The 45652-nt window shown below is 70.2% G+C and carries 47 protein-coding genes and 1 riboswitch (1 of these 48 only partly in view); of the genes, 39 read left to right on the forward strand and 8 right to left on the reverse strand.

All coding sequences use genetic code 11. The annotated features are described in order from the left end of the window. Positions 1-313, reverse strand: partial view of a septum formation family protein gene (locus AKH00_RS18395; RefSeq protein ID WP_152926163.1) — the 5' end (the start) only. It extends 926 nt beyond the left edge of the window; the window shows 313 of its 1239 coding nt (coding positions 1-313); it begins with the start codon at positions 311-313; its stop codon lies off the left edge, out of view. A gap of 23 nt (positions 314-336) precedes the next feature. Beyond that, positions 337-1842 (reverse strand): DUF2510 domain-containing protein, encoded by a 1506-nt coding sequence (locus AKH00_RS18155; protein ID WP_050722829.1) that lies wholly within the window; start codon positions 1840-1842, stop codon positions 337-339. A 138-nt stretch (positions 1843-1980) separates the two neighbouring features. Between AKH00_RS18155 and ftsE the strand changes: the two genes are divergently transcribed. The 3 genes from ftsE (at position 1981) to smpB (ending at position 4524) form a co-directional block, all read left to right on the forward strand. Next, entirely contained in the window at positions 1981-3051 is a 1071-nt protein-coding gene (gene ftsE, locus AKH00_RS11605; RefSeq protein WP_050722830.1) for a cell division ATP-binding protein FtsE, read from the forward strand. Next, entirely contained in the window at positions 3048-3962 is a 915-nt protein-coding gene (gene ftsX / locus AKH00_RS11610) for a permease-like cell division protein FtsX (RefSeq protein ID WP_050722831.1), read from the forward strand. Before ftsE ends, ftsX begins: the two co-directional genes overlap by 4 nt. Positions 3963-4047: 85 nt before the next feature. Next, positions 4048-4524, forward strand: a complete 477-nt coding sequence (gene smpB, locus AKH00_RS11615) for an SsrA-binding protein SmpB (RefSeq protein WP_050722832.1) — start codon at positions 4048-4050, stop codon at positions 4522-4524. A gap of 38 nt (positions 4525-4562) precedes the next feature. Here the strand turns inward: smpB and AKH00_RS11620 are convergent, their stop codons facing one another. Both AKH00_RS11620 and lexA read right to left on the reverse strand, forming a co-directional pair. Then, positions 4563-6446, reverse strand: a complete 1884-nt coding sequence (locus AKH00_RS11620; protein ID WP_050722833.1) for a dipeptidyl-peptidase 5 — start codon at positions 6444-6446, stop codon at positions 4563-4565. Between the two features lie 138 nt (positions 6447-6584). Then, positions 6585-7271 (reverse strand): transcriptional repressor LexA, encoded by a 687-nt coding sequence (gene lexA, locus AKH00_RS11625; RefSeq protein ID WP_050722834.1) that lies wholly within the window; start codon positions 7269-7271, stop codon positions 6585-6587. A gap of 279 nt (positions 7272-7550) precedes the next feature. Between lexA and AKH00_RS11630 the strand changes: the two genes are divergently transcribed. Genes AKH00_RS11630 through hisH form a run of 4 tightly spaced genes read left to right on the forward strand, consistent with a single transcriptional unit; the run spans position 7551 to position 10311 of the window. Then, positions 7551-7913, forward strand: a complete 363-nt coding sequence (locus AKH00_RS11630; RefSeq protein WP_050722835.1) for a LysM peptidoglycan-binding domain-containing protein — start codon at positions 7551-7553, stop codon at positions 7911-7913. Between the two features lie 51 nt (positions 7914-7964). After that, positions 7965-9059, forward strand: coding sequence for a histidinol-phosphate transaminase (locus AKH00_RS11635; RefSeq protein ID WP_200903840.1), 1095 nt, complete (start codon positions 7965-7967; stop codon positions 9057-9059). Next, a complete protein-coding gene (gene hisB, locus AKH00_RS11640) occupies positions 9056-9673 on the forward strand; it encodes an imidazoleglycerol-phosphate dehydratase HisB (protein ID WP_050722837.1) in 618 nt (205 codons plus the stop codon). The genes AKH00_RS11635 and hisB overlap by 4 nt, the downstream gene beginning before the upstream one ends. Next, positions 9670-10311, forward strand: a complete 642-nt coding sequence (gene hisH / locus AKH00_RS11645; RefSeq protein ID WP_050722838.1) for an imidazole glycerol phosphate synthase subunit HisH — start codon at positions 9670-9672, stop codon at positions 10309-10311. The genes hisB and hisH overlap by 4 nt, the downstream gene beginning before the upstream one ends. 36 nt (positions 10312-10347) lie before the next feature. On the opposite strand, the gene AKH00_RS11650 is transcribed toward hisH, so the two are convergent. After that, entirely contained in the window at positions 10348-12177 is a 1830-nt protein-coding gene (locus AKH00_RS11650) for a MinD/ParA family ATP-binding protein (RefSeq protein WP_050722839.1), read from the reverse strand. A 155-nt stretch (positions 12178-12332) separates the two neighbouring features. On the opposite strand from AKH00_RS11650, the gene priA reads away from it, so the two are divergent. The 3 genes from priA to AKH00_RS11665 are packed head-to-tail and all read left to right on the forward strand — an operon-like array spanning position 12333 to position 14302. Continuing rightward, positions 12333-13079, forward strand: coding sequence for a bifunctional 1-(5-phosphoribosyl)-5-((5-phosphoribosylamino)methylideneamino)imidazole-4-carboxamide isomerase/phosphoribosylanthranilate isomerase PriA (priA, locus tag AKH00_RS11655; protein WP_050722840.1), 747 nt, complete (start codon positions 12333-12335; stop codon positions 13077-13079). Further along, positions 13063-13875, forward strand: a complete 813-nt coding sequence (locus AKH00_RS11660) for an SseB family protein (protein WP_050722841.1) — start codon at positions 13063-13065, stop codon at positions 13873-13875. The genes priA and AKH00_RS11660 overlap by 17 nt, the downstream gene beginning before the upstream one ends. 25 nt (positions 13876-13900) lie before the next feature. After that, positions 13901-14302: a hypothetical protein gene (locus AKH00_RS11665; RefSeq protein ID WP_050722842.1), complete on the forward strand. Its 402-nt coding sequence runs from the start codon at positions 13901-13903 to the stop codon at positions 14300-14302. Positions 14303-14423: 121 nt separating this feature from the next. Here AKH00_RS11665 and AKH00_RS11670 read toward each other — a convergent pair whose 3' ends face one another. Next, the gene (locus AKH00_RS11670; RefSeq protein ID WP_050722843.1) at positions 14424-14822 is read right to left on the reverse strand and encodes a DUF1844 domain-containing protein; all 399 of its coding nucleotides are present in this window, start codon (positions 14820-14822) and stop codon (positions 14424-14426) included. A 232-nt stretch (positions 14823-15054) separates the two neighbouring features. Between AKH00_RS11670 and infC the strand changes: the two genes are divergently transcribed. From infC to argH, 24 genes are all read left to right on the forward strand, one after another. Further along, positions 15055-15693 carry a translation initiation factor IF-3 gene (gene infC / locus AKH00_RS11675; protein WP_082297562.1) on the forward strand — a complete coding sequence of 213 codons (639 nt, stop codon included), beginning with the start codon at positions 15055-15057 and terminating at the stop codon, positions 15691-15693. Positions 15694-15766: 73 nt separating this feature from the next. Continuing rightward, positions 15767-15961 (forward strand): 50S ribosomal protein L35, encoded by a 195-nt coding sequence (gene rpmI / locus AKH00_RS11680; RefSeq protein WP_025105280.1) that lies wholly within the window; start codon positions 15767-15769, stop codon positions 15959-15961. A 33-nt stretch (positions 15962-15994) separates the two neighbouring features. After that, positions 15995-16381 (forward strand): 50S ribosomal protein L20, encoded by a 387-nt coding sequence (gene rplT / locus AKH00_RS11685; protein ID WP_045252681.1) that lies wholly within the window; start codon positions 15995-15997, stop codon positions 16379-16381. A gap of 103 nt (positions 16382-16484) precedes the next feature. After that, the gene (locus tag AKH00_RS11690; protein WP_050722845.1) at positions 16485-17297 is read left to right on the forward strand and encodes a TrmH family RNA methyltransferase; all 813 of its coding nucleotides are present in this window, start codon (positions 16485-16487) and stop codon (positions 17295-17297) included. 77 nt (positions 17298-17374) lie between these two features. Further along, complete coding sequence (locus tag AKH00_RS11695) at positions 17375-18043, forward strand: response regulator transcription factor (RefSeq protein WP_050722846.1); 669 nt, start codon at positions 17375-17377, stop codon at positions 18041-18043. A 7-nt stretch (positions 18044-18050) separates the two neighbouring features. Then, entirely contained in the window at positions 18051-19427 is a 1377-nt protein-coding gene (locus tag AKH00_RS11700) for a sensor histidine kinase (RefSeq protein WP_050722847.1), read from the forward strand. 20 nt (positions 19428-19447) lie between these two features. Then, positions 19448-20401 (forward strand): TAXI family TRAP transporter solute-binding subunit, encoded by a 954-nt coding sequence (locus tag AKH00_RS11705; protein WP_152926165.1) that lies wholly within the window; start codon positions 19448-19450, stop codon positions 20399-20401. Positions 20402-20769: 368 nt separating this feature from the next. Further along, entirely contained in the window at positions 20770-21516 is a 747-nt protein-coding gene (locus AKH00_RS11710) for an amino acid ABC transporter ATP-binding protein (protein ID WP_050722964.1), read from the forward strand. Positions 21517-21595: 79 nt separating this feature from the next. Further along, positions 21596-22513, forward strand: a complete 918-nt coding sequence (locus AKH00_RS11715) for a glutamate ABC transporter substrate-binding protein (RefSeq protein ID WP_050722849.1) — start codon at positions 21596-21598, stop codon at positions 22511-22513. Positions 22514-22591: 78 nt separating this feature from the next. Next, positions 22592-23239, forward strand: coding sequence for an amino acid ABC transporter permease (locus AKH00_RS11720; RefSeq protein ID WP_050722850.1), 648 nt, complete (start codon positions 22592-22594; stop codon positions 23237-23239). Beyond that, positions 23236-24147 carry an amino acid ABC transporter permease gene (locus AKH00_RS11725; RefSeq protein WP_050722965.1) on the forward strand — a complete coding sequence of 304 codons (912 nt, stop codon included), beginning with the start codon at positions 23236-23238 and terminating at the stop codon, positions 24145-24147. Before AKH00_RS11720 ends, AKH00_RS11725 begins: the two co-directional genes overlap by 4 nt. Positions 24148-24207: 60 nt before the next feature. Beyond that, on the forward strand, positions 24208-25248 hold the full coding sequence (gene pheS, locus AKH00_RS11730) for a phenylalanine--tRNA ligase subunit alpha (RefSeq protein ID WP_050722851.1): 1041 nt from the start codon (positions 24208-24210) through the stop codon (positions 25246-25248). Next, positions 25248-27752, forward strand: coding sequence for a phenylalanine--tRNA ligase subunit beta (gene pheT / locus AKH00_RS11735; protein ID WP_050722852.1), 2505 nt, complete (start codon positions 25248-25250; stop codon positions 27750-27752). The genes pheS and pheT overlap by 1 nt, the downstream gene beginning before the upstream one ends. A 67-nt stretch (positions 27753-27819) precedes the next feature. Further along, positions 27820-28053: a hypothetical protein gene (locus AKH00_RS11740; protein WP_050722853.1), complete on the forward strand. Its 234-nt coding sequence runs from the start codon at positions 27820-27822 to the stop codon at positions 28051-28053. Beyond that, complete coding sequence (locus AKH00_RS11745; protein ID WP_327037269.1) at positions 27965-28378, forward strand: type II toxin-antitoxin system PemK/MazF family toxin; 414 nt, start codon at positions 27965-27967, stop codon at positions 28376-28378. The genes AKH00_RS11740 and AKH00_RS11745 overlap by 89 nt, the downstream gene beginning before the upstream one ends. A 66-nt stretch (positions 28379-28444) precedes the next feature. Then, positions 28445-29410 (forward strand): NAD-dependent epimerase/dehydratase family protein, encoded by a 966-nt coding sequence (locus AKH00_RS11750; protein WP_050722855.1) that lies wholly within the window; start codon positions 28445-28447, stop codon positions 29408-29410. A 51-nt stretch (positions 29411-29461) separates the two neighbouring features. Further along, positions 29462-29555, forward strand: a riboswitch (TPP riboswitch). After that, positions 29546-30394, forward strand: coding sequence for a hydroxyethylthiazole kinase (gene thiM, locus AKH00_RS11755; RefSeq protein ID WP_050722856.1), 849 nt, complete (start codon positions 29546-29548; stop codon positions 30392-30394). (Overlaps the previous riboswitch by 10 nt.) Beyond that, positions 30391-32517, forward strand: coding sequence for a bifunctional hydroxymethylpyrimidine kinase/phosphomethylpyrimidine kinase (locus tag AKH00_RS11760; protein WP_050722857.1), 2127 nt, complete (start codon positions 30391-30393; stop codon positions 32515-32517). Before thiM ends, AKH00_RS11760 begins: the two co-directional genes overlap by 4 nt. Before the next feature lie 241 nt (positions 32518-32758). Next, entirely contained in the window at positions 32759-33817 is a 1059-nt protein-coding gene (argC, locus tag AKH00_RS11765) for an N-acetyl-gamma-glutamyl-phosphate reductase (protein WP_050722858.1), read from the forward strand. Then, positions 33814-34971, forward strand: a complete 1158-nt coding sequence (argJ, locus tag AKH00_RS11770; RefSeq protein WP_050722859.1) for a bifunctional glutamate N-acetyltransferase/amino-acid acetyltransferase ArgJ — start codon at positions 33814-33816, stop codon at positions 34969-34971. Before argC ends, argJ begins: the two co-directional genes overlap by 4 nt. Beyond that, the gene (gene argB, locus AKH00_RS11775) at positions 34968-35885 is read left to right on the forward strand and encodes an acetylglutamate kinase (protein ID WP_050722860.1); all 918 of its coding nucleotides are present in this window, start codon (positions 34968-34970) and stop codon (positions 35883-35885) included. The genes argJ and argB overlap by 4 nt, the downstream gene beginning before the upstream one ends. Then, positions 35882-37093: an acetylornithine transaminase gene (locus AKH00_RS11780; RefSeq protein WP_050722861.1), complete on the forward strand. Its 1212-nt coding sequence runs from the start codon at positions 35882-35884 to the stop codon at positions 37091-37093. The genes argB and AKH00_RS11780 overlap by 4 nt, the downstream gene beginning before the upstream one ends. Next, entirely contained in the window at positions 37090-38019 is a 930-nt protein-coding gene (gene argF / locus AKH00_RS11785; RefSeq protein ID WP_050722862.1) for an ornithine carbamoyltransferase, read from the forward strand. Before AKH00_RS11780 ends, argF begins: the two co-directional genes overlap by 4 nt. Then, a complete protein-coding gene (gene argH, locus AKH00_RS11790) occupies positions 38019-39449 on the forward strand; it encodes an argininosuccinate lyase (protein WP_050722863.1) in 1431 nt (476 codons plus the stop codon). The genes argF and argH overlap by 1 nt, the downstream gene beginning before the upstream one ends. Before the next feature lie 35 nt (positions 39450-39484). Here argH and AKH00_RS11795 read toward each other — a convergent pair whose 3' ends face one another. Then, positions 39485-40075, reverse strand: coding sequence for a DUF1349 domain-containing protein (locus AKH00_RS11795; RefSeq protein ID WP_050722864.1), 591 nt, complete (start codon positions 40073-40075; stop codon positions 39485-39487). Positions 40076-40134: 59 nt separating this feature from the next. Here AKH00_RS11795 and AKH00_RS11800 point away from each other — a divergent pair, with 59 nt between their 5' ends. The 5 genes from AKH00_RS11800 (at position 40135) to AKH00_RS11815 (ending at position 43932) form a co-directional block, all read left to right on the forward strand. Next, the gene (locus AKH00_RS11800; protein ID WP_050722865.1) at positions 40135-40779 is read left to right on the forward strand and encodes a SatD family protein; all 645 of its coding nucleotides are present in this window, start codon (positions 40135-40137) and stop codon (positions 40777-40779) included. Continuing rightward, complete coding sequence (locus AKH00_RS18285) at positions 40776-41075, forward strand: hypothetical protein (RefSeq protein ID WP_235556754.1); 300 nt, start codon at positions 40776-40778, stop codon at positions 41073-41075. Before AKH00_RS11800 ends, AKH00_RS18285 begins: the two co-directional genes overlap by 4 nt. Next, positions 41076-41666 carry a hypothetical protein gene (locus AKH00_RS11805; protein WP_235556755.1) on the forward strand — a complete coding sequence of 197 codons (591 nt, stop codon included), beginning with the start codon at positions 41076-41078 and terminating at the stop codon, positions 41664-41666. It abuts the gene before it with no gap. A gap of 70 nt (positions 41667-41736) precedes the next feature. After that, a complete protein-coding gene (gene tyrS, locus AKH00_RS11810) occupies positions 41737-43038 on the forward strand; it encodes a tyrosine--tRNA ligase (RefSeq protein WP_200903841.1) in 1302 nt (433 codons plus the stop codon). Positions 43039-43137: 99 nt separating this feature from the next. Further along, positions 43138-43932: a DUF4184 family protein gene (locus AKH00_RS11815; RefSeq protein WP_050722867.1), complete on the forward strand. Its 795-nt coding sequence runs from the start codon at positions 43138-43140 to the stop codon at positions 43930-43932. Here the strand turns inward: AKH00_RS11815 and AKH00_RS11820 are convergent. Next, positions 43917-45242, reverse strand: a complete 1326-nt coding sequence (locus AKH00_RS11820; protein ID WP_082297563.1) for a CoA transferase — start codon at positions 45240-45242, stop codon at positions 43917-43919. The genes AKH00_RS11815 and AKH00_RS11820 overlap by 16 nt on opposite strands. Between the last annotated feature and the right edge of the window lie 410 nt (positions 45243-45652).

Here is a 45652-nt window from a genome sequence, read left to right on the forward strand (position 1 = left end):
TGTCCACGGGCGTGCCGTCGGTCGCCGGGCCGCTGGTCGGTGTGCTGTCGACCGCCGCGTCGTCGAGCGGCACGGTCGCCGCAGCATCTGCGGGCGCTCCCTCCGCCGATGCCTCGGTGGAATCGTCGTTCTCCGCGCTCGCGGGGTGCTGTGCGGCGACCGCGGCTGCATCAGCCTCGGCGGCGGGCGTCGTGGGCGTGGCAGGCGTCGTCGGTGTCGCGGGCGCGGCGAGCGTGTGCTGCGTCCACGCGGAGCCGTCCCACCAGCGTCGCCGCCCGGAGCCGTCGGCGTACCATCCGGCAGGGATTGTCATGCCGTCGTCCTCGTCCTTCGTGCTCAACCGGCGGTCGCGGTGACCGAGATGCGGGCGACTTCCTGCAGCAGCTCGTCCGTCACGATGACGGTGTACGAGCCGCTCTGGGCGACGTCGAAGGTCACCTTGCCGTTGACCGACTGTCCGGCAGCGAGCTCCTCGCTGCCGATCTGGCCGTCGGCGAAGAAGTCGTACGTTCCCTCGACGCCCTCGGCGGTCTCGATGCCGAAGTAGATCGGGTTGACGTAGCTGGTGCCGGAGACCCCGGACCACGTGATATCGAGGATCACGAAGCCGCCGTTGGTCGCGGGGATGCTCGAGCCGTCGGACGTCGCCCATGTGGCGGAGTTCACAGTGACCTCACCCGATCCGGACAGCTGGGTCACGGTGATGGCTTCGCCCATCGTGCCCTCGACGACCTCGGGCGTTCCGAAACCGCCGTCGGAGTCGCCGTCGGTGCCGGTGTCGCTGTCGCTGGACGGAGGCGAGGTCGGGAAGTCACGGGTGACCTCGGACGCGACCGTCGCCACGAAGAACACGATGGCCACGACGACGCCGATGATCGTGCCGACGACCGACAGGATGAGCCCCGTGATGCCGGGCCACTTCCGGCCCTTCAGGAAGAGCGAGATGAGCGAGGCGATGAAGCCGACCCCGAGCAGCACGAAGCCGATGATGTTGAGGAACGGGATGAAGGCCAGGATCGTGCCCAGCACGGCGAGGCCGAGACCGACCAGTCCGAGCACCGAGGGGCGCGCGGGGGCGGCGGGAGCCCCACCGTAACCTCCGGGATAGCCGCCGATCGGGTATCCCGGGCCGCCGGGCGCAGAGCCGGCACCGGAGTAGGCCTGAGCCGCACCGGGATAGGTCGGCGGCTGTGGGGCGGGCGCAGCGGCGGGGTACGCGACGCCGGCTCCCGGGTAGGTCGGCGCCGGATTGCCGTACGGAGGCACGGCGGGATCGAGTGGCGCGGAGGGCCCGGCGGCGCCGGGGGCCGTGAACGGCGTGCCCCATGACGGGGCCTCGGGGGTCGCCGGTGCCGACCAGGACGGTGCCGCCTCGGGGGCCGTGACCGGTTCGCTCCCAGACGTGGGGACCGCGGTGTCGGGCGCGGGACTCTCGGGCTCGGCGCCGTCGGCCGGAGCCGCGGGCGCAGCCGCAACGGGCTCAGCGGCAGTGGGTGCAGTCGCAACGGGCTCGGCGGCGACAGGCTCCGCGGCGATGGGTTCAGCGCCGATGCCGACCGCATCCGCGGTCGGGGTGTTCACACCCGAACCGGCATCCGCTGACCCGGCATCCGCCGATCCGGCACCTGCGGGGGCGGTCTCCGTGGACGGAGCCTCGGACCACGACGTCTCGACGGCGGCGACCGATCCGAGCGTCGACTCCGTCTCCGTGGCGGCGGGCGTGGTGTCGGCGGCGGTCACGTCCGCCGGGGCGACCGGGGCGAAGTGCTCGGTCCACTGGGTGCCGTCCCACCAGCGCTGCCGGCCGGATCCGTCGTCGTACCAGCCTGCGGGCGTCGTCATGATGGTCCCCTCGGAAGTCTTCGTCCGCGCTGACCGCGGATCGACACCTCCATGTATAGCAGTGCCCTCGGACGCAGAGGTGGTCTGCGGGGTGTCGCTCGCGGGCACACCATCCGGCGCGCTTAGGCTCGAAGCGCCATGATTCGGTTCGAGAACGTCACGAAACGCTACCGCGGGACCACCAGACCCGCCCTGTCCGGCGTCGACTTCGAAGTCCAGCGCGGGGAGTTCGTCTTCCTCGTCGGCGCCTCGGGGTCGGGCAAATCGTCGTGTCTGCGACTCATCCTGCGCGAGGACGTCCCCACGACGGGTCGTATCGCCGTGCTCGGCCGCGACCTGCGGTCGCTGGCGAACCGCAAGGTCCCCTACTTCCGGCGGCACATCGGCTCGGTGTTCCAGGACTTCCGCCTGCTGCCCTCGAAGACCGTGTATCAGAACGTCGCGTTCACCCTGCAGGTGACCGGATCGTCACGCGGGTTCATCCAGCAGGCGGTGCCGGAGGCGCTCGCGCTCGTCGGCCTCGACGGCAAGCAGAAGCGGATGCCGCACGAGCTGTCCGGTGGGGAGCAGCAGCGTGTGGCGATCGCGCGCGCGCTCGTGAACCGACCTCAGGTCCTGCTGGCCGACGAGCCGACCGGAAACCTCGACCCCGCGACCTCCGTCGACATCATGCAGCTGCTCGCACGGATCAACGCCGGCGGCACGACCGTGCTCATGGCCACGCACGAGGCGGCGTTCGTCGACCAGATGCAGCGCCGCGTGATCGAGCTCCGCGACGGCGAGATGGTGCGCGACGAGGTCCACGGTGGCTACGGCGACACGTCGAACATCCCGCGCCTCGTACCGGAGGAGGTCCGTGGCGCCGCCGCCGCGGCCGCACTCACCGCGGTGCAGGAGGTGCAGCGCCAGACCGCCGATCTCTCGGTCGTGCGCGCAGCGCTCGCGGAGGAGCTGAGTGCGCAGCGTAGAGCGGCATCGACCGCCCCTGACGCCGTGCCCACGGCATCCGAGATCCCCGAGGCCCAGGCGGTGCCCATCGAACCGCAGACCGACGTGCAACCCGAGACGACGCCTGAGGCGAAGCCGGCGGCGGTCGGACCGCGCACGCATCCGATCGTCCTGCCGCAGGTCGACGTGGCTGAGGTGGGGGTCGCAGACCGACTGGGCCTGTCCGACGACGGCGCCGAGGAGGTGGGCCCGACCTCATGAGAATCGGACTCATCCTGGCGGAAGCCCTCGGCGGCCTCCGTCGCAACATCTCGATGGTCATCTCCGTCGTACTCGTGACATTCGTGTCGCTCACATTCGTCGGGGCCGCGATCCTCATGCAGTCGCAGATCGGCACCATGCGCGGGTACTGGACCGAGCGGGCCCAGGTGGCCGTGTACATGTGCTCGACGATCTCCGAGTCGCCGACCTGCGTCGACGGCGGCGCCACTGAGGATCAGGTGAACGCCGTGCGCGACCAGCTCGACGGCGAGGCCCTCTCACCGCTCATCAGCGAGGTGACCTTCGATACCAAGGAGGACACCTACGCCAAGCTCGTCGCGCAGCTCGGCGAGGAGCAGGCGAGCGTGATCACCCCGGACCAGGCGTTCGAGGTCTTCTTCGTCACGATGAAGGACCCGGGGCAGTCGCAGGTGATCTCCGAGGCGTTCAACGGCGTCGCCGGGGTCGAACAGGTGCAGGATCAGCTGCAGTACCTGGAACCCCTGTTCTCGGCGCTCACGGTCGCGACGTACATCGCGGTGGGCATCGCCGTGCTGATGCTCATCGCCGCGATCCTGCTGATCGGCACGACGATCCGATTGTCGGCGTATGCGCGTCGCAAGGAGATCGGCATCATGCGACTGGTCGGGGCGTCGAACCGCTTCATCCAGACCCCGTTCGTGCTGGAGGGCGTGTTCGCGGCGTTCCTCGGGTCCGTCCTCGCGAGCGCCGCGGTCGTCGCCGGGGTGCACTTCGGCGTCAACGGCTATCTCCGCGGACGCGTGCCGTTCATCACGACCTGGATCACGATGCAGGATGCCGCGCTCGTCGTTCCCGTCCTGATCGGCATCGGCGTGGTGCTGGCCGCGCTCTCGGCCGGGTTCGCGATCCGCCGGTGGCTTCGCACCTGACCCGCTCCGCGGTATAGACTGGCAGGCTGCCGTGCGCCCGCCACCGGGCACCGCACGATGCCACGGCACGGATCAGGAGAGAATCATGCCCAGGGAACGCGGGGAGAAGGTCATCGCGACCAATCGTCGCGCACGTCACGACTACAACATCGAGAAGTCGTACGAGGCGGGGATGGTGCTCACCGGCACCGAGGTGAAGTCGCTGCGTCAGGGACGCGCCAACCTCAGCGACGGCTACGCGTTCGTCAAGGGCAACGAGGTGTTCCTGGATGCCGTGCACATCCCCGAGTACTCCCAGGGGCACTGGACGAACCACTCGGCCAAGCGCATCCGCAAGCTGCTGCTGCACCGCGAGGAGATCGCCAAGCTCGCTCACGCCGTCTCGGCAGGCGGGTACACCCTGATCCCGCTCAAGCTGTACTTCTCGGACGGCCGCGCGAAGGTCGAGATCGCCTTGGCGAAGGGCAAGCGCGAGTACGACAAGCGCCAGACCCTGCGCGAGCGTCAGGACACCCGCGAGGCCGAGCGCGCCATGCGCCTGCGCAACCGCGTCGGCGAGTGACCGTCGCCCTCTGATCCGCCTCCCGTGGCGGCACGCCCTCAGGGCGCGGGTGTGAAACCGAACACGCGGCCGAGGAACGCGAGCTCGCGCTCGAGCGCGTCGACGATCGTCTCCGCCGCCCGGAAGCCGTGGCCCTCCGTCGGGTACGCCACGTACTCGTGCTCCACGTCCCGCGACCGCAGCGCGTCGCGGATCGCCTCGGACTGGGCGGGAGGCACCACGCGATCCTCTCCGCCCTGCAACAGGAGCACCGGCACGTCGATGCGGTCGGCGTGCGTGAGCGGCGAGCGGTCGACGTACAGCTGCTCGGCCTCGGGGAGCGGACCCACCAGGCCCTCGATGTAGTGCGCCTCGAAGTCGTGCGAGTGCTCGGCCAGCATCCGCAGGTCCGCGACGCCGTAGCGGCTGATCCCGGCGGCGAACGTGCCGCCCCGCACGAGCGCAGACAGCACCGTCCACCCACCCGCCGAACCGCCGCGGATCGCGATGCGCGCCGGGTCGGCCAGCCCGGCATCCACCAGGCCGCGCGCGGCCGCGATCACGTCGTCGACGTCGACGACGCCCCACTGGCCGTCGAGCCTTTCGCGGTACGCACGGCCGTAGCCCGTCGATCCCCCGTAGTTGACGTCGAGCACGCCGATGCCGCGGCTGGTGTAGAACGCGACGGCGGCGGAGGACGCCCCGGTGACATGCGCCGTAGGACCGCCGTGCACGAAGACGACGTACGGCGAGAGCTCGCCGTCCGGCGCGGTGTGCTCGGGGTTCCGCGGGGCGTAGGCGAACGCGTGCACGGGGCCGTGCGGGCCGTCGACGAGGAGGACGGATGCCGTGGGCATCCACGCAGGATCCGCTGGCGTCCCTCCGGCGATGCGCTCGACTGCGCCCGAGTCGACGTCGACCGCCCACACGCCGGGTGCAGACGTCGAGCTGCTGCCGGACAGCAGCACGCGGGAGCCCGAGACGTCGTCGACGCTGACGTGACCGTCGGCCGCGAGGGTCAGCGGGCGTGCGCTGCCGTCCGGTGAGACGACCACCACGTCGTCGCGACCGTTCGTGCGCACCGCCACGATGCGGCCGTCGTCGAGAGGCTGGAACCATCTGTTGCCGAGAACCCAGAGCCCGTAGCCGGTGTCGGCGTCGATGCGAGCGGCCGACACCGCTCGAACATCCGCTTCGCTGCGGTCGCCGTCGGCGCCGCTGCCGTCGCCGAGGCGGAGGCGCTGCAGAGCCCAGCGCCCGGAGGGATCGTCGGCGTACACGAGCTCGTCGTCGCCGGTCCACTCCGGCTGCAGGGCGGCTCGGGTCGCAGGTGCGATCCGCCGGTCGCGGTCCGCGATCACGAGTGCGGCCGACTGCCACGGCATCCGGGGAGCATGCCACTCGACCCAGGCGAGGCGGGAGCCGTCGGGCGAGAGCGCGGGATGCGCGTAGAAGCCCTCGCCCTCCACGATCACGGTCAGTGCGCGCTCGTCGTCCGCTGCCGAGCCGTCCAGCGGGATCTCCACGATGCCGCGACGGTGCGGATCGCTCGTCAGGTCCTCACGGACCGCGAACAGGCGCCCGTGCTGCAGTCGCAGTCCGCCGTGAGCCGGCCCGGGCGGGGTGAGCGGCACGGGATCGCCGCCGCGCGGCATCCGGCGCACGCGCTGGTCGGCCGCGTCGACGAAGTACAGGGTGCCGTCGTGGTCGGCCGTCCAGGCGCCACCGCCGTACTCGTGCACTCGGGACCGCGCGTTCCACGGAGCGGGCAGGACCACCGCGCCCGTCGAGCTGCGCACTGCGACGCGGCCGCCCTCTGCGGGCACGGACTCTCCCCACCACACCTCGTCGCCGACGAAGCGGGCACCGTCGATGCGCGGCGCGGCTGCGGCGATCGACGCGGGGGAGAAGGGGGAGGACCAGGAGCCGTACGGTGCGGTCATGCCTTCGAGCCTAAGCGCGGGGCGCCGTGCGGTGCCTTCCGGCGCGCGTCGAGGGAGCGGGACGGCGCGCGGTCGTGCGGTGCGGCGCGGGCGGCGAACAGCGCAGAATCAGACGGCGCGCAGTCAGGCGGCGCAGTGTCAGACGGCGCGGAGGACGGCCACGACCTTGCCGAGGATCACGGCCTCGTCGCCGAGGATCGGCTCGAACGCGGAGTTGCGCGGCAGCAGCCACGTGTGACCGTCGCGGCGTCGCAGCACCTTGACGGTGGCTTCTCCGTCGAGCATCGCGGCGACGATCTCGCCGTTCTCGGCGGTGCCCTGGGATCGCACGACCACCCAGTCGCCGTCGCAGATCGCGGCGTCGATCATCGATTCGCCCGAGACCTTCAGCATGAACAGGTCGCCCTTGCCGACCAGCTGACGCGGCAGGGGGAAGATCTCCTCGACCTGCTGGTCGGCGGTGATCGGCACACCCGCGGCGATGCGGCCGACCAGGGGGACGAGCGCGGCGTCGCCGACCGGGGTCGCGACGTCGGCGGGATTCTCGGCGCCGGTGCCGGGGAGGTCGATCAGCACTTCCATGGCCCGTGTCTTGCCGGGATCGCGGCGCAGGTAGCCGCTGAGCTCGAGCTGGCCGAGCTGGTGGGTCACGCTCGACAGCGACTTGAGGCCGACGGCGTCGCCGATCTCGCGCATGCTCGGCGGGTAGCCGTAGCGGCTGATGGAGGTCTGGATGACCTCGAGGATGGCCATCTGCTTGGGGCTGAGGCTCTTCCGACGACGAGTGCGCGGCGCCTCGGCTTCGGGGGCGGAGTTCTCGCTCATGGTTCTCCTCAGGGGTGCGGATCCGGCGTCTCGATTCGAATGTCGGAGGTCCGTGGTGGGGTGTTCGTATCGAAACCGTATCCGAGAAACGCGCCGATAGGGAATATCTGTTCGAGCGTGTCGGTTATCTCGGGGGCCGGATTTCGAAGAAGTCTTGACAGATGTTCGAATTCGAAGATAACTTCGGAACGTAGCTTCGCATCCTCGGCTCCCGGCCGAGTCGCGGATGCGAACGCTACGCCACCTTCACCGCCCCGCGGTCACCCAGAGGAGCACGAGATGAGCACCATCACCTTCAGCAGCGCAGCAGTCCTTCCGGCACGTCCGGCGACTCGCATCCGGCTGACGGCGCGCGGTCGTCGGGTCGTGCTCGCTCTCGCGGCTCTGCCGCTCGCGGCGGGCATCGCCTTCGGTGCGCTGAGCGGCGGGAGCGCGATCGCATCGAACGAGCACGTCGCGACAGCATCCTTCGAGACCGTGACCGTGATGCCCGGCGACACCCTCTGGTCGATCGCCGAGAGCGTCGCGCCGGGATCGGACCCGCGTGAGGTCATCGGCGACATCACTCGGCTCAACGCGCTGCAGGGCGGCGCGTTGCAGATCGGTCAGGAGATCGCGATCCCCGCGGTCTACTCGGAGTGAGTGCTTCACTCGGCGTCACCGAGTGACGCGCGGTGCCCCGCTCGGCCTACCATGGGAAGGGTGACTGCTTCGCTCGCCGACCTTCCGCTCCGTGACGATCTCCGGGGCCTCACGCCCTATGGTGCGCCTCAGGCCCCGCTTCCCATCGCGCTGAACGTCAACGAGAACACGCATCCCGTGCCCGATGCCGTCGCCAGCGACATCCTCGACGACATCGCGGTGGCGCTTCGCGACGTCAACCGCTACCCCGATCGCGAGTTCACGACCCTCCGCGAAGGTTTCGCGGAGTACCTCGGCCACGGACTCGACGCCTCGCAGATCTGGGCCGGCAACGGTTCGAACGAGGTCCTGCAGCACATCCTGCAGGCGTTCGGTGGGCCCGGTCGCACCGCGTTCAGCTTCGCGCCCACCTACTCGATGTACCCGTTGATCGCGAAGGGCACCGGCGCGAACTGGGTCGCCGGTACGCGGCAGCCGGACTACACGATCACCCCGGATGAGGCCGCCGCGCAGGTCGCCGAGGTCGATCCCGACGTCATCCTGCTCTGCGCGCCGAACAACCCGACGGGTACCCCACTGGGCCTCGACGTCGTCGAGGCGGTCTACGAGGTCTCGCGGGGCATCGTCGTCGTCGACGAGGCGTACCAGGAGTTCGCACCGCACGACGCGCCCTCCGCTCTCACCTTGCTCGACGGCCGTCCGCGCCTGGCGGTCTCGCGCACCATGAGCAAGGCCTTCGCGTTCGCCGGCGCGCGCGTCGGCTACCTCGCTGCCGACCCCGCGTTCATCGACGCCCTGCGCCTCGTCCGTCTGCCCTATCACCTCAGCGCGCTCACACAGGCGGCCGCGATCGCGGCACTGCGCAACTCTGACGTGATGCTCGGCATGGTCGCGGAGATCGTCGAGCAGCGTGATCGGATCTCGGCGACACTCGAGGCGCTCGGCTACACGCCGCACGAGTCATGGTCGAACTTCGTGCTGTTCGGCGGCGTCGCCGATCCGAAGCGCGTCTGGCAGGAGCTGTACGACGGGGGAGTGCTGATCCGCGACGTGGGGCTTCCCGGGCACCTCCGTGTGACGGCCGGCACCGACGCCGAGACCACGGCGTTCCTGGACGCCCTCGCATCGATAGGATCGGCATCATGAGCAGCACCGCCCAGGCCCCGCGCACCGCCAACCGTGTGCGCAGCACCTCCGAGTCGTCCGTCGAGCTCGAGCTGAACCTCGACGGCACGGGTGCGAGCCGCATCGACACCTCGGTGCCGTTCTTCGACCACATGCTCACGGCGTTCGCGAAGCACTCGCTGACCGACCTCACGGTGCGCGCCTCCGGCGACACCCACATCGACGCCCACCACACCGTCGAGGACATCTCGATCGTGCTCGGTCAGGCGATCCGCGAGGCGCTCGGCGACAAGTCGGGCATCGCCCGCTACGGCGACGCGCTCGTGCCTCTCGACGAGGCGCTCGCGCAGGCCGTGGTCGACATCTCCGGACGGCCGTACCTCGTGCACACCGGCGAGCCCGTCGGCTTCGAGCACCACCTGATCGGCGGTCACTTCACGGGGTCGCTCGTGCGACACACGTTCGAGGCGCTCGCGTTCAACGCCGGCCTCACGGTGCACGTCCGAGTCCTGGGCGGCCGCGACCCGCACCACATCGCGGAGGCCGAGTACAAGGCGTTCGCGCGCGCGTTCCGTCAGGCCAAGGCTCTCGACCCGCTGGTCGACGGCATCCCCTCCACCAAGGGAGCGCTGTGAGCCGTACGCCCCGCGTCGCCGTCTTCGACTACGAGTCCGGCAACGTGCACTCGGCGGTGAAGGCCCTCGTCGCGGCCGGAGCGGATGCCGTGCTCACGCGCGACCGCTCCGAGGCGCTCGAGGCCGACGGCCTGCTCGTGCCCGGTGTCGGCGCCTTCCAGGCCGTGCGCGATGCCCTGCACGCCCACGGCGGGGACGAGATCATCGATCGCCGGCTCGCCGGCGGACGTCCGGTGCTCGGCATCTGCGTCGGCATGCAGGTCCTCTTCGCGCACGGCGTGGAGCGCGGCCACGACACCGAGGGACTCGGCGAATGGCCCGGGGCGGTGACCGAGCTGAACGCTCCCGTGCTCCCACACATGGGGTGGAACACCGTCGAACCCGGCGCGGACTCCGTTCTCTTCCGCGGAATCGAGCAGGAGCGCTTCTACTTCGTGCACTCCTACGGCGCCCAGAAGTGGGAGCTCGACGTCATCCCGCCGTTCCCGCAGCCGGTCCTGACGTGGGCGACGCACGGCGACCCGTTCCTCGCCGCCGTCGAGAACGGTCCGTTGTCGGCCACGCAGTTCCACCCGGAGAAGTCCGGCGATGCCGGCATCCAACTGCTCCGGAACTGGATCGGTTCCCTCGGGGACTGACCTGCCCGTACGGCCACCCGGCTGAGCGGGTCGCTCTCAGAACCCGCGGGCGACGGCCGCAGCGGCCGACAGCCACGCCTCCTGGGTGGGCGAGGCGAGCGCGCGCAGCCGAAGGTGACCGTCGACCATCTCCCGGTCGTAGGGGATCTGTACGACTTCCCGCGCGAGCGGCTGATAGCCGGCGACGACCTCGGCGATCTCGGCGGACGAGGCCTTGGGGTCGGCCTGGCTCACCACGACGACGGCCTGGCGCGCGAGATGGGCGGACCGCTCGTCGCGGTCCTCCAGCGCCTCCAGGAGCAGTGCCCCTGCTTCGGCGTGGTCGTCGCGGGTCGTCGTGGCGACGACGAGCTGGTCGGCACGGTCGATCATCCGCAACCACATCGGGTCGGACTCGTCGTTGCCCGAGTCGATGATGATGAGACGGTAGAACTTCGCGGCGACCGCGTGGATCGCATCCACGTCCGCGGGACTCAGCCTGTTCTCGTGCGCGAGCCGGATCGGCTTCGACCGCAGCACGTCGTACTTCTCCTGCGGCTGGTGGTGCACGAAATGCGCGAGGTCGGCGGACTGCCCTTGGGCGCCCAGCAGCCTCTGCGTCTGGGGGAGCAGTTCCAGGAGGGTGCGATCGTGCGCCCCGGTCTCGGTGCGCCACCCGAGCGTTCCCCGGGTCTGGTTGTTGTCCCAGGCGAGCACCCCGGCGCCACCGTACTGCGCGAACACCGCGGACAGCAGCACGGTCGCCGGGGTCTTCCCCGCTCCGCCCTTGCCGTTGACGACTGCGACGGTGCGAGGTCCCGGCCAGTGGCGGCTCACGGCATGCTCGTCATCGCGCTGTGCGCGTTCGCTCGCGTTCGGTCCCAGGGAGAACCCGAGACGGTTGAGGAAGCCGCGTCCTCCGCGGCGGGCGGGATCCTCGCGCGGATCCTGCTGGAGGAAGGAACGCCGCTCGACACCCTGCTCGCGCTGCTCGCGCCGGGATGCGGCGGGGTGGTCGGATGCCGACGCGGCAGGTGCCTGCGGCGCGGCGGGCGCGTGCGGCGCGGCGGGTGTCTGCGGTGCGGCGGGCGCGTGCGGTGCGGTGGGTGCCTGCGATGCGGCAGGCGGATGCTGCGCGGCCGGCGTATGTGGAGCCGCCGGCGCGTGCGGTGTGGCGGGCGCGTGCGATGCGGCGGGCGCGAACGGAGCCGAGGGAGCAGAGGTCCGCGGCGGATGCGCCCCGGGAACCTTCTCGACGAGTTCCGGCTGAGCCGGCGAGGTCGGCTGAGGTGGTGCTGCCGTCGCCGCCGGTGACGAGGGCGCGCCGGATGCCGGTGGCATGGTGGGCCGTGCCGCGGGCGCGGTGCCCTGGTCGGCGGCCTGCGGTGGGACGGGCATCGCGGTGGGCACGGGCGGCGTCGCCGGGGCGGACGGGATGCTCGCGGTGCTCGGCGACGGTGTGGTCGCCGGGTCGGGTGGGCTCGTCTGCGTCTGCGGGCTCGCCTGCGCAGGGGCGGGAGCGGGCGCGGTCACCTCGGATGGGGCGGCGGGTCGGTTCGCGGCGGCGGCGGCCGCAGCGGCACGCGTCGTGGGAGCGGGCACGGTGCGGGGCGCGGGAGTGACGGCCGGCGCGGTAGCGGACGTCGGCGGAGTCGTCGGGGCACCCGGGGTCACCGGCGCGGCCGGAGCCGGAGGAGTCGGGGGGTGGTCAGTCGGCGCCGCGGTTGGCGTCCGAGATACCGCGTATCCCGGCATGGTGGGCCAGTCGTCGTCATCCTGGTCCTGCGGAGTGAGGGGCACGTGCTCGACGAGCTCGGGCGTCTCGGGCGGGCTCGTGTTTCCCCGCCGCAGGGGGCCTCCGCCGTAGGCTTCGCCGTCGCGCGTCATGGACCTTCTCCTCGTCGACCGGATACACGTGTCTTCGAGGCTACCGCGTGGCATCCGTCCCACGGTGTCACGCTCATTTGGAGCGGACGGATGCGGCGGCTAGTGTCGATTCTCGTGCCGACGAATCGGCGCTCCCGATCCCACCTGAGGACGTCATGAACGACTTCGCGCAGTCCCCTTCCCTCACCCTGCTTCCCGCGGTCGACGTCGCAGGCGGCAAGGCTGTCCGGCTCACGCAGGGCGAGGCCGGCACCGAGACCAGCTACGGCGACCCGCTCGACGCGGCGGGGGAGTGGGTGTCGCAGGGGGCGAAGTGGATCCACCTCGTCGACCTCGACGCGGCGTTCGGGCGCGGCAGCAACGCGCCGATCCTCCGCAGGGTCATCAAGCAGTTCAAGAACGTGAACGTCGAGCTCTCCGGCGGCATCCGCGACGACGCCACTCTCGAGGCGGCTCTCGAGAGCGGGGCGACGCGCATCAACCTCGGCACCGCGGCGCTCGAGAACCCGGAGTGGGCCGCCGACGTCATCAGCCGCTTCGGCGAGGCGATCGCGGTCGGTCTCGACGTGCGCGGCACGACGCTCGCCGCGCGCGGGTGGACCAAGGAGGGCGGCGACCTCTGGGAGGTGCTCGAGCGCCTCGAGGACGCCGGTTGCAGCCGCTACGTCGTGACCGACGTCACGAAGGACGGCACGCTCAAGGGCCCGAACCTGGAGCTCCTGCGCGAGGTGACGTCCCGCACGCCCAAGCCTGTCGTGGCCTCCGGAGGCATCTCGAACCTCGACGACATCGCGGCGCTCCGCGACCTCGTGCCTCTCGGCGTCGAGGGTGCGATCGTCGGCAAGGCACTGTACGCCGGTGCGTTCACGCTCGCTGAGGCACTGGATGTCGCGGGAGACTGACGCCCCCGCGTGCGGCCCCGAGTCGCACGATCATTCGGCGCACGGCCACGGCGATTCCGCCGGCGTCCCGTGGGAGGGACGCAGCTTCGAGACGAATCCGCACGCCGCCGACGACGGCTCCGCGGACCCGGCCCTGCTCGCCGCCCTGCTGCGCTTCCGATCGGGGGAGGGCTCGCAGGCCGAGGTCGTCGATGCTTTTCGCGCAGCCAGGGTCCTGGTCCCTCTGATCGCCGAGAAGGGCGAGGAGGGGGTGGCGCCCAGCGGACTCGCGGTCGACAAGACGCAGGAGCTGTCGATCGTGACGGTGGCTGCTCCCGACGGACGTCGTGTGCAGCCCGTGTTCTCCTCCGTGCAGACGATGCAGGCATGGGATGCCGCGGCGCGGCCGATCCCGGTCGAGGCCGTGCGTGTCGCCCTGTCGGCCTCCGCGGAGGACACCGACCTGATCGTGCTCGACCCGACCTCCGAGACCGAGTTCGTGATCCGGCGTCCGGCAGTCTGGGCGCTCGCCCAGGGGCACGCGTGGGAGCCGAGCTTCCTGTCTCCCGAGGTGGTCCGCGCGCTGCAGGAGAGCGTCGCGCACGAGCTGGCCGTGATCGATGTCGCCGTCGCTCCGGGGGATCCCGACGCCCGTCTGCGCGGTCCCGAGCTGATCGTGATCCTCGAACTCGTCGACGGACTCGAGCGCGAAGTGTTGGATGCCGTGCTCTCCCGGCTTGCGCAGCGCTGGGCCGCCGACGACCGCATCGCCGTGCTCGCGGACTCGCTGACCGTCAAGCTGCGCCGCTCCGTCTGACGCCCTGCACCGATATGCTCGCGGCATGAAGCGGGTGAGCGCGGTCGGGGCGCTGGTGGGCGTCGTCGCAGTGCTCAGCGGCTCCGCGTTCCCGCCGGGCGCGTGCACGACGATCGGATGGAGCAACGCGGTCGAGATCGACCCCTCCGCCTACGGCTCCGACGTGTTCCTGCAGGTGTGCACGGATGCCGGGTGCTCGACGGGGCCGGGAGTCGAACCGACGCCGAGCACGGACCTCTCGGTGCCGGAGCGCGGGGACGCCGGGGCGTTCGGGTTCGGCTTCGACGCGCCGGACCACATCATCGTCCGCGTGTACGACGACGGCGGCATCCTGCTCTCCGAGACCGAGGAGCCGATCGACTGGACGCACTCCACCGACCCGTGCGGGGGACCGTCGACGGCGCCGCCGGTGGTTCTGGAGCGGTAGAGCGTTTCGTCTCGCTGCGCTCGCTCAACGACCGGTCAAGGGGCGCTCGTTCAACGAATGGGCAGGGGCGCCTGCGAAAGACCGGGGAGGGGTGCTCGCGAGAGACCGGGGAGTCGCGGGGTCAGGTGACCGGGCCGGTCCACTTCTCGCCGGGGCCCTTGCCGATCGGGTCGGGGATCGTGGAGGTCTCGCGGAATGCGAGCTGCAGCGAGCGGAGGCCGTCGCGCAGCGACCGCGCGTGCATGTCGCTGATCTCGGGTGCACCCGCGGTGATGAGGCCGGCGAGGGCGTTGATGAGCTTGCGAGCCTCATCGAGGTCGATCTGTGCGGCCGCGTTCGGGTCGTCGGCGAGGCCGAGCTTGACCGCGGCCGCGCTCATGAGGTGCACCGCCGCGGTGGTGATGACCTCGACCGCGGGGACGTCCGCGATGTCGCGGGTGGCCGACGACGCGGCCTCCTCCTGCCGAGCCCAGCGCTCTTCGCGCTCACGTGCGGTCTCGTCGGATGCCTGGTTCGTCACTTCGCCTTGCCTTCTGTTAGACTGTGTCGGGCTCCGGAGCGTCATGCTCCGGCACGAAAGAGGATTCACTTCCCACCCGCGCTTGCCGTTCCAGGCTACCGGGTCTTGCACTCCACCGGATCGCGTCGTCAGACCGAACCGGCAGACAGGGTGCGAAGCCGGCATCTGACTGCCGGCGGGTGGGGGACGATTCCGAATTCGCTCGGGATGCAGACAGCATCCTGATGGCCGAATCCCATCGTCTAAGGAGTTCCGCATCAGCGATCCCCGCACCAATGAGCGCATCCGCGTCCCCGAGGTCCGCCTCGTCGGCCCCGCGGGTGAGCAGATCGGCGTCGTCCGCATCGAGGCGGCGCTGCGCCTTGCGCAGGAAGCCGACCTCGATCTCGTCGAAGTGGCCCCCAACTCGAAGCCGCCCGTGGTCAAGATCATGGACTATGGCAAGTTCAAGTACGAGGCCAACCAGAAGGAGAAGGAAGCTCGCCGCAACCAGGCGAACACCGTCCTGAAGGAGGTGCGCTTCCGTCTGAAGATCGAGGCGCACGACTACACGACCAAGCTCAAGCGCGCCGAGGGCTTCCTCAAGGCCGGCGACAAGGTCAAGGCCATGATCCTGTTCCGCGGCCGTGAGCAGTCGCGTCCCGAGCAGGGCGTGCGTCTGCTCCGCAAGTTCGCGGAGGACGTCGCCGAACTCGGCACCGTCGAGTCGAACCCGACCATCGACGGCCGCAACATGGTCATGATCGTGGCCCCGCTCAAGAGCAAGTCCGAGGCCAAGCAGGAGCAGAACGCCGTCCGCGACGCGAAGAAGCGGGCCGCGCGCGATGCCAAGCACGAGTCCGACGCCCCGGCCGCAGCCGGGGCGGAGTGACGACCGCCCCCCTACTTCCCGCACAGCGGGTTGACACCGTCGCCTGAGAAGGCGCATTACGAAGGAAGAGAAGATGCCGAAGCAGAAGACCCACTCGGGTGCTAAGAAGCGCTTCAAGATCACCGGCAGCGGCAAGCTGAAGAAGCAGCAGGCCGGGATGCGCCACAACCTCGAGCACAAGTCGAGCCGTCGCACCCGTCGTCTGAACCAGGACCAGGTGCTCGCGAAGGCCGACTTCAAGGTCGCCAAGAAGCTTCTCGGCCGCTGACGCGCCCGAACGCACGAATAGGAACACAGGAAAATGGCAAGAGTCAAGCGGGCGGTAAACGCCCACAAGAAGCGCCGCGTCATCCTCGAGCGCGCATCCGGCTACCGCGGTCAGCGTTCGCGCCTCTACCGCAAGGCCAAGGAGCAGGTCATCCACTCCCTGGTCTACTCGTACCGGGACCGTCGCAAGCGCAAGGGTGACTTCCGTCGCCTCTGGATCCAGCGCATCAACGCTGCTGCACGCCAGAACGGCATCACGTACAACCGCTTCATCCAGGGCCTCGGCCTCGCGGGTGTCACGGTCGACCGTCGCATGCTCGCCGACCTCGCGGTCAACGACGCGGCGACGTTCACGACGCTCGTCGAGACGGCCAAGAAGGCTCTGCCTTCCGACGTCAACGCGCCGAAGTCGGCCGCGTAAGCAGCACGTCACGACAGAGGACGCTCTCCTTCGGGAGGGCGTCCTCTGTCGTTCTCCTGCTGTTATCCGCGGGAGAGGGTGCCAGGGTCCCTAGACTGGGATCGTGCTGGAGAACCCCCGGTCCCCCCGAGTCCGTGCCGTCGCGAAGCTGACGAAGCGCAGCGCGCGCACCGAGACGGGCCTGTACCTGCTCGAAGGCCCTCAGGCGGTGCGTGAGGCGCTCACCTACAGTCCTGAGGCCATCGTCGAACTGTTCGCGACTCCGAGCGGTTGGGACAAGCATCCCGACATCCGGGCGAAGGCGACGGATGCCGGCGTCGACGTCGAGCACGTCACAGAGTACGTCCTCAACGCGATGGCCGACACGGTCACCCCCCAGGGGCTGGTCGCGGTCGTGCGTCAGACGCCCACCTCCGTGCGCGACATCTTCGCGGCCGCTCCCCGTCTCGTGGCGATCTGCGAGGAGATCCGCGATCCGGGCAACCTCGGCACGATCATCCGGGCGGCCGATGCCGCGGGAGCCGATGCCGTCGTGCTCACCGGCAACACGGTCGACCCGTACAACCCCAAGGTCGTCCGGGCGACGACCGGATCCCTGTTCCACCTCCCGGTGTCGGTGAACGCCGACCTGGCCGATGTCGTGGAGCGGGCGCACGCCTCAGGCCTCCGCATCCTCGCCGCCGATGTGAAGGGCGACGACCTGCTCGACGCGCGCGCCGAGGGGATGCTGGCGGAGCCGACGGCGTGGCTGTTCGGCAACGAGGCGCGGGGCCTGGAAGACGAGGCGCTCGACCGCGCCGACAGGGTGCTCCGGCTGCCGATCTTCGGACGGGCGGAGTCCCTCAACCTCGCGACGGCCGCGAGCGTGTGCCTGTACGAGAGCGCCTTCGCACAGCGCGCCGCGGCGCTCACCTGAGCCGCTCGCGGTCGGGCGCGACGACCCCCGACTGATAATCTGTCCCCCTGCCCGAGCGGAGAAGGGGACCGGGGTCGATGCGGATTCTGATCGTGGAGGACGACGAGCGCGTCGCCGCCGCCCTCGACGCGTTCCTCGCGCGGTCCGGGTACGCGACCGCCCGGGCCTCGGACGGCGCATCCGCGCTCGAGATGGTGGGCGCCGACACCGAGGTCGTGCTGCTGGATCTCGGCCTGCCCGACGTCGACGGCATCGACCTGTGCCGACGCATCCGCGGCCGCTCCGAGGTCCCGATCGTGATCGTCACGGCTCGCAACCAGGTCACCGAGCGCATCAAGGGGCTGCGCGCCGGCGCCGACGACTTCGTGGTCAAGCCCTACGACGTGCACGAGCTGCTCGCCCGCATCGAGGCCGTCACACGGCGATCACGCCCGGTGCAGCCCGTGACCGAGGCGATCGTGCAGATAGACGACGGCGCCGTGCAGATCGACCTCGTCGCACGCCAGGTCGTGGTGGACCGGGCCCTTCTCGAGCTCACCCGCAAGGAGTTCGACATCGTCGCGGTGCTCGCGCGCTACCCCGGCGTGGCGGTACCGAAGGAACGTCTCATCCGCGAGGTGTGGAACACCGATTGGCGGGGCTTCGGTCACTCGCTCGAGGTGCACGTGGGCGCGATCCGCAAGAAGGCCGGGCACCGGCGGCTCATCGAGACCGTGCGCGGCGTCGGCTACCGGCTGGCGGGGTGAGCGACGCATGCGCAGACGCCTCGTGGTCGTCTTCCTCGTGCCTCTGATCGCGATACTCCTGACGCTCGGCGGCGCGACGACATGGAGCGCGACGCGCAGCATCCAGCAGGCGTTCTACACCGAGCAGCTCGGCGACCTCGCCTATTTCGTGACCAGCGCGAGGCAGGCACTGCGATCGGGGAGCGCCGCGGTGATCGACGCCGAGGTGCAGCGGTTCCACGAGGTGTACGGGATCGACGTCGTCGTGTTCGACCTCTCGGGCGGCGAGTGGGCGGCCGGCGATGCCGACGGAGACGTGCTCACGGACGACGAGGCGGCGCGGGTGGGTCTCGCGCTGTCCGGCCGCCGCGCGGAGGCCCCCGAGCCGGTGTTCCCGTGGAGCGTCGCCGACTCCTCGCTCGTGGAGCCGGTGTTCGATGACGGAGACGTGATCGGCGCGGTCATGGTGTCCGAGGACACCTCGGCGCCGCGGGCCGAGATCATCCAGCAGATCGTCGTGCTGTCGCTCGTCGCCGTGCTGTCGGTCGCGCTCGGCATCCTCCTCGTCCGCCAGCTCGCTCGCTGGGTGCTCGCGCCGGTGCGCCGGCTCGACGAGGCCATGGTGGCGATCGAGCGCGGCGAGATGGATGCGCGTGTCGCCGAGGACACCGGACCGCCCGAGCTGCGCCGCATGACCCGGGTGTTCAACGGCATGGCCGACGAGATCGAGAGGGTCATGACCCGGCAGCAGGAGTTCGCGTTGAACGCCTCTCACGAGCTCCGCAACCCGCTCAACGCCCTGCTGCTGCGCGTCGAGCATCTCGCGACGGGGCTCGACGACGAGTGGGCCGACGACGTGGAGGAGACGCGCGAGGAGGGACGCCGCATGACCCGCATCCTCGAGACGCTTCTCGGTCTCGCCCGCGGCGGCCGACTCGACACGACGATCTCGGCGGTCGACCTCGCGACGCTCGCGGGGCGTCGGGTGGATGCGTGGCGGGACGTGGCCGCGCAGCGCGGCATCCGCATCTCTGCGGCCACGTCGGATGCCGTGCTGAGCGTGACCGACCGCACGATCGTCGAGAGCGCGCTGGACGCGGTCATCGACAACGCCGTGAAGTACTCGCCGGCGGGTTCGACGGTCGAGGTCGCCGCGCGCCGTGACGGCGAGGTCTGCCGGCTCTCGGTGCGGGACGACGGTCCCGGCCTCACGGTCGAGCAGGCGGCGTACGCGACCGATCGCTTCTGGCGCAGCGACGGGAACGGCGAGACCCCCGGCTCCGGGCTGGGACTGGCGATCGCCACCGATCTCCTCGCGACGGTGGACGGAGAGCTCGTCGTGGATGCCCCGGACGGCGGCGGACTGCTCGTCACGCTCCTGCTGCCAGCGGGGACGATCGCATGAGGCGCGGGATGCGGCAGCGGATGACGCGCCGTCTTGTCGCGGCGGCGCTCGTGCTCGTGACGGCCGCTCTGGCGACCGGCTGCGGCGGACGATCGGACGGCTGGGGTGCGGAGCCGACCTCGATCGCCGGCGGCGGGCCGGACGGCGTGTACTTCGCGTACGGCACCCGACTCGCGGAGGAGCTCTCGGCGCGGTTCGACCTCGACGTGTCGGCGGAGCAGACCGCAGGATCGGTCGACAACCTGCTGCGCGTGGCATCGGGGGAGTCCCTGCTCGGATTCGCGCAGGGCGACGCGGCAGCGGATGCCGTCGCCGGGGTCGGTGCGTTCGCGGAACCGCTGCCCGTGCAGGCCGTCGCACGCCTCTACGACGAGTACCTGCACGTGGTTGTGCGGGAGGACTCCGACATCGACCAGCTCGCCGACCTCACGGGACGTACGGTGTCGCTGGGCGCGGAGAACTCCGGGGTCAACGTGATCGCCTCGCGCGTGCTGGACGCGGCGGACGTCGACGTCGCGTCGATCGACGACCCGCAGCTCGGGCTCGGGGACTCCATCCGCGCGCTCGAGGACTCGACGATCGACGGCTTCTTCTGGGTCGGGGGCATCCCGACCCCCGGGATCGCCGAGCTCGCGCGCACGACCCCGGTGCGGCTCCTGCCGATCGAGCAGGGGTGGGTCGCCGACGTCAACGAGCGCTACTCGCACGCCTACCGGCAGGCGGACCTGCCGGTAGGGCTCTACGGGATCGCCGAATCGGAGCCGACCCTCGCGGTGCCGAACTACCTCGTCACCGCGGCGGACACCCCGGATGGCGTGGTGCGTGACGTGCTCGACGCGCTGTTCGGAGCGCGCACCTCGATCGCCCATGATGTTCCGGTCGCCGCGTTCCTCGACCGCACCCAGGCCATCTTCACGGGGCCGGTGCCCCTGCATCCGGGAGCCGTCGAGTACTTCCGCAGTCAGCGCGACTGAAATGCCGGTCGGCGATCTCAAGAAATCCTCAAGAAGTTCTCACCGAGGCATCCCGCTCTGACAATCTGGGGTCGATCGCGCATGATTCGACGGAGAATTCAGATGCCAGTACGCCCGTGCCTACCCTGCAGGCCCGGGTCTCGGCATCCCTTCGGATCGTCTCGCGATCGCATCCGATCGGAGGCTTGCCGTTCCGTTCTCCGTGGGGGAGGAACGAGGCGGCAGGGACGCCCCCTCGGTCTGCGGGGGCGGACCGGGGGGCACTCCGGTGCTCGGGCGGACACGGCTCGATCACGGGATTACGAACGTGTAAATCTCGACGAACCCGCCTGGAGACGCGTCATCGACGTGACTAGTTTGGAGAAATGATGACCTCTGATAAGCCGCTCGTCGTCGTCGACAACGTGCAGAAGCACTACGGCGACTTCCAGGCGCTCACCGACATCGATCTCACGGTCAACGCCGGCGAGGTCGTCGTGGTGATCGGCCCCTCCGGTTCGGGCAAGTCGACCCTGTGCCGCACGATCAACCGCCTCGAGACCATCACGAGCGGCACGATCAGCATCGACGGCAAAGCGCTCCCCGCCGAAGGCAAGGGGCTCGCCACGCTGCGCGCGGACGTCGGGATGGTGTTCCAGTCGTTCAACCTCTTCGCGCATCTCACGATCCTCGAGAACGTGACGCTCGGGCCCATCAAGGTCCGCGGCCTCAAGAAGGCGGATGCCGAGAAGGAGGCCATGGCGCTGCTCGAGCGTGTCGGCGTCGCGAAGCAGGCCTCGAAGCTCCCCGCGCAGCTGTCGGGCGGACAGCAGCAGCGTGTCGCGATCGCCCGTGCCCTCGCGATGCACCCCAAGGTCATGCTCTTCGACGAGCCGACGAGCGCGCTCGACCCCGAGATGATCAACGAGGTCCTCGATGTCATGGTCGAACTCGCCCAGGAGGGCATGACGATGATCGTCGTGACGCACGAGATGGGCTTCGCCCGCAAGGCGGCCGATCGCGTCGTCTTCATGGCCGACGGGCAGATCGTGGAAGAGGCGAAGCCCGAGGAGTTCTTCACCAACCCGAAGAGCGACCGGGCCAAGGACTTCCTCTCGAAGCTCCTCACGCACTGAGCCCCACGCGCTGATGCCGCACACGTCAGCCCCGCACACCTCACAGACCCTGCACACACAGCACACGAAGGAGACGCACATGCGACGCACACGGACACTGGCAGGAATCGGTATCGCAGCCGTAGCACTGCTCGCCCTGACGGCCTGCAACAGCGGCACGCCGTCCAGCACCGGAGCGCCGGAGGGCGGCGACGAGGGCGACTCGTCCAGCAGCACCCCCTGGACCGTTCTCACGGACGTCAGCATCGACGGCAGCCCGACCTTCGACCGGATCTCCTCGTCCGGCACGGTGAAGGTCGGCGTCAAGGAAGACCAGCCGGGTCTCGGTTACCTCGACCCTGTGACGGGCGAGCGCACCGGATTCGACGTCGACATCGCGCGCTGGATGGCCGCATCGCTCGGAGTCGACCCGGAGAAGATCGAGTTCCAGGCGATCGCCTCCGCCAACCGCGAGCAGGCCATCGTCAACGGCGACATCGATTACTACGTCGGCACCTACTCGATCACCGACAAGCGCAAGGAGCAGATCTCCTTCGCCGGTCCGTACTTCGTCACGGGTCAGGGTCTCCTGGTCGCGGCCGACAGCGACATCGAGAGCGTCGACGACCTCAGCTCGTCGACCACCGTCTGCTCGGCGACCGGCTCCACGCCGATCCAGAACATCAAGACGAACTACCCCGATGTCCCGACCAAGGAGTACGACACGTACTCGAAGTGCGTCGAGGACCTCAAGAACGGCCAGGTCGACGCCGTCACGACCGATGAGGCGATCCTCATCGGTTACGCAGCACAGGACCCCGACAACCTCAAGGTGGTCGGCGAGCCCTTCAGCGAGGAGCGCTACGGCATCGGAGTCGCCAAGGGCGATGACGCGCTGGTCGAGTACTTCAACACGCAGCTGACCGACGGCGGAGACATCTGGCAGCAGATCTTCGACAACAACCTCGGCGCCTCCGGTGTCAAGGCCACCCAGCCCGAGGTCGACCCGGTCGGCTGATGACGACGGGGCGGCCGGCACGGTCGGCCGCCCCATATCAGCAGGTCCATCCGAGAACCCGAATCGACAGGAGCAGCAGTGGGAGTCATCACCGACCACCTCGACCTCTGGGGAGAGGCGCTGTGGGGAACCATCGTCCTGTTCCTGGGTGGAGGACTGATCGCCCTGGTCCTCGGACTCATCGTCGGGGCGGCGAGAGTCTCGCCGGTGCCGATCGCTCGTGCCGCGGGCGGCGTGTATGTCAACTGGATCCGCAACACCCCGCTGACACTCGTCATGTTCTTCTTCGCGTTCTGCCTGCCGATCCTGCTCGGCGAGCGCGTGAACTCGCTGCTGCTCGCGGTACTCGCGCTCGGCATCTACACCGCCACGTACGTTGCGGAGGCGCTGCGCGCCGGTATCAACACCGTCCCGGTCGGACAGGCCGAGGCCGCGCGGGCGATCGGCCTGAACTTCGGGCAGGTCATGCGCTACGTCGTGCTGCCGCAGGCGACGAGGTCTGTCGTCCCGCCGATGATGAGCGTCCTGATCGCTCTCATGAAGAACACCACGGTCGCCGCCGGCTTCTCCGTGGTCAACCTCGGCACGATCCGAGCGGCTCTCAGCGAGCGCGGTGAGAGCGCCCTGGCCGTGCTGCTCTGGGTCATGGTCATCTTCATCGTGCTCGTGCTGGTGCTCAGCTGGGTGCAGAACAGACTCGAGAACAAGTGGAGGATCGTGCGATGAGCTCCGTTCTTTTCGACGTCCCGGGCCCCCGCGCCGTCGTCCGCAACCGGATCATCGGCGTGGTCACCGTGCTCGTCGTGCTCGCGGTGCTCGGCTGGGTCGTCTGGAGGCTCTTCGCCACCGGGCAGTTCTCCGCGGCGAAGTGGAACATCTTCACCTTCTCTGCCGTGTGGGTGCGATTCGGCGAGGGCCTGCTGAGCACTCTGGCTGCGTTCGCCGTCGCTGGCGTCGGGTCTCTCGCTCTCGGCTTCCTCCTGGGTGTGGGCCGGCTATCGGAGCATGCCTGGGTGAGGGAGCCCGTCCGGTGGATCATCGAGGTCTTCCGTGCGATCCCCGTCCTCATCCTGATGATGCTGCTCTACTACGGCCTCCCGGTGATCGGTGTGCGGATGCCGCCATACTGGGCGGTCGTGATCGCGCTGATCGTGTACAACGGATCGGTGCTCGCCGAGGTGCTCCGCGCCGGGGTCGAGTCGCTGCCTCGCGGCCAGAAAGAGGCCGGCTACGCCATCGGTCTACGCAAGACCGGGGTCATGCGCCTCATCCTGCTGCCGCAGGCCGTCCGCGCGATGATGCCGGTCATCATCGCCCAGCTCGTCGTCGCGCTCAAGGACACCGCCCTCGGGTTCATCATCACCTACCAGGAGCTCCTCTACGTCATCAACCAGATCGGCAACCAGGCGCCGTACGGCTCGCCGCTGATCCCCTCCGCCATCATCGGCGGGTCGATGTACGTGGCCGTCTGTCTCCTCCTCTCGTACGTCGCTTTCCGTCTGCAGAAGCGCGTGAAGCGTTCACCTGCGCAGGCCGCTGCCGCAGGGAATGTCGCCGCCGACGACGAAGCCACGCTCACGCAGGTCATCGCGACGCAGCGGGACTCCGCGCCGTCCGATTCGACGTTCCGGTGACGACGCGGTGACGCGCTGCTGTTCTGAGCGCGCCACCGCGCGCCGGTAGACTCGTCTCTCGTGTCTGAGTCTCTCGAAATCACCCCGGATGCGGTCGAAGCCGCGGTCGCGACGGCGCTCGACGCCATCGCCGCCGCAGCCGACACCGCCGAGTTGAAAGCCGCTCGTGCGGCGCACGTCGCGGAGGGATCTCCGCTTGCGATCCTGAACGCCTCGATGCGCCAGGTCGCTCCCGAGAACAAGGCGGCGTTCGGCAAGCTCGTCGGTCAGGGACGTGGACGTGTGACCCAGGCGCTGGCGGCCAAGGAGTCCGAGCTCGCCGCCGCCGAGGTGGCGGCCCGGCTGGAGTCCGAACGCGTCGACATCACGGCCGTGCCCTCGCGCACGCGCGTCGGCGCGCGGCATCCGCTCACGCTGCTCAGCGAGCAGATCTCCGACATCTTCGTCGGCATGGGATGGGAGATCGCGGAAGGGCCGGAGCTCGAGCACGAGTGGTTCAACTTCGACGCGCTGAACTTCGACGTCGACCACCCCGCCCGCCAGGAGCAGGACACCTTCTACGTCGACCCCGCCTCGCGTCACCTCGTGATGCGCACGCACACGAGCCCCGTGCAGGTGCGCTCGATGCTCGACCGCGAGGTGCCCATCTACGTGCTGTGCCCCGGTCGCGTGTACCGCACCGACGAGTTCGATGCGACGCACCTGCCGGTGTTCACGCAGTTCGAGGGCCTCGTGATCGACAAGGGTATCTCGATGGCCCACCTCAAGGGCACGCTCGACCACGTAGCGCGCCAACTCTTCGGACCGGAGGCCAAGACGCGCTTCCGCACGAACTTCTTCCCGTTCACCGAGCCCTCTGCCGAGCTCGACCTGTGGCACCCGACCTTCAAGGGCGGCGCGCGCTGGATCGAGTGGGGCGGATGCGGCATGGTGAACCCGAACGTGCTGCGCGCGGCCGGGATCGACCCCGACGTGTACAGCGGCTTCGCGTTCGGGATGGGCGTAGAGCGGGCACTCATGTTCCGCAGCGACGTGCAGGACATGCGCGACATGGCCGAGGGCGATGTCCGCTTCAGCGAGCAGTACGGGATGGTGGTGTGATGCGCGTCCCGCTCTCGTGGTTGCGTGAATACGTCGATGTGGCAGCGGATGCGACGCCCGAGGACGTCCTCGCGGCGATGGTGTCTGTCGGGTTCGAGGAGGAGGACGTCCACCGCTTCGAGCTCCAGGGTCCGATCGTCGTCGGTCAGGTCGTCTCGCTCGAGCCCGAGCCCCAATCGAACGGCAAGACCATCAACTGGTGCCAGGTGGACGTGGGCGAGGAGCACGGCGGCGTGCGCGGCATCGTCTGCGGCGCGCACAACTTCACGGCCGGGGACAAGGTCGTGGTGACGCTCCCCGGGGCCGTGCTGCCCGGTCCGTTCCCGATCGCGGCGCGCAAGACCTACGGGCACGTGTCAGACGGCATGATCGCCTCGGCGCGTGAACTCGGTCTCGGCGACGAGCACAACGGAATCGTCGTGCTCTCGGACCTCGACCTCGACGCGCCGGTCGGCACCGATGCGATCGCGCTGCTCGGCCTCGACGACGTCGCGGTCGATGTGAACGTCACCCCCGACCGCGGGTACGCGTTCTCGGTGCGCGGCATCGCCCGCGAGTACTCGCACGCGACGGGGGCGGAGTTCCGCGACCCCGCCGAGCGCGACTTCGCCGAGCTGCAGCCGGGCGCCGGCCACACCGCGATCGTCGACGACACCGCTCCCGTGCGCGGCAAGGTCGGCGCGAGCGAGTTCGTCACCCGCGTCGTGCGCGGCGTGGATCCCTCGCGCCCGACTCCGCCATGGATGATCGCGCGGCTGTCGCTCGCGGGCATGCGCTCGCTGGGCGTGCTGATCGACATCACGAACTACGTCATGCTCGAGATCGGCCAGCCGCTGCACGGCTACGACCTCGACAAGCTCGCGGGCGGCATCACGGTGCGCCGTGCGACGCCCGGAGAGAAAATGACGACGCTGGACGGCCAGGAGCGCGTGCTTCACGTCGAGGACCTCCTGATCACGGACGAGTCCGGTCCGATCGGCCTCGCCGGCGTCATGGGCGGCGGCACGACCGAGATGAGCGAGACGACGTCGAACGTCCTCATCGAGGCGGCGACCTTCGACCCGGTCACGATCGCCCGCACCGCGCGTCGGCACAAGCTGCCGAGCGAGGCGTCCAAGCGCTTCGAGCGCGGCGTCGACCCGCTCGTGCCGTTCGTCGCGGCCCGCCGCGCCGCCGACCTCATGGTCGAGCTCGCGGGGGGAACGCTCACCGACGAGGGCGGCGCGTTGTTCGCCGAGGTGTTCGTCGCCGACATCGAGCTCCCCACCGGTTTCGTGCAGGGCCTGATCGGCGTCGACTACACGGATGCCGAGATCACCGGTGCGCTCCGCACGATCGGCGCCGAGGTCACCGACTCCGACGCCGGGTGGACCGTCATTCCACCGACCTGGCGGCCCGACCTCACCGACAAGTGGTCCCTCGCGGAGGAGGTCGCCCGCATCCACGGGCTCGACCGCATCCCCTCTGTGCTGCCGACCCCGCCCTCGGGTCGTGGTCTCACGGTCCTGCAGCAGGGGCGTCGCCGTGTCGCGAACGCCCTCGCCGCGGCAGGGCTCGTCGAGACGCCGTCGTTCCCGTTCACGACCGACGCGCAGAACGACCTGCACGGCTCGCCCTCGGGGGAGCACGTGCCCAGCATCCGACTGGCGAACGCGCTCGACGGCGCAGCCCCCTTCCTGCGTCGTTCGCTCGTGCCCGGTCTGCTACAGATCGCGCACCGGAACATCTCGCGCGGCCTGACCGACCTCGCCCTGTTCGAGACCGGTGTCGTCTTCCTGCCCGAGCCCGGCGTCGAGTACGGCACGGCCGAGGTCCCGCCCCTGGGGGTCCGTCCCTCCGACGAGACGCTCGCCGCGCTGAACGCCTCCATCCCGCCGCAGCACCGCCACGTGGCCGTGCTGCTCACGGGCAATGTCGTGGCGCGTCAGCCCGGTCGCGCTGCGGAGGCCGCAGGTCTCAGCGAGGCCCTTGACGCTGTGCGCGTGATCGGTGAGGCCGCCGGCGTCACGATCGACGTCGCCCAGTCTCAGCGCGCCGCGCTGCACCCCGGACGCACCGGTGTGCTCACGGTCGGCGACGTCGAGGTCGGCTATGTGGGCGAGCTGCACCCGGATGTGGCGGCCGACGCGGATCTGCCGGGTCGGGCCACCGTGGTCGAGCTCGACCTCGACGGCATCCTGGCCCTTGCGGGAGAGAAGCCGATCGCCGCGTCGCTGTCGACCTTCCCGGCGGCGACGCAGGACGTCTCGCTCGTCGTGGGCGCCGATGTCCCCGCAGGCGACGTGAGCGCGGCCCTGGTCGAGGGCGCCGGCGCGCTGCTCGAGTCGGTGCGCCTGGTCGACGACTATCGTGGCGAGGGCATGGCCGAGGGCTCCAAGAGCCTGACGTTCGCGCTGCGCTTCCGCGCCGAGGATCGCACCCTCACCGCCGCGGAGGCCACGGAAGCCAAGCTCGCCGGCGTCGCGGTTGCCGCGGAGCGCTTCGGCGCCGTCATCCGCGACTGAGTCGCACAGTCAAGCGCATACGCCTCCTGCATCCCGTTCTGGGATGCAGGAGGCGTATGCTGGCCCTATGAGCACGCAGATCGCGGTACGGCTTCCTGACACGACGGTGTTCGCCCTGGACGCCATCGTGGCGTCGGGAGGGGCGTCGAGCCGCACCGCGCTGGTCACCATCGCGATTCAGCGCGAGCTGCGACGTCGGGCGGCCGAGAACGATGCCGGCATCCTCGCGCGCCGAGGCGCAGGCGACGATCTCGACGGACTCGTCGACTGGTTCGCCGGCAACGTCGAGATCGAGCGCTGAGGTGCGGGAGATCTGTCTCGCCAGACTCGACAAGACCCGGCCTGTCGTCGTGTTGACGCGGGAAGCGGCGAGAGCGGCGATGAGCAAGGTCACCGTGGCTCCCATCACCTCGACCGTCAAAGGGCTGAGCAGCGAGGTCCCTGTGGGCCCCGTCGACGGACTCGACCACCCGAGCGCGATCTCGATCGACAACACGATCACCATCCCGGTATCCGCGCTGGGGCGCACTCTCGGGTACCTCTCCGAGTCGCAGGAGGCGCATCTGGCGCGGGCCGTGATCCTGGCGTTCGACCTGGATGCGCTCGTCATGACCGATCAGGAGTGATCGCCGGTTCTCCGCTGTGAGCGGAGGCCCCTTCCGCTCGTCGGCGGATGCTGGTGACATGGGCTCATGACGGATGTGCTGATCCTCGGCGGAACGGGCTGGCTCTCGGGCCGCATCGCGCAGCGCTGGCTGCTCTCAGGCGCGACCGTGACGTGCCTCGCCCGCGGCGGGCGTCCTGCTCCCGAGGGGGCGTCGCTGATGATCGGCGACCGCGACGCCGCTGACGTGTTCGACCTCGTCGCCGCGCGCGACTGGGACCACGTGGTCGATGTCTCGTCCCGGGCCGATCACGTGCGCGCGGCCGTCGAGGCGCTCGGCGACCGCGCCGGGCGGTGGACGTATGTGTCGTCGATGTCCGTCTACGCCGACGACGCCACCCCGGATGCCGACGAGACGGCGCCTCTGCTCGCGGTGGCGCGGCCCGGCGACGGGTACGACTACGGCGCGGAGAAGGTCGCCGCCGAGATGGCTGTGAAGACCCTCGGCGATCGCGCACTGATCGTGCGTCCCGGGCTGATCGTCGGAGACGGCGACCCCAGCGACCGTTTCGGCTACTGGGCTGCCGCCTTCCTCCGCGACGGCGACGGGACGATCCTGCTGCCGGAGACACACGATCGCCTGACGCAGGTGATCGATGTCGATGACCTCGCCGACTTCATCGTGTCGACCTCGGCGACGGGCGCGGTGAACGCGATCGGCGACCGGCATCCGCTCGGCGACGTGATCGAGCGGGTGCGGACGGCCGCAGCGCACCGTGGCGACACCCGGACCGCCGGCGACGACTGGCTGCTCGCCCACGACGTGGAGTACTGGATGGGCGACCGGTCGCTGCCGCTGTGGCTTCCCGCCGAGATGACGGGATTCATGTCCCGGTCGAACGACCGGTACAGAGCCGCCGGGGGCGAGCTCAGGGACCTGGACGAGACGATCGCTCGCGTCATCGCCGACGAGAACGAGCGCGGCGTCGAACGCCCGCGACGTGCGGGCCTGACGCGAGACGACGAGCTCGAGCTGCTCAAGCTGCTCGGCTGACACGCGCGCCACGACCTCGGGGGGAGACCGGTCGCACATCGCTAGACTGCGATCAGTGACACGGGGTGCCGCAACCGCGGCTGAGAACAGACCCGTCGAACCTGATCTAGTTCGTACTAGCGAAGGGATGTCGCAATGAGCGATCTTCTGCGTCCGCATACCACCTCGACCTCGGCGGTCGGCGCCGCGGAGCTGCTGTCGGCTCTGCGTGAAGCACCGCCCTTGACCCACTGCATCACGAACACCGTGGTGACCGGATTCACGGCCAACGTGCTGCTCGCACTCGGCGCTGCGCCGGCGATGGTCGACATCGTCGGAGAATCCGGCATGTTCGCCGGCGTCGCCTCCGGACTGCTGGTGAATCTCGGCACGCCGACGCCCGAGCAGCGGGCCGCGAGCGTCGAGGCCGCAGCCGCCGCCGGGCTCGCCGGCACACCGTGGGTGCTCGACCCCGTGGCGATCGGCGCGCTGCCGATCCGCACCGCACTCGCGCACGAGCTGCTCTCCGCCGGGCCGACCGCGGTGCGCGGCAACGCCTCCGAGATCCTCGCGCTCGCGGGAGAGAGCGGCGGCGGACGCGGAGTCGACGCCACCGACACGACGGATGCTGCGGCCGAGTCGGCGATCGGGCTGGCTCGGCGCTCCGGTGTCGTGATCGCTGTCTCAGGACCGATCGACCTCCTCACGAACGGGGAGCGGATGCTGCGGATCGAGAACGGCCATGAGCTCCTCACCCGCGTCACCGGCGGAGGCTGCGCTCTGGGGGCCGTGATGGCGGCCTTCCTCGGCGCGGCCCGGGCGACCGGCGCCGAGGCGCTGACCGCCGTCGGCGCGGCGACGCTCGTCTACACGATCGCTGCGGAGCGGGCGGCCCGTACCGCATCAGGTCCGGGCAGCTTCGCGGTCGCTCTGCTCGACGCGCTCGCTGGACTCGCCCCCGAGGATCTGGCGGACGCCGCACGCGTCGAGGAGGTCGCGCTGTGATCGCCGACCTGTCGCTGTACCTCGTGACGGACCCGGTGCTCTGCGGCGATCGCGGGGTCGTCGAGACCGTGCGTCGAGCGGTCGACGGAGGCGTGCGCATCGTGCAGCTCCGTGACAAGCAGGCCACCGACGCCGAGATCACGGTGCAACTCGTCGAGCTCTCCGAAGCGATCGACGGGCGTGCGCTGCTGCTCGTCAACGACCGGTTGGATGCCGCGCTCGCCGCGCGATCGCTGGGCGCCCGCGTCGACGGAGTGCACCTCGGACAGGGCGACGCCTCGGTTCTCCGCGCCCGAGCCGAGCTGGGCCCGGACGCCCTGATCGGTCTGACCGCGAACACGCTCGAGCATCTCGCTGCGGTGGCCGCGCTCCCGTCCGGGACGGTCGACTATCTCGGGGTGGGCGTGATCCGCCCCACGAGCACCAAGCCCGACCATCCGCCGGCACTCGGCGTCGAGGGGTTCCGCGCCATCGCCGTGGCCAGCCCGCTGCCCTGCGTCGCGATCGGGGGAGTCGGGATCGACGACGTCGCCACGCTCCGCCGCGTCGGCGCCGCGGGAGTCGCCGTGGTCTCGGCGCTGTGCGCCGCCCCCGACCCCGCATCCGCGGCGGCGGCGTTCCTCTCGGAGTGGCGGAGCGCCGGCATCCCTCGCGTCCTGAGCATCGCCGGCAGCGACCCGTCCGGGGGAGCCGGCATCCAGGCCGACCTCAAGTCGATCGCCGCGAACGGCGGGTACGGCATGGCGGCCGTGACCGCGCTCACCGCGCAGAACACGCAGGGGGTGCGCGATGTGCACGTGCCACCCGCCGACTTCCTGCGCGCGCAGCTCGACGCGATCTCCGAGGACATCGTCGTCGACGCCGTGAAGATCGGGATGCTCGCGGATGCCGACGTCATCCGGGTCGTCGCCGACTGGCTCGACGCGGTGCACCCGCCCATCGTGGTGCTCGACCCGGTCATGGTGGCGACGAGCGGAGACCGACTGCTCGACGCCGACGCGGAATCGGCGCTGGCGCGGCTGCTCGCACGCGCACACCTGGTGACGCCGAACCTCCCCGAGCTCGCGGTGCTCACGGGCCGCGCGGTCGACGGGTGGGACGACGCGCTCACCGCAGCACAGGACCTGTCGCAGCGGATCGGCGTCGCCGTGCTCGTGAAGGGCGGGCATCTCCCCGGCGACGACGTGCCCGACGCGCTCGTCGACGCGAGCCGAGGCGGTCTTCGTGAGTTCGGGGGGACGCGGATCTCCACCGAGAACACCCATGGCACGGGATGCTCGCTCTCCGCCGCCCTCGCGACACGCCTGGCCCGCGGTGACGGGCCGGTCGACGCGGTGTCGTCGGCGCGCGACTGGCTGCGCGGATCCCTGCGCGCGAGCGGTGCGCTGCACGTCGGCCGTGGGCGCGGTCCTGTGAATCACTTCTCGGCGCTGTGGGAGAGCGGAGGCGTGTCGCGTCCGTCCCCCGAGGAGGTCCGCACCGACTGGTGGGAGGCCATCGCGCCGCACCGCGCGGGCATCGACGACCTGCCGTTCATCCGTGCGCTCGCCGCAGGGACCCTCGACCGTGCGCCGTTCCTGTTCTATCTGCAGCAGGACGCTCTGTACCTGCGGGAGTACGCGCGTGTGCTCGCAGAGGCCTCGCGGCGCGCCCCGACATCGGCCGAGCAGGCGTTCTGGGCGGACTCCGCGCGCGGGGCGATCGCCGGCGAGCTCGAACTGCACGCCTCGTGGCTGACCCCGCAGCGGCGCGCGGACGACGCGATCTTCGCCGCCGACCCGGCGCCGTCGACCACCGCCTATCTCGACCACCTGCGCTCGGTCGCGTTCGGTGGCGACTACGCCGAACTCGTCGCGGCCGTGCTGCCCTGCTTCTGGCTGTACGCGGATCTCGGTCGGCGACTGCACGCGGGCGAGCTCGATGCCGCCGCGCTCGACCCCGAGCACCCCTATGCTGACTGGCTGGCCACCTACGCCGACCCCGCGTTCGAGGAGGCGACCGAGCGGGCCATCGAGTACACCATGCGCGCGGCGTCCGCCGCGGATGCCCCAGGCCGGGCGCGCATGCTCCGTGCCTTCGAGATCTCGAGCGCCCACGAGCTCGCCTTCTTCGCGGCACCATGACGTCGCTGATTTGCGTGCGCCGCGCGGCGCGCGCTATCGTCGCGGCATGCCTTCGGCCGACTCCGCCACCCTGACGCTCGCCCCGAGCGTCATCGTCGTGCGCCGACGCCGCGGCGGCCGCCGACTCTAGGCGACCCCGCGCTCCTGCTTGCCATCCGGCGGTCGAGTGCCGGTGTCGCCGCCCCGGCCCCCGACACTGCACCCCCGTTTCCGCGAGGGGTCCGACCGTTAAGGTAGAAGCATGACGTATTCCGTCGCCGTCTCCGGCGCATCCGGCTATGCGGGCGGCGAGATCCTACGCCTCCTGGCGGCGCATCCCGACATCGAGATCCGCACCGTCACGGCGCACTCGAACGCCGGCCAGCCGCTCGTCCAGCACCAGCCGCATCTGCGCTCGCTCTCGCACCTCACCCTGCAGGACACGACGCCCGAGATCCTCGCCGGACACGACATCGTGGTCCTCGCGCTGCCGCACGGCCAGTCGGGCCAGTACACGGATGCTCTGGGCGAGACCGCACTCGTGATCGACGCGGGAGCCGACCACCGTCTCACCGCATCCGACGCGTGGGACGCGTTCTACGGCGGGACCTTCCACGAGCCCTGGACATACGGCGTTCCCGAGCTCCTTGTGGGTGGCGCCAAGCAGCGCGAAGCGCTCCGTGGCGCGACCCGCATCGCCGCACCCGGCTGCAACGCCTCGACCGTGAGCCTCAGTCTCGCTCCCGGTGTCGCGGCGGGCGTGATCGACGCGGGCGACATCGTCTCGGTCCTCGCCGTCGGCCCCTCGGGGGCGGGAAAGAGCCTGAAGACGAATCTGCTGGGCAGCGAGATCCTCGGCACGGCCAACCCCTACGCGGTCGGCGGTACGCACCGGCACATCCCCGAGATCCGGCAGGCGCTCGCCGCGGCATCCGGCCGTCCGTCGACCGACGAGAGCATCCGCATCTCCTTCACGCCTGTGATCGTGCCGATGGCGCGGGGCATCCTCGCCACCTCCACCGCCCCGATCTCCGAGGGCGTGAGCGACGCCGAGATCCGCGCCGCATGGGAGTCCGCCTACGGCGATGAGACCTTCGTGCAGCTGCTTCCCGCGGGCGAGTTCCCGCGCACCGCCGACGTGCTGGGTGCGAACACCGCGCTGATGGGTCTCGCGATCGATCGCGCGGCGAACCGGGTGACCGTCGTGACCGCGGTCGACAATCTCGTCAAGGGCACCGCCGGCGCTGCCGTCCAATCCATGAACCTCGCGCTGGGCCTCCCCGAGGACCGCGCCCTCTCAGTGAACGGAGTCGCGCCGTGAGCGTCACCGCCCCCGCAGGATTCGAGGCGGCCGGAGTCGCCGCCGGTCTCAAGTCGACCGGCAAGCCCGACGTCGCGGTCGTCGTCAACCGCGGTCCCCGCAAGGTCGGCGCGGCCGTCTTCACCAGCAACCGCGCCAAGGCCAATCCCATCATCTGGTCGCAGCAGGCGGTCGCCGACCGTGTCGTCGAGGCCGTTGTCCTGAACTCCGGCGGGGCGAACTGCTTCACCGGGAGCTTCGGCTTCCAGACCACGCATCAGACGGCCGAGAAGGCCGCCGAGCTGCTGGGCGTCAGCGCGGGCGATGTGCTCGTGTGCTCCACCGGGCTCATCGGCGTCGGCGACGAGGTGTTCCGCAGCAAGGTCCTGGCGGGCACCGAGCAGGCGATCGCCGAGCTGTCGTCCGAGGGCGGCCAGGTCGCCGCCGAGGCCATCATGACCACGGACAGCGTCTCCAAGACCGCGGCCGTCTCCCGCGACGGCTGGACGATCGGCGGCATGGCGAAGGGCGCGGGAATGCTCGCCCCGGGGCTCGCCACGATGCTCGTCGTGATCACGACGGATGCCGTGCTCGAGCCGCTCGAGGCGGATGCCGCGCTCCGCGCCGCGACCGGCACCACGTTCGACCGCCTCGACTCCGACGGCTGCATGTCGACCAACGACCAGGTGACACTGCTCGCGAACGGCGCGTCGGGCGTCGCACCGTCCCTCGACGACTTCGGCGCAGCCCTGCGCGAACTGTGCCAGGAGCTCGCCGTCAAGCTGCAGGGAGACGCCGAGGGCGCGAGCCACGACATCACGATCGAGGTCACGCACGCGGCATCCGAGTCCGACGCGGTCGAAGTGGGCCGCTCGGTCGCCCGGAACAACCTCTTCAAGGCCGCGATCTTCGGCAACGACCCCAACTGGGGGCGTGTGCTCGCCGCGATCGGGACGACCGGCGCCCGGTTCGACCCCTACGACGTCGACGTGTGGATGAACGGCGTGCGCGTGTGCAGCGAGGGCGGCCCCGACCGCCCGCGCGATGAGGTCGATCTCACGCCGCGTGCCACTCACCTCGTGATCGACCTCAAGGTCGGCGACACCACCGCGACGATCCTCACGAACGACCTCACCCACGACTACGTGCACGAGAACAGCGCGTACGCCTCATGACCGACATCCAGGACACCACGCCGGACGTCGCCGCCGTCAAGGCCTCGACGCTGATCGAGTCGCTGCCGTGGCTCAAGAAGTTCCGCGACCAGATCGTCGTCGTCAAGTACGGCGGCAACGCGATGGTCTCCGACGAGCTGCAGGAGGCGTTCGCGCAGGACATCGCCTACCTCCGGTACGTGGGCGTGCTGCCCGTGGTCGTGCACGGCGGAGGGCCGCAGATCTCGAACATGCTGAACCGGCTCGAGATCCCGAGCGAGTTCAAGGGCGGATACCGGGTCACGAACACCGAGGCGATCAGCGTCGTCCGAATGGTCCTCACGGGGCAGGTGAACCCGCAGCTCGTCTCCAAGATCAACTCCCACGGCCCGATCGCGACGGGCCTGAGCGGTGAGGACGCCGGTCTGTTCGGCGGTCGCCGCCGTGGTGTCGTGATCGACGGCGAGGAGATCGATCTCGGTCGCGTGGGCGACGTCGTGGAGGTCGACCCCACACCCGTGCTCGACCACCTCGCGGCCGGACGCGTGCCGGTCGTGTCGAGCATCGCGCCCGACCTCGACCACCCCGGCCAGTCGCTCAACGTGAACGCGGATGCCGCAGCGGCGGCGCTCGCGGTGGCGCTGAAGGCGCGCAAGCTCGTGATCCTCACGGACGTGCCCGGCCTGTACGCCGACTGGCCCAACCGCGACTCGCTCGTGTCGCACATCACTTCGGGAGCGCTCGTCGAGATGCTCCCGACGCTCGAGTCCGGCATGATCCCCAAGATGCGGGCGTGCCTGGATGCCGTCGAGGGCGGCGTCGACGCCGCCGCGATCATCGACGGACGCGTGCCGCACTCGGTGCTCGTCGAGTTGTTCACCAGCAAGGGAATCGGAACGGAAGTAGTCGTGGGAAGCGCAGGGACGGACGCATGAGCAACTGGCAGGATGACGCGGCGACCGATCTGGTCCTCAACGCGGGGCCGCGCCTCGCGATGCTCACGCGCGGTGAGGGCTCGTACCTGTGGGACTCGGAGGGGCGACGCCACCTCGACTTCCTCGCCGGCATCGCCGTGACCTCGCTCGGCCACGCGCATCCGGTGTTCGTGGAGGCCGTGTCGACGCAGGCCGCCACCCTCGCGCACGTCTCCAACTATTTCGCGACGCCCTCGCAGCTGGCGCTCGCCGCGCGTCTCAAGCGCCTCGCGGGCGCGGGCTCCGACGGCCGGGTTTTCTTCTCCAACTCGGGTGCGGAAGCGAACGAAGCCGCGTTCAAGCTGGCCCGTCTGCACGGTGGAGCCGAGAAGCCGCGCATCCTCGCTCTCGAGAACGGCTTCCACGGTCGCACGATGGGCTCCCTCGCGCTCACGGCGAAGGAGGCCATGCGCGCGCCCTTCGAGCCGATGCCCGGCGGCGTCGAGCACATCCCCGCGATGATCGAGGCATTGGAGGCGGCGATCGACGACCGTGTCGCCGCCGTGATCGTGGAGCCCATCCAGGGCGAGGCCGGCGTGGTCGAACTCCCCGAGGGGTACCTGGCCGCTGCGCGCTCACTCACGCTGGCGCACGGCGCGCTGCTCATCGTCGACGAGATCCAGACCGGCGCCGGACGCACCGGCGCCTGGTTCGGGTTCAGCCACGAGGGCATCACCCCCGACGCCATCACGCTCGCGAAGGGCATCGGCGGCGGTTTCCCGATCGGCGCTCTCGTCACCTACGGGGCGGCCAGCGCGCTGTTCACGCCCGGCTCGCACGGATCGACCTTCGGCGGCAACCCGCTGGCGACCGCCGTGGCCGATGCCGTGCTCGCCGAGATCGAGCGCGCGGGACTTGTCGACAACGCGGCCCGCCGCGGCGAAGAGCTGCGCGACATCGTCCTGGGCATCGACTCGCCCATCGTGAGCGGCGTCCGCGGTCGCGGCCTGCTGATCGGCGTGGGGCTGACCGCGCCCGTCGCGAACGAGGTCGTCGCGGCCGCCCAGGAGCGCGGACTGATCGTGAACGCTGCGAATCCCGAGACCGTGCGCATCGCGCCGGCCCTCACCATCGGCGACGCCGAGCTCGCCGAGTTCCGCGAGCTGTTCACCGCCGCGCTCGCCGACGTCTCGGCATCCCTCACCTCCTCCGGAAAGGCCGACCTGTGACCCGCCATCTCCTGCGCGACGACGACCTGACGCCCGCCGAGCAGGCCGAGATCCTCGATCTCGCGCTCGAGCTCAAGAAGGACCGCTGGTCGAACAAGGCCCTTGCCGGCCCCCAGACGGTCGCCGTGATCTTCGACAAGTCGTCGACCCGTACCCGTGTCTCGTTCGCGGTGGGCATCGCCGACCTCGGCGGCTCGCCCCTGATCATCTCGACCGCGAACAGTCAGCTCGGGGGCAAGGAGACCCCCTCCGACACCGCCCGGGTGCTGGAGCGCCAGGTCGCCGCGATCGTGTGGCGCACCTACGCGCAGTCAGGACTCGAGGAGATGGCCGCCGGCACGCGAGTGCCGGTCGTGAACGCGCTGTCCGACGACTTCCACCCCTGCCAGCTGCTCGCCGACCTGCTCACCATCCGCGAGCACAAGGGCGACCTGAAGGGCCTTACCCTGACGTTCTTCGGTGACGGGCAGAGCAACATGGCCCACTCGTACGCGCTCGCCGGCGTGACGGCCGGGATGCATGTGCGCATCGCCTCGCCCGCCGACTACGCGCCGCGGGCCGACGTCGTCGAGGCCGCCGATCGCCGTGCCGCCGAGACTGGCGGATCGATCACCCTTCTCACGGATCCGGTCGAAGCAGCAGCCGGCGCCGACGTCGTGGTCACCGACACCTGGGTGTCGATGGGCAAGGAGGAGGAGAAGCTCGCGCGCATCCGCGATCTCGGCGGTTACAAGGTCACACCCGAGACCATGACGATCGCGGACTCCGAGGCGATCTTCATCCACTGCCTGCCCGCCGACCGGGGCTACGAGGTCGACTCCGAGGTCATCGACGGCCCGCAGAGCGTGGTGTGGGACGAGGCGGAGAATCGTCTGCACGCTCAGAAGGCTCTGCTGGTGTGGCTGCTCGACAAGAAGGACGCGTGATGACCGCCGAGAAGAACGACGGCACCAACGAGGGCGCGCTCTGGGGCGCGCGGTTCGCGAGTGGACCCTCGCCCGAGCTGGTCGAGCTCAGCCGCTCGACGCACTTCGACTGGATCCTTGCGCCCTACGACATCGCGGGCTCCCACGCGCACGCGACCGCTCTGGAAGCGGCCGGGTATCTCAAGGCCGACGAGGCGGCGCAGATGCACGCGGGGCTGGATGCCGTGGCGCGCAAGGTCGCCGATGGCAGCATCCGTCCCGTGCCCTCCGAAGAGGACGTCCACGGCGCGCTCGAGCAGGCACTGATCGCCGAGCTCGGCCCCGAGCTGGGCGGACGTCTGCGCGCGGGCCGCAGCCGCAACGACCAGATCGCGACGCTCGTGCGGATGTACCTGATCGACCACGCGCGTGTGATCGCGCGCGACCTGCTCCGCGTGATCGACGCGCTCGTCGCCCAGGCGGAGGCGCACCCCGACGCGATCCTGCCGGGACGGACGCACCTGCAGCATGCGCAGCCGGTGCTGCTGGCGCACCACCTGCAGGCGCACGGCTGGCCGCTGGTCCGCGAGCTCGAGCGCCTCGTCGACTGGCGTCGCCGCGCCGGCGTCTCGCCGTACGGCGGGGGAGCACTGGCGGGATCGACGCTCGGTCTCGACCCTGCGCTCGTCGCGACCGAGCTGGGCCTCGACCGTCCGGCCGAGAACTCCCTCGACGGCACGGCGGCGCGCGACGTGGTCGCGGAGTTCGCGTTCATCGCGGCCATGACGGGCGTCGACCTGTCGCGCCTGAGCGAGGAGATCATCCTCTGGAACACCCGCGAGTTCGGGTTCGTCACGCTGCACGACAGCTACTCGACCGGGTCGAGCATCATGCCGCAGAAGAAGAACCCCGACATCGCGGAGCTCGCACGGGGCAAGTCCGGGCGTCTGATCGGCAACCTGTCGGGCCTCCTCGCGACGCTCAAGGGCCTCCCGCTCGCGTACAACCGCGATCTGCAGGAGGACAAGGAGCCGGTGTTCGATTCGGTGCAGACGCTCGAGGTCGTGCTGCCGGCTTTCGCGGGCATGATCGCGACGCTGCGCTTCGACACCGACCGCATGGCGGCGCTCGCCCCCGAGGGGTTCTCGCTCGCGACCGACGTGGCCGAGTGGCTCGTGAAACGCCGAGTGCCCTTCCGTGACGCGCACGAGATCTCCGGTGCGCTCGTCCGCGCCTGCGAGGAGCAGGGGATCGGTCTGGAGGACGCGTCCGAGGAGCTGCTTCTCTCGGTGTCGCCGCACCTCACCCCGGAGGTTCGCGAGGTGCTCACGATCGAGGGGTCGGTGGCATCGCGCACCGGAGTCGGCGGTACCGCCCCCGAGCGGGTCGCCGAGCAGCGGGCCGAGCTCGTCGCTCGGGCGCAGGCCGCGGCGCACGCCCTCGGGCTCTGAGGGGCTCGCGCCCGACTCAGTGCCTCGCGCCCGACTCAGTGCAGGGAGTCGTCGGCGGGAGTCCGCGTCCAGCGCGTGAAGGTCACGGTGAGCCCGGCGCGCGTCGGCGCGGCGAGGAAGGGGCCGGCGGATGCCGCGCGCGCACCGTCGAACGGTGCCACACGCACCAGGCGCCACGGGCCGTCGCCCGCACGGGCGCGCACCACGACGGCATCCGCCCATCGACTCACGCGCACCGTGATCTCGGCGTCGCGCCAGTCGTCGACGTGTCCCACCGACCAGTCGGAGCGGACGTCGGTGACGACGGCGCCGAGCCCGAGGTGGCCGTCGGCGTACTCGACGCCCGCCTTGATCCAGTGCTCGTCGTCGGCGTGCACGAAGACCCCTGCCTGGTCGAACTGTCCACTCCACGGGGCGCGGAACGAGACCTCGACGGCGTCTCCCACGGCGAGGGGCGCCAGCAGCGCGTGCTCGGTGTCGTGCACGAATCCGTAGGCGGTGTGTCGCCAGGCGTCGCTGCCCTCCACGGCGGTCGCATCGAGGTGATCGGCCTCCAGTGCGGACACGGCTGCGGGGGAGTGCGTCCAGGTTCCGCGGGACCAGGGCATGTTCTCGGTCTGAGGCATAATCCGAGCTTATAACCCATTGGGGCATAAAGCCAGGATATGCATGATACGGTTATCTCATGGTCATCGCTGTGGTCGCCGACATCGTGGGCTCTCGCAAGCTCGACGATCGTACCTCCGCGCAGCGCATTCTCGACGAGACGATCGCGCGGGTCGAGGCCGACCTGCCGCTCGCGCAGCAACCGCTCACTCCCACGGTCGGCGACGAGCAGCAGGGCGTCTACCGCGCGCTCGACGACGCCCTCGTGTCGCTCCTGATGATCCAGCTGCGGCTTCCCGACGGCATCGCCTTCCGTTTCGGGATCGGGATCGGCGCCGTGAGCGCGGTGGAGTCCGTGCACGGCGAGCTCGCGGACGGGCCGGGCTGGTATGCGGCGCGCGCCGCGATCGACACCGTGCACGCGAAGGAGGGTCGCGCCGTGCCGGGAGCGCGGACGTGGATTGTCGGTGCCCCGGGGCAGGATGAGGTCATGCCGAGCACGATCGCCGCGTCCAACGCCTACCTCCTCGTCCGCGACGAGTTGGTCGGAGCGATGTCCGAGCGCGAACGTCGCCTCACCTACGGCCGCCTGATCGGCAGGTCGCAGCAGGAGCTCGCGGCCGACGAGGGCATCTCGCAGCCCAGTGTGTCGAAGTCCCTGCGGAGCGCCGGAAGCGCGGCGCTCCTCGACGGCGTCGCCGCATTGCGAGGGGACTCGGCATGATCGTCGCGGGATTCGTGCTGCTCGCGGTCGGCGCCGCCGATCTCGTGAGGCAGTTCGCTCCCCGGCGGTGGATCGGCTACCTCACCGTCACGGTGATCCTGCTGCTCCTCGGGAGTGTCGGCGACGCACTGCTGCCGATGCTCGCCGCGCTCGTGGTCGGCGCCCTCTGGGTGTGGTGCATGCCCTCGGAGCGACCGGCGCCGCTCGGATTCTGGCCCGCGGCGCTCCTGGGACTGCTGAGCATCGGCAGCGTCGTGTGGATCGCACCGCGCGTCGACACCGGACTGATCGGATAGGTGTGGGAGCTGCGTTCACCGTTCGGTGAGGTGCCGTTCGACCTCGCGATGCTCGCCCTCGGGGCAGGCGTGTTCCTGCTCGAGTCCTCGAACCTCGTCGTCCGGGCGGCGCTCGACGGCGAACACACCTGGCGTCCGACGGACATCACGCGCGTGACCTCCGGGGCAGACGGACCGGCGTCGCCGGAAGCCGAGACCGCGCCGGATTCAGGCACTGCCCCGGATCCGGGCACTGCCCCGGCCACCGCCGCAGCAGCGGACGCCGCGTCCTTCTCCGGAGCGGGTGATCCCGCAGACGATCCGCTGCACCTCGCCGCCGGATCCCGCGCGCCTCGCGATCCGCGGGCCGGTTTCAAGGGCGGCCGACTGATCGGTCCGCTCGAGCGCATCCTGGTCCTCATCCTCACGCTCGCGGCGGCCTACCCGATCCTCGCCGCGATGCTGGCGGCGAAGGGCATCGTCCGGTTCCCGGAGATCTCCCGCGACGGGGAGACCGGGGCGCGAGCGGAGTACTTCCTCGTCGGCAGCCTCGTGAGCTGGGTCATCGCCCTCGGCGCCGCCTTCCTCGTCTGGTGGGCCGCGCACAGCTGACGTCCGAGCCGGCTCCCGTCACCGGCGACGGCGCGATTCGGGATGCCCTCGCGCTGATAGCCTGGAGCGCGTGTCTGATTCCGCTCTGACGACCGCGAGCCCTGCGATCGACCCCACGTTCGAGAACGTGTGGGACGAACTCGTGTGGCGCGGCCTCGTCCACGTGTCCACTGACCAGGAGGCGCTGCGCGCCCTTCTCGCCGGGGACCCGATCACGTATTACTGCGGCTTCGACCCGACGGCGCCGAGCCTGCACCTGGGCAACCTCGTTCAGCTGCTCACGCTCCGCCGCATCCAGCTCGCCGGACACAAGCCCCTCGGTCTCGTCGGCGGTTCGACGGGCCTGATCGGCGATCCACGACCGACGGCCGAGCGCACGCTGAACACGCGCGAGACGGTCGAGGAATGGGTGGGGCGACTGCGGTCGCAGGTCGAGCGCTACCTGAGCTTCGAGGGCGAGAACGCCGCCCGCATGGTGAACAACCTCGACTGGACGGCGCCGATGTCGGCGATCGACTTCCTCCGCGAGATCGGCAAGCACTACCGTGTCGGCACCATGCTGAAGAAGGACGCGGTCGCCGCGCGTCTGAACTCGGATGCGGGCATCAGCTACACCGAGTTCAGCTACCAGATCCTGCAGGGCATGGACTTCCTCGAGCTGTACCGCCAGTACGACTGCGTGCTGCAGACAGGGGGCTCCGACCAGTGGGGCAACCTCACGAGCGGCACGGACCTGATCCATCGCGTCGAGGGCACCTCGGTGCACGCGATCGGCACGCCGCTGATCACGAACAGCGACGGCACCAAGTTCGGCAAGAGCGAGGGCAATGCGATCTGGCTGGATGCCGAGATGTGCAGTCCGTACCGGATGTACCAGTTCTGGCTGAGCACGGCGGATGCCGACGTAGTAGACCGCCTCAAGGTGTTCACGTTCCTGACGCGGGCGGAGATCGAGGAGTACGCGGCGCTGGTCGAGGCGGAGCCGTTCCGCCGGGCGGCGCAGAAGCGCCTCGCGCTCGAGGTCGTCACGACGGTGCACGGCTCCGCTGCTGCCGCCGCCGTGATCGCCGCCTCGGAGGCGCTGTTCGGCCAGGGCGACCTGACCGCGCTCGACGCCGGGACGCTGCGCTCGGCTCTCGAGGAGCTGCCGAACACGACGGTCGCGCGGGGATACCCCGTGATCGACGCGCTCGTCGACACCGGACTCGTGGCGAGCCTCTCGGAGGCGCGGCGGGCCATCGCCCAGGGCGGCGTGTCGATCGACGGCATCCGGGTGGAGGACGACACGGCGACCATCCAGGGCGCGCTGCCGGGAGGGGCGTCCGTGCTCCGGCGCGGCAAGAAGACCCTCGCCGGCGTGTTCGTGTCCTGACCGGCATCCGCATTCTCGACGTCTGACGGCGGCGACCGGGTTCTCTCCAGGTCGCCGCCGTTAGGCTTCCTGCGATCGTCGTCCGACAGGAGATCAGCGATGCCCTTCACACCGAGCCATGCCGTGGTCGCCCTGCCGTTCATCCGCACTCCGCTGGTGCCCGCGGCGATCGCGATCGGCGCCATGACGCCGGACCTGCCGCTGTTCGTACGGGGCGTCGGCCTCGACTACGGTTTCACGCACACGGCGACGAACGTCGTGTGGACGGCGGCGCTGGCGTTCGCGCTGCTCATGCTCTGGCGCGTGCTGCTCCGCCCTGCCGTGCCGGAGCTGATGCCGTCGTGGATTGCGCGCCGCCTTCCGACCGAGTGGTCCGATACCGGCCGGGCCGCCGCTTCGAGGGCGATCGGCGCGGGGGAGAGCCGGCTGTACCCGCTGATGCTCGTGGTGTCGTTGATCCTGGGCGTCCTGTCGCACATCCTCTGGGACCTGTTCACCCACGAGGGGCGGTGGGGCGTGGAGACGTTCCCGGTGCTCGATGCGATGTGGGGTCCGCTCACCGGTTTCAAATGGCTCCAGCACGGATCGAGCCTGGTGGGTCTGGTCGTGATCGGCCTCTGGGCCCTCCTCCGACTGCGCCGGGCCGAACCCCGCTCCGCGGTGGTCCAGTCCGTTCCGGCAGCGGTGCGTCTGGCCTGGTGGATCTCCCTTCCGGCGATCCTCGTGACGGCCTGTGTGATCGGCTACCTCGCGTACGGCCCGTTCACGTCGGAGTTCACGGTGCAGCATCTGGCCTACCGGATGCTCCCGCCCGCGTGCGCGCTGTGGGGCGTGCTCACGCTGCTGCTCTGCCTCGCGATGCCGCTGTTCCGGCGTGTTCACCAGCCGGCGTGATCGGATCCCCACGCGTGGGGAGGTTCGAACTCGAAGCCCGGCAGCGCTGAGCGCGCGGTGACGATCCTGCGTCCGTCGACGAGGAATCGCGCGGTCGGATCCGCGGTGGATCCCGTCGCGGATCGGCTCTCGGAGGCGGGAACGGGCTCCGCCCGGCGAGGCATGCCGAGCAGCTCTGCGGCGACCCTGCGGAGCGAGGTGCGGACGACCGACGAACGTCCCTCGTGGCCGCCCTTGCGGAGCAGGGCTGTGATGGCGGCGGCGAGGAGGTAGCCGGCGCTGTGGTCGAGAGCCTGCGCAGGGAGGGCACCGGGGTGGATGCCGTCGGAGGACTCGACCCACGAGATCCCCGCGGAGGCCTGGACCAGGCTGTCGAACCCCGCGGCGTCGGGCTGATCCTCGCCCCACGCGCTGAGCTGGCCGACGATGAGACGGGGGTTCCGCGCGAGGAGGTATGCGGGTGCGAGGCCGAGGCGGGCGATGGACGCGGGTCGATAGCCGAGCACGACGACGTCGGCGGCCTCGACCAGCTCCGACATGCGCGGCGAGCGGGCGTCGAGCAGTGCGCTCCTCTTGCCGTGTCCCGTGTCGAGGTGCTGCCATTCCGGTTCAGCGAGCATCGGCGGGTCGATGCGGAGTACGTCGGCGCCGAGCAGTGCGAGCGTGCGGGTCGCCACGGGCCCTGCGATCACCCGCGTGAGATCGAGAACGCGGATGCCGGCGAGCGGGAGACCGTCGCCGTCAGCGGGGGAGTCTTCTCGGGGCAGGGCCGTGCCGTCGACACGCTCGACCTCCACAAGCGGGTGCGCGCGAAGGATCGTGTCCGCGATGTGGTCTTCCGGGTCGACGGAGACGGCGAGGCCACCAGCCGCCGTGATGTGGGTGAGAGCGACAGAGGTGGTCAGGCGTGAGACGACGGCGGCGAGAGCGTCGGCATCCGTTCCCTCGGGGAGGCCGAGACCGCGAACCAGCGCCGCGGCGTGATGCGGGTAGTTTCCATGCGTGCGGATCCATCCGTCGCCTGTGGGCCAGAACCCGGAGTACGGCGACCAGACCGAGGGGGCCGATCCGTCCAGAGTCAGCAGGCGGTCGCTGCGGTACGCCGCGGCGACCCGGGTGCCGTCGATCAGGGCCGGATCGACTCCGGAAGCGAGCGCGACGGCCGAGACGCTGGCAGACGCGAGGTCGCCGCAGGCCAGACGAGAAGGCAGAGGGACAGCAGCGAGGTCGTCCGGGGAGGGGAGCGACGACGTGGGGATGCCGAGCTCTCCGGCCACGCGGGAGAGCACCTCGAACGCGGCGACACTCATGGCGCGATCGTATCCCTGCGAACTGTCGGCTTCGAAAACCGGCGCTGATCCGGGACGATCTCGAAGGAGTCCGCGGACGACACGCCCGGGGTGATGGGCTCGATTTGCCAGAACCCCGGAACCCACGTAACTTATTACTTGTTCGCCCCACAGGGAAGCGGAGAAGCCCAGAGCTTCACCCCCCTCAAGCGGAGAACCACTCCCGATCCTCTCACTTGTGAGATCAGGCGCCTGCGTCTAGGATGGGAGATCCACCCCTTCTGCGGCTGTCATCGGCTGCGCAACGGATCTCAGATCCGTGCGGCGCGCTGGTTTGACAAGCGAGTCAGGGTGGGTAAGATTGAGAAGTTGCCCTTCGGGCCTGACTGTGATGGTTGGGTCGGGGGAGCGTCCGATCCTTGAGAACTCAA

This window comes from Microbacterium sp. GCS4, from assembly GCF_001262495.1.
GTDB lineage: Bacteria > Actinomycetota > Actinomycetes > Actinomycetales > Microbacteriaceae > Microbacterium.

What these genes read in the sequence shown, in the direction of transcription:
- AKH00_RS18155 (WP_050722829.1), bottom strand. Translation starts at nt 1,842, where the DNA reads ATGACGACGCCCGCAGGCTGGTACGACGACGGATCCGGCCGGCAGCGC.
- ftsE (WP_050722830.1), top strand. Translation starts at nt 1,981, where the DNA reads ATGATTCGGTTCGAGAACGTCACGAAACGCTACCGCGGGACCACCAGA.
- ftsX (WP_050722831.1), top strand. Translation starts at nt 3,048, where the DNA reads ATGAGAATCGGACTCATCCTGGCGGAAGCCCTCGGCGGCCTCCGTCGC.
- smpB (WP_050722832.1), top strand. Translation starts at nt 4,048, where the DNA reads ATGCCCAGGGAACGCGGGGAGAAGGTCATCGCGACCAATCGTCGCGCA.
- AKH00_RS11620 (WP_050722833.1), bottom strand. Translation starts at nt 6,446, where the DNA reads ATGACCGCACCGTACGGCTCCTGGTCCTCCCCCTTCTCCCCCGCGTCG.
- lexA (WP_050722834.1), bottom strand. Translation starts at nt 7,271, where the DNA reads ATGAGCGAGAACTCCGCCCCCGAAGCCGAGGCGCCGCGCACTCGTCGT.
- AKH00_RS11630 (WP_050722835.1), top strand. Translation starts at nt 7,551, where the DNA reads ATGAGCACCATCACCTTCAGCAGCGCAGCAGTCCTTCCGGCACGTCCG.
- AKH00_RS11635 (WP_200903840.1), top strand. Translation starts at nt 7,965, where the DNA reads ATGGGAAGGGTGACTGCTTCGCTCGCCGACCTTCCGCTCCGTGACGAT.
- hisB (WP_050722837.1), top strand. Translation starts at nt 9,056, where the DNA reads ATGAGCAGCACCGCCCAGGCCCCGCGCACCGCCAACCGTGTGCGCAGC.
- AKH00_RS11650 (WP_050722839.1), bottom strand. Translation starts at nt 12,177, where the DNA reads ATGACGCGCGACGGCGAAGCCTACGGCGGAGGCCCCCTGCGGCGGGGA.
- priA (WP_050722840.1), top strand. Translation starts at nt 12,333, where the DNA reads ATGAACGACTTCGCGCAGTCCCCTTCCCTCACCCTGCTTCCCGCGGTC.
- AKH00_RS11660 (WP_050722841.1), top strand. Translation starts at nt 13,063, where the DNA reads ATGTCGCGGGAGACTGACGCCCCCGCGTGCGGCCCCGAGTCGCACGAT.
- AKH00_RS11665 (WP_050722842.1), top strand. Translation starts at nt 13,901, where the DNA reads ATGAAGCGGGTGAGCGCGGTCGGGGCGCTGGTGGGCGTCGTCGCAGTG.
- rpmI (WP_025105280.1), top strand. Translation starts at nt 15,767, where the DNA reads ATGCCGAAGCAGAAGACCCACTCGGGTGCTAAGAAGCGCTTCAAGATC.
- rplT (WP_045252681.1), top strand. Translation starts at nt 15,995, where the DNA reads ATGGCAAGAGTCAAGCGGGCGGTAAACGCCCACAAGAAGCGCCGCGTC.
- AKH00_RS11695 (WP_050722846.1), top strand. Translation starts at nt 17,375, where the DNA reads ATGCGGATTCTGATCGTGGAGGACGACGAGCGCGTCGCCGCCGCCCTC.
- AKH00_RS11700 (WP_050722847.1), top strand. Translation starts at nt 18,051, where the DNA reads ATGCGCAGACGCCTCGTGGTCGTCTTCCTCGTGCCTCTGATCGCGATA.
- AKH00_RS11705 (WP_152926165.1), top strand. Translation starts at nt 19,448, where the DNA reads ATGACGCGCCGTCTTGTCGCGGCGGCGCTCGTGCTCGTGACGGCCGCT.
- AKH00_RS11710 (WP_050722964.1), top strand. Translation starts at nt 20,770, where the DNA reads ATGACCTCTGATAAGCCGCTCGTCGTCGTCGACAACGTGCAGAAGCAC.
- AKH00_RS11715 (WP_050722849.1), top strand. Translation starts at nt 21,596, where the DNA reads ATGCGACGCACACGGACACTGGCAGGAATCGGTATCGCAGCCGTAGCA.
- AKH00_RS11725 (WP_050722965.1), top strand. Translation starts at nt 23,236, where the DNA reads ATGAGCTCCGTTCTTTTCGACGTCCCGGGCCCCCGCGCCGTCGTCCGC.
- pheT (WP_050722852.1), top strand. Translation starts at nt 25,248, where the DNA reads ATGCGCGTCCCGCTCTCGTGGTTGCGTGAATACGTCGATGTGGCAGCG.
- AKH00_RS11740 (WP_050722853.1), top strand. Translation starts at nt 27,820, where the DNA reads ATGAGCACGCAGATCGCGGTACGGCTTCCTGACACGACGGTGTTCGCC.
- AKH00_RS11745 (WP_327037269.1), top strand. Translation starts at nt 27,965, where the DNA reads ATGCCGGCATCCTCGCGCGCCGAGGCGCAGGCGACGATCTCGACGGAC.
- AKH00_RS11750 (WP_050722855.1), top strand. Translation starts at nt 28,445, where the DNA reads ATGACGGATGTGCTGATCCTCGGCGGAACGGGCTGGCTCTCGGGCCGC.
- thiM (WP_050722856.1), top strand. Translation starts at nt 29,546, where the DNA reads ATGAGCGATCTTCTGCGTCCGCATACCACCTCGACCTCGGCGGTCGGC.
- argC (WP_050722858.1), top strand. Translation starts at nt 32,759, where the DNA reads ATGACGTATTCCGTCGCCGTCTCCGGCGCATCCGGCTATGCGGGCGGC.
- argB (WP_050722860.1), top strand. Translation starts at nt 34,968, where the DNA reads ATGACCGACATCCAGGACACCACGCCGGACGTCGCCGCCGTCAAGGCC.
- AKH00_RS11780 (WP_050722861.1), top strand. Translation starts at nt 35,882, where the DNA reads ATGAGCAACTGGCAGGATGACGCGGCGACCGATCTGGTCCTCAACGCG.
- argH (WP_050722863.1), top strand. Translation starts at nt 38,019, where the DNA reads ATGACCGCCGAGAAGAACGACGGCACCAACGAGGGCGCGCTCTGGGGC.
- AKH00_RS11795 (WP_050722864.1), bottom strand. Translation starts at nt 40,075, where the DNA reads ATGCCTCAGACCGAGAACATGCCCTGGTCCCGCGGAACCTGGACGCAC.
- AKH00_RS11800 (WP_050722865.1), top strand. Translation starts at nt 40,135, where the DNA reads ATGGTCATCGCTGTGGTCGCCGACATCGTGGGCTCTCGCAAGCTCGAC.
- AKH00_RS18285 (WP_235556754.1), top strand. Translation starts at nt 40,776, where the DNA reads ATGATCGTCGCGGGATTCGTGCTGCTCGCGGTCGGCGCCGCCGATCTC.
- AKH00_RS11815 (WP_050722867.1), top strand. Translation starts at nt 43,138, where the DNA reads ATGCCCTTCACACCGAGCCATGCCGTGGTCGCCCTGCCGTTCATCCGC.
- AKH00_RS11820 (WP_082297563.1), bottom strand. Translation starts at nt 45,242, where the DNA reads ATGAGTGTCGCCGCGTTCGAGGTGCTCTCCCGCGTGGCCGGAGAGCTC.